The sequence below is a fragment of the Pseudomonas sp. Irchel s3b5 genome (genome assembly GCF_900187435.1).
Lineage (GTDB): Bacteria > Pseudomonadota > Gammaproteobacteria > Pseudomonadales > Pseudomonadaceae > Aquipseudomonas.
Map to the genome: position 1 here is coordinate 1 of NZ_FYDY01000013.1, position 57,671 is coordinate 57,671.

The 57,671-nt window shown below is 57.6% G+C and carries 54 protein-coding genes (1 of these 54 running past the window's edge); 25 read left to right on the forward strand and 29 right to left on the reverse strand.

Translation table 11 applies throughout. The features are described from left to right. Positions 1–98 (forward strand): IS3 family transposase (locus tag CKW15_RS15290; protein ID WP_143498447.1); only part of this gene is annotated, 98 nt, incomplete at its 5' end. A 367-nt stretch (positions 99–465) separates the two neighbouring features. On the opposite strand, the gene CKW15_RS15295 is transcribed toward CKW15_RS15290, so the two are convergent. Beyond that, positions 466–1,512 carry an ornithine cyclodeaminase gene (locus tag CKW15_RS15295; protein WP_095057300.1) on the reverse strand — a complete coding sequence of 349 codons (1,047 nt, stop codon included), beginning with the start codon at positions 1,510–1,512 and terminating at the stop codon, positions 466–468. Positions 1,513–2,141: 629 nt separating this feature from the next. Between CKW15_RS15295 and CKW15_RS15300 the strand changes: the two genes are divergently transcribed. The 6 genes from CKW15_RS15300 to ctlX all read left to right on the forward strand — a co-directional run bounded on the left by CKW15_RS15300 (position 2,142) and on the right by ctlX (position 6,847). After that, positions 2,142–2,921: a transporter substrate-binding domain-containing protein gene (locus tag CKW15_RS15300; RefSeq protein WP_095057299.1), complete on the forward strand. Its 780-nt coding sequence runs from the start codon at positions 2,142–2,144 to the stop codon at positions 2,919–2,921. 61 nt (positions 2,922–2,982) lie between these two features. Beyond that, positions 2,983–3,708: an ABC transporter permease gene (locus tag CKW15_RS15305; RefSeq protein WP_095057298.1), complete on the forward strand. Its 726-nt coding sequence runs from the start codon at positions 2,983–2,985 to the stop codon at positions 3,706–3,708. Continuing rightward, the gene (locus tag CKW15_RS15310) at positions 3,705–4,415 is read left to right on the forward strand and encodes an ABC transporter permease (protein ID WP_095057297.1); all 711 of its coding nucleotides are present in this window, start codon (positions 3,705–3,707) and stop codon (positions 4,413–4,415) included. Before CKW15_RS15305 ends, CKW15_RS15310 begins: the two co-directional genes overlap by 4 nt. Positions 4,416–4,471: 56 nt before the next feature. After that, positions 4,472–5,233, forward strand: coding sequence for an ABC transporter ATP-binding protein (locus CKW15_RS15315; protein ID WP_095057296.1), 762 nt, complete (start codon positions 4,472–4,474; stop codon positions 5,231–5,233). Between the two features lie 12 nt (positions 5,234–5,245). Beyond that, entirely contained in the window at positions 5,246–5,725 is a 480-nt protein-coding gene (locus CKW15_RS15320; protein ID WP_095057295.1) for an Lrp/AsnC family transcriptional regulator, read from the forward strand. A gap of 174 nt (positions 5,726–5,899) precedes the next feature. After that, positions 5,900–6,847 carry a citrulline utilization hydrolase CtlX gene (ctlX, locus tag CKW15_RS15325; protein ID WP_095057294.1) on the forward strand — a complete coding sequence of 316 codons (948 nt, stop codon included), beginning with the start codon at positions 5,900–5,902 and terminating at the stop codon, positions 6,845–6,847. A 177-nt stretch (positions 6,848–7,024) separates the two neighbouring features. Here ctlX and CKW15_RS15330 read toward each other — a convergent pair whose 3' ends face one another. The 23 genes from CKW15_RS15330 to CKW15_RS15440 all read right to left on the reverse strand — a co-directional run bounded on the left by CKW15_RS15330 (position 7,025) and on the right by CKW15_RS15440 (position 35,330). Further along, positions 7,025–7,813 (reverse strand): amino acid ABC transporter ATP-binding protein, encoded by a 789-nt coding sequence (locus tag CKW15_RS15330; protein ID WP_095057293.1) that lies wholly within the window; start codon positions 7,811–7,813, stop codon positions 7,025–7,027. Positions 7,814–7,830: 17 nt separating this feature from the next. Next, positions 7,831–9,072, reverse strand: coding sequence for an FAD-binding oxidoreductase (locus CKW15_RS15335; protein WP_095057292.1), 1,242 nt, complete (start codon positions 9,070–9,072; stop codon positions 7,831–7,833). Positions 9,073–9,121: 49 nt separating this feature from the next. Beyond that, positions 9,122–9,832 carry an ABC transporter permease gene (locus CKW15_RS15340; protein ID WP_095057291.1) on the reverse strand — a complete coding sequence of 237 codons (711 nt, stop codon included), beginning with the start codon at positions 9,830–9,832 and terminating at the stop codon, positions 9,122–9,124. Further along, on the reverse strand, positions 9,829–10,548 hold the full coding sequence (locus CKW15_RS15345; RefSeq protein ID WP_095057290.1) for an ABC transporter permease: 720 nt from the start codon (positions 10,546–10,548) through the stop codon (positions 9,829–9,831). The genes CKW15_RS15340 and CKW15_RS15345 overlap by 4 nt, the downstream gene beginning before the upstream one ends. A gap of 112 nt (positions 10,549–10,660) precedes the next feature. Beyond that, complete coding sequence (locus tag CKW15_RS15350; RefSeq protein ID WP_095057289.1) at positions 10,661–11,416, reverse strand: transporter substrate-binding domain-containing protein; 756 nt, start codon at positions 11,414–11,416, stop codon at positions 10,661–10,663. A 13-nt stretch (positions 11,417–11,429) separates the two neighbouring features. Next, the gene (locus CKW15_RS15355; RefSeq protein ID WP_095057288.1) at positions 11,430–12,305 is read right to left on the reverse strand and encodes a MurR/RpiR family transcriptional regulator; all 876 of its coding nucleotides are present in this window, start codon (positions 12,303–12,305) and stop codon (positions 11,430–11,432) included. A gap of 698 nt (positions 12,306–13,003) precedes the next feature. After that, a complete protein-coding gene (locus CKW15_RS15360; RefSeq protein ID WP_159953403.1) occupies positions 13,004–13,792 on the reverse strand; it encodes an avidin/streptavidin family protein in 789 nt (262 codons plus the stop codon). A 159-nt stretch (positions 13,793–13,951) separates the two neighbouring features. After that, positions 13,952–15,316, reverse strand: coding sequence for an MFS transporter (locus tag CKW15_RS15365; RefSeq protein WP_143498451.1), 1,365 nt, complete (start codon positions 15,314–15,316; stop codon positions 13,952–13,954). Between the two features lie 61 nt (positions 15,317–15,377). Beyond that, positions 15,378–16,199, reverse strand: a complete 822-nt coding sequence (locus CKW15_RS15370; protein ID WP_095057285.1) for an aspartate/glutamate racemase family protein — start codon at positions 16,197–16,199, stop codon at positions 15,378–15,380. 28 nt (positions 16,200–16,227) lie between these two features. Continuing rightward, on the reverse strand, positions 16,228–17,124 hold the full coding sequence (locus CKW15_RS15375) for a hypothetical protein (protein WP_095057284.1): 897 nt from the start codon (positions 17,122–17,124) through the stop codon (positions 16,228–16,230). Between the two features lie 56 nt (positions 17,125–17,180). Continuing rightward, complete coding sequence (locus tag CKW15_RS15380) at positions 17,181–18,566, reverse strand: aminopeptidase P family protein (RefSeq protein ID WP_095057283.1); 1,386 nt, start codon at positions 18,564–18,566, stop codon at positions 17,181–17,183. Between the two features lie 27 nt (positions 18,567–18,593). Further along, a complete protein-coding gene (locus CKW15_RS15385) occupies positions 18,594–20,252 on the reverse strand; it encodes a hydantoinase B/oxoprolinase family protein (RefSeq protein WP_095057282.1) in 1,659 nt (552 codons plus the stop codon). Beyond that, on the reverse strand, positions 20,252–22,351 hold the full coding sequence (locus CKW15_RS15390) for a hydantoinase/oxoprolinase family protein (RefSeq protein ID WP_218232056.1): 2,100 nt from the start codon (positions 22,349–22,351) through the stop codon (positions 20,252–20,254). Before CKW15_RS15390 ends, CKW15_RS15385 begins: the two co-directional genes overlap by 1 nt. A gap of 191 nt (positions 22,352–22,542) precedes the next feature. Next, positions 22,543–25,209: a LuxR C-terminal-related transcriptional regulator gene (locus CKW15_RS15395; RefSeq protein WP_095057280.1), complete on the reverse strand. Its 2,667-nt coding sequence runs from the start codon at positions 25,207–25,209 to the stop codon at positions 22,543–22,545. Positions 25,210–25,816: 607 nt separating this feature from the next. Then, a complete protein-coding gene (locus CKW15_RS15400) occupies positions 25,817–26,563 on the reverse strand; it encodes a helix-turn-helix transcriptional regulator (RefSeq protein WP_095057279.1) in 747 nt (248 codons plus the stop codon). A 228-nt stretch (positions 26,564–26,791) separates the two neighbouring features. Further along, positions 26,792–27,319 carry an inorganic diphosphatase gene (ppa, locus tag CKW15_RS15405; RefSeq protein WP_008052339.1) on the reverse strand — a complete coding sequence of 176 codons (528 nt, stop codon included), beginning with the start codon at positions 27,317–27,319 and terminating at the stop codon, positions 26,792–26,794. Between the two features lie 113 nt (positions 27,320–27,432). After that, positions 27,433–28,245: a zinc-dependent peptidase gene (locus CKW15_RS15410; protein WP_095057278.1), complete on the reverse strand. Its 813-nt coding sequence runs from the start codon at positions 28,243–28,245 to the stop codon at positions 27,433–27,435. Between the two features lie 6 nt (positions 28,246–28,251). Next, positions 28,252–28,908, reverse strand: a complete 657-nt coding sequence (locus tag CKW15_RS15415; protein ID WP_095057277.1) for a DedA family protein — start codon at positions 28,906–28,908, stop codon at positions 28,252–28,254. Positions 28,909–29,242: 334 nt separating this feature from the next. Then, positions 29,243–29,698 (reverse strand): N-acetyltransferase, encoded by a 456-nt coding sequence (locus CKW15_RS15420; protein ID WP_095057276.1) that lies wholly within the window; start codon positions 29,696–29,698, stop codon positions 29,243–29,245. 113 nt (positions 29,699–29,811) lie between these two features. After that, positions 29,812–30,636: an ethanolamine ammonia-lyase subunit EutC gene (gene eutC / locus CKW15_RS15425; protein ID WP_095057331.1), complete on the reverse strand. Its 825-nt coding sequence runs from the start codon at positions 30,634–30,636 to the stop codon at positions 29,812–29,814. A gap of 8 nt (positions 30,637–30,644) precedes the next feature. Continuing rightward, the gene (locus CKW15_RS15430; RefSeq protein WP_095057275.1) at positions 30,645–32,039 is read right to left on the reverse strand and encodes an ethanolamine ammonia-lyase subunit EutB; all 1,395 of its coding nucleotides are present in this window, start codon (positions 32,037–32,039) and stop codon (positions 30,645–30,647) included. A gap of 184 nt (positions 32,040–32,223) precedes the next feature. Beyond that, positions 32,224–33,597, reverse strand: a complete 1,374-nt coding sequence (eat, locus tag CKW15_RS15435; RefSeq protein WP_095057274.1) for an ethanolamine permease — start codon at positions 33,595–33,597, stop codon at positions 32,224–32,226. A gap of 212 nt (positions 33,598–33,809) precedes the next feature. Continuing rightward, positions 33,810–35,330, reverse strand: coding sequence for an aldehyde dehydrogenase family protein (locus CKW15_RS15440; RefSeq protein WP_095152360.1), 1,521 nt, complete (start codon positions 35,328–35,330; stop codon positions 33,810–33,812). Between the two features lie 460 nt (positions 35,331–35,790). On the opposite strand from CKW15_RS15440, the gene CKW15_RS15450 reads away from it, so the two are divergent. The 4 genes from CKW15_RS15450 to CKW15_RS15465 all read left to right on the forward strand — a co-directional run bounded on the left by CKW15_RS15450 (position 35,791) and on the right by CKW15_RS15465 (position 40,124). Further along, positions 35,791–37,704, forward strand: coding sequence for a sigma-54-dependent Fis family transcriptional regulator (locus tag CKW15_RS15450; protein ID WP_095152361.1), 1,914 nt, complete (start codon positions 35,791–35,793; stop codon positions 37,702–37,704). A 164-nt stretch (positions 37,705–37,868) separates the two neighbouring features. Further along, entirely contained in the window at positions 37,869–39,218 is a 1,350-nt protein-coding gene (gene mpl / locus CKW15_RS15455) for a UDP-N-acetylmuramate:L-alanyl-gamma-D-glutamyl-meso-diaminopimelate ligase (RefSeq protein WP_095057271.1), read from the forward strand. Next, positions 39,215–39,847 carry a flavin prenyltransferase UbiX gene (gene ubiX, locus CKW15_RS15460; RefSeq protein WP_095057270.1) on the forward strand — a complete coding sequence of 211 codons (633 nt, stop codon included), beginning with the start codon at positions 39,215–39,217 and terminating at the stop codon, positions 39,845–39,847. The genes mpl and ubiX overlap by 4 nt, the downstream gene beginning before the upstream one ends. Beyond that, positions 39,840–40,124 carry a YceK/YidQ family lipoprotein gene (locus CKW15_RS15465; protein ID WP_095057269.1) on the forward strand — a complete coding sequence of 95 codons (285 nt, stop codon included), beginning with the start codon at positions 39,840–39,842 and terminating at the stop codon, positions 40,122–40,124. Before ubiX ends, CKW15_RS15465 begins: the two co-directional genes overlap by 8 nt. Positions 40,125–40,267: 143 nt before the next feature. Here CKW15_RS15465 and CKW15_RS15470 read toward each other — a convergent pair whose 3' ends face one another. The 3 genes from CKW15_RS15470 to CKW15_RS15480 form a co-directional block, all read right to left on the reverse strand. Next, positions 40,268–40,909 carry an oxidoreductase gene (locus tag CKW15_RS15470; RefSeq protein WP_095057268.1) on the reverse strand — a complete coding sequence of 214 codons (642 nt, stop codon included), beginning with the start codon at positions 40,907–40,909 and terminating at the stop codon, positions 40,268–40,270. Positions 40,910–40,936: 27 nt separating this feature from the next. Next, complete coding sequence (locus CKW15_RS15475) at positions 40,937–42,655, reverse strand: C13 family peptidase (protein ID WP_095057267.1); 1,719 nt, start codon at positions 42,653–42,655, stop codon at positions 40,937–40,939. Positions 42,656–42,769: 114 nt separating this feature from the next. Continuing rightward, positions 42,770–43,225: a MaoC family dehydratase gene (locus CKW15_RS15480; RefSeq protein WP_095057266.1), complete on the reverse strand. Its 456-nt coding sequence runs from the start codon at positions 43,223–43,225 to the stop codon at positions 42,770–42,772. A gap of 194 nt (positions 43,226–43,419) precedes the next feature. On the opposite strand from CKW15_RS15480, the gene CKW15_RS15485 reads away from it, so the two are divergent. The 3 genes from CKW15_RS15485 to CKW15_RS15495 are packed head-to-tail and all read left to right on the forward strand — an operon-like array spanning position 43,420 to position 45,097. After that, entirely contained in the window at positions 43,420–43,782 is a 363-nt protein-coding gene (locus CKW15_RS15485) for a CidA/LrgA family protein (RefSeq protein ID WP_095057265.1), read from the forward strand. Next, entirely contained in the window at positions 43,779–44,495 is a 717-nt protein-coding gene (locus CKW15_RS15490; RefSeq protein WP_095057264.1) for an LrgB family protein, read from the forward strand. Before CKW15_RS15485 ends, CKW15_RS15490 begins: the two co-directional genes overlap by 4 nt. 11 nt (positions 44,496–44,506) lie before the next feature. Next, on the forward strand, positions 44,507–45,097 hold the full coding sequence (locus CKW15_RS15495; protein ID WP_095057263.1) for an LON peptidase substrate-binding domain-containing protein: 591 nt from the start codon (positions 44,507–44,509) through the stop codon (positions 45,095–45,097). A gap of 74 nt (positions 45,098–45,171) precedes the next feature. Here the strand turns inward: CKW15_RS15495 and CKW15_RS15500 are convergent, their stop codons facing one another. Further along, positions 45,172–46,488: a bifunctional DedA family/phosphatase PAP2 family protein gene (locus CKW15_RS15500; protein WP_095057262.1), complete on the reverse strand. Its 1,317-nt coding sequence runs from the start codon at positions 46,486–46,488 to the stop codon at positions 45,172–45,174. Between the two features lie 112 nt (positions 46,489–46,600). Continuing rightward, a complete protein-coding gene (locus CKW15_RS15505) occupies positions 46,601–47,296 on the reverse strand; it encodes a DNA-3-methyladenine glycosylase (RefSeq protein ID WP_095057261.1) in 696 nt (231 codons plus the stop codon). Positions 47,297–47,486: 190 nt separating this feature from the next. Here CKW15_RS15505 and CKW15_RS15510 point away from each other — a divergent pair, with 190 nt between their 5' ends. The 11 genes from CKW15_RS15510 to lipB all read left to right on the forward strand — a co-directional run. Then, entirely contained in the window at positions 47,487–48,758 is a 1,272-nt protein-coding gene (locus tag CKW15_RS15510; RefSeq protein WP_095057260.1) for a glutamate-5-semialdehyde dehydrogenase, read from the forward strand. A gap of 1 nt (position 48,759) precedes the next feature. Further along, complete coding sequence (gene nadD, locus CKW15_RS15515; protein ID WP_095057259.1) at positions 48,760–49,449, forward strand: nicotinate-nucleotide adenylyltransferase; 690 nt, start codon at positions 48,760–48,762, stop codon at positions 49,447–49,449. Positions 49,450–49,522: 73 nt separating this feature from the next. Continuing rightward, on the forward strand, positions 49,523–50,017 hold the full coding sequence (gene rsfS / locus CKW15_RS15520) for a ribosome silencing factor (protein WP_095057258.1): 495 nt from the start codon (positions 49,523–49,525) through the stop codon (positions 50,015–50,017). Between the two features lie 9 nt (positions 50,018–50,026). Then, positions 50,027–50,494 carry a 23S rRNA (pseudouridine(1915)-N(3))-methyltransferase RlmH gene (gene rlmH / locus CKW15_RS15525; RefSeq protein ID WP_007937439.1) on the forward strand — a complete coding sequence of 156 codons (468 nt, stop codon included), beginning with the start codon at positions 50,027–50,029 and terminating at the stop codon, positions 50,492–50,494. Between the two features lie 10 nt (positions 50,495–50,504). Next, positions 50,505–52,400 carry a penicillin-binding protein 2 gene (mrdA, locus tag CKW15_RS15530; RefSeq protein WP_095152362.1) on the forward strand — a complete coding sequence of 632 codons (1,896 nt, stop codon included), beginning with the start codon at positions 50,505–50,507 and terminating at the stop codon, positions 52,398–52,400. A gap of 31 nt (positions 52,401–52,431) precedes the next feature. After that, the gene (rodA, locus tag CKW15_RS15535) at positions 52,432–53,535 is read left to right on the forward strand and encodes a rod shape-determining protein RodA (RefSeq protein WP_177408788.1); all 1,104 of its coding nucleotides are present in this window, start codon (positions 52,432–52,434) and stop codon (positions 53,533–53,535) included. Between the two features lie 17 nt (positions 53,536–53,552). Then, on the forward strand, positions 53,553–54,563 hold the full coding sequence (gene mltB, locus CKW15_RS15540) for a lytic murein transglycosylase B (RefSeq protein WP_095057255.1): 1,011 nt from the start codon (positions 53,553–53,555) through the stop codon (positions 54,561–54,563). Then, positions 54,563–55,570, forward strand: a complete 1,008-nt coding sequence (locus tag CKW15_RS15545) for a septal ring lytic transglycosylase RlpA family protein (RefSeq protein ID WP_095057254.1) — start codon at positions 54,563–54,565, stop codon at positions 55,568–55,570. The genes mltB and CKW15_RS15545 overlap by 1 nt, the downstream gene beginning before the upstream one ends. Positions 55,571–55,754: 184 nt before the next feature. Further along, a complete protein-coding gene (locus CKW15_RS15550) occupies positions 55,755–56,912 on the forward strand; it encodes a D-alanyl-D-alanine carboxypeptidase family protein (protein ID WP_095152363.1) in 1,158 nt (385 codons plus the stop codon). 83 nt (positions 56,913–56,995) lie between these two features. Beyond that, a complete protein-coding gene (locus tag CKW15_RS15555; protein ID WP_056728855.1) occupies positions 56,996–57,271 on the forward strand; it encodes a DUF493 domain-containing protein in 276 nt (91 codons plus the stop codon). After that, positions 57,271–57,671, forward strand: the 5' portion of a protein-coding gene (gene lipB, locus CKW15_RS15560) for a lipoyl(octanoyl) transferase LipB (RefSeq protein WP_095057252.1). The gene runs 247 nt beyond the window's last position; the window shows 401 of its 648 coding nt (coding positions 1–401); the start codon lies at positions 57,271–57,273; its stop codon lies beyond the right edge, outside the window. The genes CKW15_RS15555 and lipB overlap by 1 nt, the downstream gene beginning before the upstream one ends.

The following is a 57,671-nucleotide window of genomic DNA, read 5'->3' on the forward strand; positions in this document are numbered from 1 at the left end:
ATTCATACATTCGCTGGTACAACGAAAAACGAATCAAGATTTCTCTCGGTGCTCTCAGTCCTGTTGAGTATCGTGAGAGCCTTGGTCTCGCGGCATAACCAGTCCAAGTTTTTTGCCGCACCCCCAGCGACCAGAAGAGCAATTGTTGGAACCAGCAAATACCGCATCTGTAGCGCTCCATGTATGAATGATTGCGGATCATAGGTCGATTACTCTGCCACTACCGTCGCATTCTGTCATGGAGGGCGACGTTTTACTGGCAATCAAGAGCATTGTCTATTGGTGTCGACGCCGAATTGGCTCAGTTGCCGAGATGTCACTGACCCAGTCTGTTCCTCGCGAACATCTGGGGCCACTGGATGCGTCCGCCATGGCATCGGGAGTGCGCGCCGGGCTTAAACGAGAGAGTGTTTATACAGGATTCCACCTAGCAGCTAAGCGCGCCGCTAGGCGAATGCTTTGATGTTAAGCCCGAAGCCTTGCATCGGCTGTTGCTGAGGGCAGCAGCAGTGAGTACAGGTTCTTGGGATCTTCCAGCTCTGGCACTAGTTGGATGTCGCTGCCAATGTTGAGCGCTCTCGCAACATCTAGCACATAGCGTAGGGCGGAGTAGTCCTCCAGGGCGAAGCCGACCGAGTCAAATAAGGTGACTTCCTCGGCATGTTGGCGCCCTTGAGTCTGACCATTGATGACTTTCCAGAATTCGATAACCGGTGAGTCGGCGGGCATCTGCTGAATTTCGCCTTCAATGCGGCTTTGTGGTTCGTACTCAACCATGACCCGCGCACGCTCCACGATGTCCTGGTGCAGTTCGGTCTTGCCGGGGCAGTCGCCACCCACTGCGTTGAGGTGCATCCCAGGCTCGATCATCTCGGGCGTTAAAATCGTTGCGTAGGCCTTGTCGGCCGTGACCGTTGTCACGATATCTGCCCCACGTACGGCTTCCGCGACGGTATTGGCGACGGTCAACTGTATGGCGGGGTAGGCCCGCAGATTGGCTACCAGCTTCGCCGTCGCGGCAGGATCGATGTCGTAGAGACTGATTTCAGTAATACCTAGCAGTGTGTGAAATGCCAGGGCCTGGAATTCGCTCTGTGAGCCGTTGCCGATGAGCGCCATTCGACGACTGTCCGGTCGGGCAAGGTAGCGGGCGGCGAGTGCGGAAGTGGCAGCGGTGCGAATGGCGGTCGTCAGCGTCATTTCGCTCAGCAAGACAGGCTTTCCGGTATCGACGTCTCCCAGCGCACCAAACGCCATGACCGTCAGCATGCCATTGTGGGTGTTCTTCGGATGACCGTTGACATACTTGAAGGCATAGAGCGATGCATCAGACACAGGCATAAGCTCGATGACACCCTCAGGTGAGTGGTTCGCCAGGCGCGCGCACTTTTCGAAATCCGGCCAGCGTACGTAGTCTTGACGGATGTACTCGGCCATATCGATCAGGCAACGAGGCAAGCCTTTTTCCTGGACGAGACGGCTCAGATCATTGACGTCAATGTAACGGGTCATATTCGGTTCCTTTGGGCGTTTTATTGTGTGCCGGTCTGGACTGCCTTTCGCTTCGGCGGCCAAGACTCAGGAGGCGGTCCATGTGTTTGCGACGACCCTATTGTCGAGGCAATGGAGAGAAGATTTCGGCCAATACTGACCCTGGAGACAGCGAGAGAAGTCGAAAAACAGACTATGCACAGCGGAATCGGCGAGATGACCATTACCGCTTGTAATTCGCACACATGGTTGAAACGCCATGTTCATAAAGCATCACTATGCAAATGAATAAAGCAGCCAAGACAATCATGTCTTCCCATGTCGCTCCCCTTTGAGTGAAGAAGCGATGACTGACAACGGTCGACAAAATCGGCTGTGGAAAGCCTTTGTTCGGCGTAGGCATGCTGTTTGAGCGTAGATTTACGACACCAGCACCATTCCAGCAATTGGCATTCTTACGGTCCGTTTCAAGCGCGTTTTTGATTGCGACTTGAGATGGCGGGTAACTCCGACGACTGGCTTCTTTCAGTCGAAAACAACAACAAAAACGGTTGCGGTGAAGACTGCATCGACTCTGCCCCTGTCAAAAAAGTGTGATCCGACGCAGGCGCCGGATTGCGATAAATCCAAATTATCCGGGACTCAAGAAGATGAACATCAAATGGCTGACTTTGCCGGCACTCGCGTTGCTGTGCTGTACTACGGGCGCCAGCGCCAAGGAATGGAAGGAGCTGAGATTTGGCGTCGATTTAAGCTACCCACCCTTTGAATCCTCTACGGCTGATGGCGGTGTTCAGGGTTTCGGTGTGGATTTGGGCAATGCAATATGTGCTGAGTTGAAGCTGACCTGTGTATGGGTCAGCAGTGACTTCGACGGGCTGATCCCGGGGCTCAAGGCTGGTAAGTTCGATGCCGTAGAATCTTCGATGACCGTTACCGATGCGCGCAAAAAACAGATCGATTTTACCGATCGCCTATTCGCCGGACCGACCGCCATCGTCACCCGCAAGGACTCAGGACTGCTGCCTACCATCGAATCGCTGCGCGGAAAAACCATCGGTTACATGCAAGGTACGATTCAAGAAACCTACGCGAAGGCCAAACTGGGGCCGGGCGGTGTGAAATTGCGGGCCTATCAGAATCAGGATCAGGTCTATGCTGACCTAGTTAATGGCCGTCTCGATGCGTCGATCCAAGACAAGCTGCAAGCACAGATGAGCTTTCTGAAATCGCCTCAAGGGGCAGATTTCCAGAACAGCGAAGGCATCAGCGACCCCTTGGTGCCGTCGGAAATCGCCATCGGTATCCGCAAGGACGACGAAGAACTCAAAGGCATGCTGAATGCCGCCATCAAGGCCCTGCATGTCAAGGGCATCTACGCGCAGATCCAACAGAAAAACTTCGGCGATCTGGACCTTTACAACAATTGATCCACGCGCTCGGTCGCTGTGTCGCAGCGACCATCGGCGCGCCTCAAGATAGGTGAATGGCGTGAACTCCTTCCTGAATCTGATCGGTGTCGATCTCTCGGTCCTGCAAGGCTATGGCCCGTTGTTGCTGCATGGTGCTTGGGTCACTCTCAAAGTGGCGGCGCTCTCGTTGCTGGTGAGCATGGCGCTGGGACTGCTAGGTGCGGCGGCGAAGTTGTCGCCGTTGAAACTGTTGAACTTGCCTGCGACCGTTTACACGACGCTGATTCGCGGTGTGCCGGACCTAGTGCTGATGCTATTAATTTTCTACAGCCTGCAAGGCTGGCTGAGCAGTCTGACCGAAGCTATGGGTTTGCCCTACTTGGAAATCGATCCGTTCGCTGCGGGCATCGTCACCCTCGGGTTTATCTACGGTGCGTATTTCACCGAGACCTTTCGCGGGTCGATTCTGAGCGTGCCACGCGGTCAGCAGGAAGCTGCCGCGTGTTTTGGCTTGAATCGCTGGCAGCGCTTTCGCTTTGTAGTGTTCCCACAGATGATGCGTTTCGCGTTGCCGAGCCTAGGCAATAACTGGTTGGTGTTGCTCAAAGCCACGGCGCTGGTGTCGATTATCGGCCTGTCGGACCTGGTTAAAGTCGCGCAGGAAGCGGGTAAAAGCACATTTAATATGCTGGACTTCCTGTTGTTGGCTGCGGCGTTGTATTTGTTGATTACCAGTGTGTCGAACTACGTTTTGCGCATGCTGGAACGGCGCTACAACCAAGGTGTGCGGGGGATGGCGCGATGATCGAGTTGATTGCCGAATACTGGAAATCTTTCCTCTTCAGCGACGGCGACACACTGACGGGCTTGGCTATGACCCTGTGGTTGCTAGTGGCGAGTATCGCAATGGGCTTTGTCCTGTCGCTACCCCTGGCGATCCTGCGGGTTTCGCGATGGGGCGTGCTGCGTTGGCCAGTGCAACTATTCACTTATGTGTTTCGCGGCACGCCGTTGTACATTCAGTTGTTGATTTGCTACAGCGGGATCTACGGTGTCGCCGTGGTCCGTTCGCAGCCATTGCTCGAGGCGTTTTTTCGCGACGCGATGAATTGCACCCTACTGGCGTTCACACTCAACACCTGCTCCTACACCGTGGAAATTTTCGCCGGAGCGATCCGCAGTATTCCCTACGGTGAAATCGAAGCGGCACATGCCTATGGCCTGAGAGGCTGGCGCCTGTATCTGCAACTGATTTTGCCTTCGGCGTTGCGCCGAGCGTTACCGTACTACAGCAATGAAGTGATCCTGATGCTGCACGCGACTTCGGTGGCATTTACGGCCACCATTCCTGACATCCTCAAAATCGCACGTGACGCCAATGCGGCGACCTTCATGACGTTTCAGGCATTCGGCATTGCCGGTCTGCTGTACCTCGTGCTGTCGCTCGGGCTGGTCGGTGCGTTCCGCCTGGCAGAAAAACGCTGGCTGAGCTTTCTGGGCCCGGCCCAGTGACTTCCATTATTTATCTAGAGCGGCGCTGATATGTGTGCCGCTCCAGGAGAATTTGTATGCACAAACTCACGGTTGAAAATCTGTATAAACGTTTTGGAGACAACGAAGTGCTAAAGGGCGTCTCGTTGAACGCACGAGCAGGGGACGTGGTGAGCATGATCGGCGCCAGCGGTTCGGGTAAAAGCACCATGTTGCGCTGCATCAACTTTTTGGAGCGGGCGGACGAAGGTGCCATTGCTCTGGATGGAGAGCGAGTCCTCACCCGTCAGGGCGTCGGTGGCATGCGCGTGACCAACCCGAAGCAGTTGCAGCGATTGCGCACACGACTGGCAATGGTATTTCAGCATTTCAACCTCTGGAGCCACCTCACCGTACTGGAGAATATCGTACTGGCGCCGTGTCGAGTCCTAGGGATGAGTCGAAAGACCGCGGAGGTGAGTGCACGGGCGTATCTGGATAAGGTTGGCCTGCCGCAACGAGTGGCCGATCAGTACCCGGCGTTTCTGTCAGGGGGGCAGCAACAACGGGTAGCGATTGCCCGTGCGCTAGCAGTGGAGCCCGAAATTCTGTTGTTCGACGAACCAACCTCGGCGCTCGACCCGGAACTGGTGGGTGAAGTCCTAAAGGTCATTCAGGGGTTGGCTGAGGAAGGCCGGACCATGTTGATGGTGACCCACGAAATGGGGTTTGCCCGGCAGGTCTCCAGCCAAGTATTGTTCTTGCATCAGGGTCGGGTCGAGGAGCAGGGTGATGCTACGATACTCGACCGTCCAACCAGCGAACGTTTGCAGCAATTTCTATCGGGTCGCTTGAAGTGAGGCAAGGCGTACATGGCGGATATTCGCGATCTGTCGTTGGTGCTTGATCGTATCGATCAGGCAATTATTGAAGTGTTGCGCTATGAAGGGCGCATCACTTATCAAAAGCTGTCCGAGCGTGTACATCTAACCCCCCGGCCTTGTCTGGAGCGGGTTCGCAAGTTGGAACAGCATGGGATCATTCGCGGTTATGGTGCGATTGTCGATGAGAAAAAGCTGACACCAGGCTTGTCATTGCTGGTGTTGGTGGCGTTGTCGAACCAGAGCGGACGCGCGGCACAAAAGGCCTTCGAGGCCAAGGTTCGGGCTTGTCCGCAGGTGCTGGAGTGTTGTCTGATCAGCGGCGCGTTCGACTACAGCCTGCGTATGCGGTGCCGTGATATGGAGCATTACCGGGTATTGACCGAAGTGTGGTTTGACGACCCGGATTTGCACATTGATAAACTGGTGAGCCACCCGGAACTGGCGATGGTTAAGACCACGATGGATTAAGAGCAATGCTCGCTGTGGAAAGCAGCGAGTTTTTTGTTTTCAATCCCGCCGAATCGGCTGGGCAAGCCGGAATTTTCAGCCGTTTTTATCACCGCAAAAAGCCGTTATCAACCGAGTTTTTCCCACTACGAAACAGACAATGAGCCTCTCTCGCCCCTCATTGAGTCTGCGTCTATGCAAACCACCAATACGGTTTTAATGATTCGTCCGACACGTTTCTCCTTCAATCAGGATACGGCGGCGAACAACTGTTTCCAGCGTCCGGCAACAGTTGCTGAAAATGTACAACTCAAGGCCCTAGCCGAGTTCGATGGTTATGTCGACGCGTTGCGTCGGCACGGCGTCGAAGTCCTAGTGCATAACGATCGCGAAACTCCGCATACCCCGGACTCGATCTTTCCCAATAATTGGTGGAGCAGCCACCCGGATGGCTCCCTGGTGCTGTATCCAATGCAGGGCCACAACCGGCGTCTGGAGCGGGACAAAGGTGTACTCGACAGGTTGTTGGACCAATACCGGGTCGAGCAGTTGCTGGACCTATCCGGCCTCGAAGAGCAGGAGGTTTTCCTGGAGGGTACCGGCAGCATGGTGCTGGATCGGCAACAGCGGATTTGCTACGCCGGGTATTCCACACGCACCAACGCCCAGGCGCTGGATCAGTTGGTCACCCATTTGGGTTATGAACTGTGTGCATTCAACGCGGTTGATCGCCAGGGAGTGGCGATTTATCACACCAATGTGATGATGAGTGTAGGCACTCGTGTTGCGGTGGCTTGTCTAGCGTCCGTGCCCGATCCGGGCGAACGTGCGGCGCTGCGTAAACGGCTTGAAACCAGTGGCAAACAGGTCATCGCCTTGAGCTTGGCGCAGCTGGAGTCCTTTGCCGGCAACATGCTGGAAGTGCATAGTGCAGCAGGCGAGCCGCTGCTGGTGATGTCACGCACAGCCTGGAAATCCCTAAGCGCCAATCAGCGTCGCTTGATCGAAACTTACGCCACTCCATTGCCTGTGAACATTGACACCATTGAGCGCATCGGTGGCGGCAGCGCACGATGCATGCTGGCCGAGGTGTTCCTGACTAAGCATTCTTCTACCCAGGTGTGGGCGACGACGTCGAAGTGATCCAGTTGCCGAGATGCTCACGTTCCCATTCACGAGTTGTTAATTTGTGACACGCTGAAGGTGATCCGCCGAAGCAGCGTTTCGACACAGTCGCGCGCGCAAGTACATAGAAAACCGGCCGACGCCTGTCGTATGCACGACACAGCAACCGCAGACATGCCGTGCTCTTACGTGGCCTCAGTGTAAAATTTGCGCAAGAAAGGCCTTGGCCCTCGCGCTTTTCGGGGCGCTGAAAAAGTCCTGAGGTGGTGCGTCCTCAATGATCTGGCCGCCATCGAGAAACAGCACGCGCTCGGCCACTTGACGGGCAAAGCCCATTTCGTGGGTTACGCAGAGCATGGTCATACCGCTGCCAGCCAGGTTGACCATCACATCCAACACTTCGCTTACCATCTCTGGGTCGAGCGCCGAGGTGGGTTCGTCAAACAGCATGATTTTGGGTTCCATGCACAACGCCCGGGCGATGGCCACGCGTTGTTGCTGGCCCCCCGAGAGCTGGCTGGGATACTTGTCGGCCTGGCTGGCGATACCGACTTTTTGCAGAAACTGCTGGGCCAGTTCCTCAGCCTTTTTGCGGCTCAGACCACGTACCGAAATCGGGGCTAGGGTGCAGTTATCGAGCACGCTCATGTGCGGGAACAAATTGAAATGCTGGAACACCATGCCTATTTCACTGCGGACCTTGGCAGCCTCGCGGTTGGTCTGGGCCAAGTCGATGTCGTTGACCAGAATGCGACCTTTTTCGGCGACCTCCAGGCGGTTGATGCAGCGGATCAGCGTTGATTTTCCGGAACCGGAAGGCCCGCAGAGCACGATGCGCTCGCCTTCGCGCACTTTCAGATCGATGTTGTGCAGCACATGGAAGGATCCATAGAACTTGTTCAGGCCGGCGATATCAACCACTACCTTACGGGTGTCCGGGCTAGCGGCGAGCGGAGTGTCTACAAGGGGAGAGAGCACATGCATGGTTTTGTCTCCGGCAATCAGTGGAAGCGCTCGGCGCTGTACGGGGCAGGGTTAGTAAAAGGGGGGGCTCCGGTCATCAGCTCGGCCAGCAGGCGACCGCAGACCGGTCCGAGAGTTAGGCCATGGTGGGCATGACCGAAGTTGAACCACAAACCTTTATGCCGTGTTGCTGGGCCGATCACCGGGCACATGTCCGGCAGGCAAGGACGGCGTCCCAGCCAAGGCTCGGCATCCAAGCGTTCGCCCAGTGGATAGAAGGCGCGCGCCAGCTCTTCACAACGACGCAGCTGGATTTCGTTGACTGGGTCTTGGCTGTCGGCGAACTCGATCCCGGTGGTCAGGCGAATGCCGTCGACCATCGGTGCCAGGACATACCCGCCCACCGGATCAAGCAGCGGTTGTTGCAAGCGAGTGCCAGGCAGGGCGGCATAGTGCATGTGATAACCGCGCTTGATCGCCAGTGGAATGTCATATCCCAGTGGCTCGAAAATGCCCCGGGCTTGCGGACCAAGGGCGACCACGGCTTCGTTTGCAATCACCAGGCCCTGTTCGCTCTGGACTTCCCATTTACCCACGCGCTGGCGCAAGGAGAGAGCGTCACCGAGGACGAACACGCCGCCGCGTTGGACGAACAGTTCGGCATAACCGCGTGTCAAACCGCCGGGATCGCTGACGGTCTTGGGGTCCAGCCAGTGAATGCCGCCTACAACGTTACAGTGCAAACCCGGCTGACGGGCGTGCATCTGGTCGCGGTCGAGCACTTCGTAATTCAAGCCGTAGTCCTTGAGCGCAGCAGCGTCGCGTTCGGCCTTGGCAAACGCCGACGGCGAATTGTAGGCTTCGATCCAGCCACTTGCCTGTATCAAGTGATCCATGCCAGCCGGTGCAGAAAGCAGGTCGTGTTCGCTGACGCAGCGCTCCACCAGCGGCAGCATGGCCCGGGTTGCGGCGGCCAGGCCCTTGGTTCCGGAGTGCCGCCAGTACTGCAGCAACCATGGACTGGCCTTGGGCAGGTACTTCAGGCTGTAGCGCACGTCCGATTGCTGGTTGCCGGCGTAGCGCAACAGGCTCGACAGCTGACGTGGGAACGCATAGGGAATTACGCTGGCGCGCTCGATCAGCCCGGCATTGCCGTGGCTGGTGCCGTTGCCCGGCTGCTGGCGGTCGATGAGCACAACCTTACGGCCACGGGCCTGCAAATGGAGTGCAGTACTGACACCGACAATCCCTGCGCCCAGAACGATGGTTTCGCAATGCATGGTATATCCCTGATACAGGGGCGCCCGCGGCAGCCCGAGAAAATTTGGTTTACTGCAAGTGACGGCCGAGACGGCCCTCGAGCGCTTTCAGGCTGCGCCGTACGACTTCCACAATCAGCAGGTAGAGCACGGCGGCCCAGAGGTAGATCTGAAAGTCGAAGCTGCGCGAGAAGGCCAGCTTGGTCACCCCCATCAAGTCGTAAATGGTCACTAGCGAAGCAATGGCGCTGGCCTTGATCATCAGGATCAGTTCATTGCCCAGCGGGCCAATGGCGACCAGCAGGGATTGCGGCAAGATGACTTTACGAAAGGTGGTCCAGCGCGACAGGCTGAGGGCTTTCGAGGCTTCGCGCTGGCCTTGGGTTACGGCCAGGATGCTGCCACGCAAAATCTCGGCCTGATAGGCTGCGGTATTCAGGGTGAAGGCCAGCAGCGTGCAGAACCAGGCGTCACGGAAGAACCACCACAAACCCACGTCCTGCCAGAAACCTTTGAACGAACCCAGGCCGTAATAGAGCATGAACAGCTGAGCCAGCAGCGGCGAACCACGGAAGAAATACACGTAGACGCCGGTAAAACGACTGATAAAGCGGTTACTCGACAACCGGCCCAGGGCGATCAGCAGACCGAGCAGGGCGCCGAGGGTGAAGGAAATGGCAACCAGCTTAGCAGTCACCAACAGGCCTTCGATGAAGCGGGGACCGTATCGCTCCAACAGATCCGGGCTGAGGAACAGATTCTGCAATTCACCGATGCTCATGGGCGAACGCTCCGTTGATGGCGGCTGAAATACTGCTCCAGGAACTGGAACAGGCGGCCGGATATGGCTGAGAAAAACAGGTAGCCAAAGCAGGCCACGGTGTAGAACAGCATAGGTTCCTTGGTGACGCTGACCGCCAGGTTGGTCTGGCGCATCAGGTCCACCAGGGAGATGGTCGACACCAGCGAAGTGTCCTTGAGCAGCGATAGCCAGTTATTCGACAGGCCAGGCAAAGCGATGCGTACCAATTGCGGCAGTACCACCTTGGTAAAGGTTGTGCGTCGGGACAGGCCAAGGGCGGCGGCGGCTTCGAACTGGCCCTTGGGCACAGTTTTGAAGGCGCCCAACCAGATCTGGCTGGAAAATGCGGCGAACACCAGACTGAAGGCGAACATCGCGGCGACGAAGGGGTTGATCGCGACTTCAGCCTCGTAGCCCATCGCGGCCAACAGTTTCTGCGCACCGATCTGGCAGCCGTAATAGATTATCAGTAGGGTCAGCAACTCAGGCAGTCCGCGGAACACGGTGGCAAATACCGTGCTTATGGCGCGCAACCAGCGACGTCGAGAACGGGCGGCCAAGGCCACGCCCAGGCCCAGCGGCAGGCCAATTGGCAGGCAGCTCAGGGCCAGAAAAATGGTTACCAGAGCGCCGGCCAGCAAGGCTGAACCCCAGCCGCCGCTGGCGAAGGATAGCAATGACAGGTTTTCGAACATGCTTGAACCCTCTCGGTCAATTACGCTCGCACGCCCTCACCGCACCCGTGTGCGGGTGCGGTGCAACATGTAGGCAAGGAACGACCCTCAGGCTCGCCTGAGGGCCAGGGGATCAATAGATATCGAAGGCGAAGTAGCGACTGGAGATCTTCTTATAGGTGCCGTCGGCAATGATCTCATCCAGCGCCTTGTTGAAGCGCTCGCGCAGGACATCGTCACCCTTGCGCACTGCGATCGAGGCATCGGCGGTGGTGCCGTTGACGTCGCCAATGATTTTGCAGCAGTCCTTGCCAGCGCCGTCGACCCAGGCCAGCAACGGGAATTTGTCGGCAATCACCCCGTCGATCCGTCCCGTCGCCAAGTCGCTGTTGGCTTCATCAAGGGTAGGGTAAAGCTTCACATCCGCGCCGGCCGGGCCGTAATGATCTTCGGCATAGATGGCCTGGGTCGAGGAAGACTGGGCACCGACCGTGCGTCCTTTGAAGTTGGTCTGGGCGTCGGTGATATTCGAGTCCTTGGGTACTGCCACGGACAGAGGAGTGCGGTAGTAGTGCCGGGTGAAATCGATTTTCTGCTTGCGCTCATCCGTGGCAATCATCGAAGCCACGACCGCATCGTATTTCTTTGCCATCAGCGCCGGGATAATCCCTTCCCAGTCCTGAGCGACGATGCTGCACTGCACCTTCATCCGTTCGCATAGCGCGTTGGCGATATCCACATCGAAACCGTGTAGCTTGTTGTCCGAGTCAACATAGTTGAACGGCGGGTAAGCGCCTTCGGTAGCAATCTTCAGTACTTCTGCCTGCGCGCTGGCAGCCCCGGCCAGGACCATTGCGCATGCACCAGCAAAGCGAATGACGTGTTTCATCTAGCACCTCGTTTTATTGTTTTGAGTGTGGTGACGATGTGTATCCAACGAACTCGTTGTGTAGGGTCGCGATGGCTTCGAGACGCTTTTCGACCTCCGGACCCAGCTGTTTGCAGACGTCGTTGACCAGCAGATGAACCAGCGACAGCATCGCCGCTGTTGATTCCCAGAACAGGTTGAATTCGGTGGGCACGCGGAACACTTCATCGGCGTTCTGTTCGGCCCAGTCGCAAAAGGTGTCAGTGATCAGCGTCACAGGAATTCCGGCATCTCGGGCCTTTCGGCACAGGGTCAGGGCGTGACGGGAATAGCGGCGGGCTTCGAACACCACCAACGCACTGTCTTCGGGGGGGCTGAGCAACACGTCGGCGTAATGCCCGGCGGCACCGTCGACCCAGTGCGTGTCATCGCGCAGGTACTGCAACAGATGCACCATGGATGCCGCGATGCCACGCTCTGTCTGGAACCCGGCGACGAACACCTTGCGCCGGGTGGCCAGGCGCTGGCTGACGCTGTGCCAGGTCGGGGTGAGACTATATTCGTAAACCTTAACCAAGGCTGCGACTTCCAACTCGAAGCTGCGCGGTAGGCCTTGCGGGCCCTGGCGAGCTTGATGGCGAAACTCCTGCAAGCGATCGCCCACCAGCCATGGGCCATCGCCTAGGTCGACCTTGAGGTCGTTTTTCAGGTCTTTGAAGTGGCTATATCCGATGGATCGACAGAAGCGCCCGACACTGGACTCACTGACGCTCAACTTCGCGGCAATATCAGCGGCGGTCTGGAAGGGCAGTTCATAGAGGTTGGCCAGCATATAGTTAGCAATCATCCGGCCAGAGGCGGCGGCGGTTGAAAGACTGCTTTCAAGGCGTTGTTTGATGGGCTGGCTCAAGGCTGCTTCCTGATATTTTTCAGCGCTTACGAAAGAAAATGCGTGTTTTCTGTCATTAAGTCAATGCTTGGTAGATAGCTGTCACGATCAGTGGTCGTCACGCTGCAACGCAGCATCGAAAACTCGGTTGGAAGGATACGCCAGATTTAATGAGTCTCTTCACACAACCGCCGCTCTGAGGGATAGCAAGTCAGGCGAGGATAGAGCTTCTATCCCCAGAGTATGGTCAGGTTGAAGAGGGTGCTGATACAAAAATTTGATTTTGCCTGATGCGAAAGCGCAGAGCGGTTTCATAGTGACATTCTAAAGATAATACACTTATGATTTCGAATCGGTATTGTGAGATGTCTGCTAGTTTATGTTGATGGAGGCCTTGTTTTAGAGCTTTCGGTAAGGTTTAACTGCCGTATGAAAGCGTACCGGCGAGCCTACTCCAGGGTTGTGTAAGTTTTAATCACTAGCATTAAAAAATGTTATTGGTTGTTTTTGTTGTTATTAGTAAAGCCAGCCGTTGAGCGGATTACATTCCTCTATACTTGGTGGCTCGAACAGTAGTTTTGGTAAATTTCTATCGTGAAGCATCAGAGTCCATTTTGGTATGTGTGGGAGTTTGCTGAGGCTTAGCCTGATTTCTAGAGTGTTGACGTAATGAGGTAATGAGCGTTTTTAAACACTCGGGGGCCAGAAGCGATCAGTACTCAAAAAGAGAGTGAATGCCGAAAACTCATAGAGGAAATACGGGTTTGCGCGTAGCTGTTTTTCGACGCCGTGGCGAGGCTGTTCATACTCACCAAATGTAGCCTACGGGTCGCAAGGTTCAGAGTGCCGGATAACGAAAGCACTTCTGTCACAGAGGGTTTGGCCGCACAGATTGCAATGGACTGCAAACTCAGGGCGTTACTCCACGCATTAATATCGGTAAATCCGACAATCTCAAAACTGCCATCCGAAGAATCTATACTACCAGTAACATAGCCAATTTTATTCTCAATGTCAGTGCTTACTCTCAAGTTCAATATTGAGCCTCCAACTGTTATCCATTTACCGTTCAAAGGATCGACAACAGGCATGTACTTTTCGGCATCAACCTTGCGTGCAGCATGGTCCGGCGCTAGAGCCCTACGATAGGTCAATTTATCAATATAGTTGCCAGTCGTGCTCAAATCTGGAAAATCAGTGGAGGCTATCATCATGTGAGAGAGAACCAACACTTCCTCACCATCAAAAATGCTGATCTGGCCGCTCAAGCCTGAAGTCCAATTCCAACTAGGATCGGACGGGCCACCAACAACAGAATGCCATTCGATTGCTAGTGCAATCGGCTGACCCACAGCCACTGTCGCATCTCTTCCTACTTGATAGCCTGAAACTCTATATTCACCAGTCGACCCCGTAGAAGATTTATAGGTGCCTGTAATAGTATTTCCGACAATGGTAAGAATCATGGTCGAACCGTATTCGTTCTTCCACGCCCCTGCAATAGACATGACTGACTCCGTCATTTGGGTATTTGAGTGAAGCTTACTTAAAATTAAATGTGATCTTGCAGAGTTGGCAACATCACAATTCAAGAAAAGCCAGACCGATTGCAATTAAAGTCCTGATGGATTTTCCACCCACCAGGACTCCTCGGATGCTTGTTGTCTTTAATGCAGTGGCTTACCTTCCGTCTCAGGGATAAATGCCACTAGAAACAATGTCGCCACCATAAACATATTTATGATAGTTGTGGTCATATTGAACGAGGAACCATACGCCACCAACATTCCGATCAGCGTTGGTGCAATCACGTTAGCAATGCGTTGCGCCAAAGCGGCCCAACTGTACCCCAAGGTACGCAGGGACGTCGGGTAGAGCTCACAGACCCAGGTACCCCATACTCCCCAGGCGCCAAGACTGAAAAATGCCAACGCAAAATTACTTAGGTAAAGCATTTCCATGGATTGACTATTGGCAAAGCCGTAACCTGCCACGACCGCAGCGGCAATAAAGCCGATAAGAACTTTCTTGCGCCCAAGACGACCGGTCAAGTAAGACGCAACCATGTAACCCGGTATCATGCAAATTGCCGACCATGCTATAAAACTATAGCTCTGTGGCAAGCTCAGGCCACGCTGCTGGAGCAACGTAGGCAGCCAGGTTTGCAGCCCCCAATAGCCCCATGAAAAAGTAAAGTTCACAGCGATCTGTAGATAGCTGACTCTCCGCATGTCACGGGAGAATAGCTCGCGATGTTTACCTTGGTGCGTCTGATCCACCAGGAGCGTGCATTCACGAGGCAGTTGCACCGCCCCTCGGCTTAATTTTGCTAGGACTTTGCGCGCTTCTTCCTGTCGGCCCACCGATGCTAACCAATAGGGCGACTCCTGCACCCAAAGGGCAATGACAATGGCCCATAATCCTCCAAACGAGCTCAATGCAATCACTGTGCGCCAACCGTAGGGCATAAGGGATGCAGAAACTCCCAATGCTAGCAACATACCGATTGGCCAGCCGGACGCCAAATACACGGTGCAGGGACCGCGATAACGCACTGGCAGCAGCTCTTCAAAATGAGCAAATGTGACGATCATCATCCCCACTGCCGCCATACCTGAAAGAAAGCGCAGCACGTAGAAAACCGGATAGTTTGGGGCAAACGCACTAGCTAGAGAAAAGAGAGCATACCCAAGCAAGCTATATGCGATTGCACGTTTTCTGCCATAGCGATCAGAAATCTTACCCCACCCCAAAGCCCCTACAAGCATGCCGATGAACATTGCCCCTATGAGGTTTCCCTGAGCCACGGCATCAAGCTGAAAATCCTGGCTAATCAAAGGGGCGGTGTAGACGATAATCATCATCTCCCAGGCTTCAATGGCGAACACAAAAAAAAGTGCCAAGCAGCTTTTAAGATGTTCCCGAGTCAAGGGGAAGTTTTCGAAGACCTCCCCTACTTGCATACTCCAGTATTTGGATTTTCCGGAAGGTTCTGTGGGGCGGTCTACTACCGCAGTCGGTGAATGGCTCATAGAAGTTAATCCTGATTAAAGGCGCTGCCGTGAATCGTTGGCATGTGCGCAAAAAATTGATTTAAGCCTTTACGCAATTGCCGATTGGTGCCGGTCCTTGAAACAAACCGAATGCTTTAATTTCGGCCTCCGGTGGGGGCTCACAGCTGCCGACGCGACTAGGTGACCAGCCAAACCGGCGTTTCATGCCTGCCGCTGCCTCAGCAACTTTGAACGCAGCCACTACGGGATCAATGACCGGTACACCAATCTCTGCCTGCACTTGTTCGAAAAAACCGAACTCAATAGTGCAGCCCAGGATAATTGCTTCCGCGCCATCTTCTTCGACCGCACGACGCGCCTGCTCAATAATGCGACTACGGGTCAGTGCATGATCACGCTGGAACTCATCTACTCCCATGTTCAGTGAGCGCATCGAGGCTAGACGATCACCCGCCCCGCAGGCCTTCACCCGAGCCCCCATTTGTTCCATCCACTTATTCCGTCCTACGATGATCGAGAATCGGTTGGCCAGATTTGCGACAACTTGCAAGCTCGCTTGGCACGGTCCAACAACAATCATCTCTCCCGAAATTTCCCGAGCATCTTCCAATGCCGGATCGTAGAAACAACCCAGTACCAATCCGTCTAAGCCTCGTTGAGCACAGTCTCTGGCTACGCGCACGCTGCGTTCATAAATCATTGCTTCGTAACAGCGATACTCTAAATGCGAGGGGCTGGGCTGCATGTCGAATGACACAACCTCAACTTGAGTTGAAGGCAGTTTTATCGAACGCAATAACTGCGCAATAGGTTCGTCAAAGGCTGGACTTCCAATTGGGTTTAACCAGCACAATGAAACAGGAACATCTTGCGGCTCGGTGGCAAAAGTATTCTGAGACATATAAAAACTTCCTTCGCGAAGGTAGAAATTAGAAGCTCTTCACTAGAGCCATAGTAAATGAGTTCGAGTATGGAATATTGTCGCTATGGTAGTAATCGAAGTTCAAGTTCGCCGAAATGTAAACTCCTTGCTTGGCGAAGCCTGTGTACGTCATAGATGGCCCGATCTTGCCCTCGCGCGATTCCTCAAAATCTGTCGAAGATCTGTTGTTCAAGTTGTAGACGTGATGCACGCCAAGCCAGAGATTATCAGTCACTAAGTAACCTGCGGCAATATCAGCAAACCAATAGCTGACACCTCCACGTAGACGTTCAGAGGTACCATTACCCAAGTCGGTGTCACTGCGATTGCGCGCGGCGTAATAGACCCCTACCGGGGTGAATGTCGCTGCGAACTTACCATACTGCACATAGTTATTAACGCTAAAGTTGACAGCATAGCGGTTGGAGCCGGCGCCAAAACCAACGGCATCGTCATTACCATTAGGGAACTCAACCATAAGCGTCGGACTTGTCCAGAAGGTAAAATAATCTGGCGATGCATAAGTGGCAGTGGATTTCGGCTCTATGACATTGTAGTAGTACTCAAGACCAATGTTCGGTGAGGCGAAACCCCACTCATTAGAGTCTTTAGCACCATTGGTATCGGCGTAACCTGCAATCGCGCCCCCCCAAACTTCTATCTGGTCGCGCGTAGTACCGGTAAACCCTGTTTCCGAGAAATAGGCCAGTACGGTGTTCGCGCCAGCACGATCGTCGCCCTGTGAAGTTCGATTGTAAACCGGGAAGGACTCCAACGCGAAAGAACCTGGAACGCCTGGCTGTCCGAAACCGATAAACTGATCTGCTTGCACAGTTGCACTGATACTCAAACTCAGGCCAAGCAATACCGGCCCTCCAAAACGCGAAGGTTTATATGACTTCATGATGTATATCTCTTAGTTGTTGTTGTTTTATACAGTTTTGTTGAGCTTGAGACAGATCAGGACATAGCCTCTTCAACCTCATATAACTGCTTTGGAATGTTTGGTCCGAGGATGCTTGCCGATTTATCTCCGAGTAAAATAACGTCTTCCACCCGCATACCACCAAATCGCTCGTAGTCCAAAAAGCGTTCGTATTGGATGAAATCGGTATGGCGACCCTCTGCTTGCCAGCGCCGAATCAGGTCAGGGATAAAATAAATCCCTGGCTCGACGGTCATCACCATGCCTGATTTAAGGCTCTTGCCCAGTCGCAAATTGCCTAGTCCAAACTGTTGGCTACGCGAAACCTTTTCGTCGTATCCCACTAAGTCTTCGCCCAAGGACTCCATGTCATGCACATCCAACCCAAGTTGATGGCCTAGTCCGTGTGGGAAACAAAGCGCGTATGCACCGCTTTCAACAACGTCTGCTGGATTGCCGTGGAAGAAACCCAATTCGGTCATACCTTCCACTAGTTGCAGGGATGCCTCACGGTGTACGTCGATATAGCAAATGCCTGGAAAGAGGCTCTTGATAGCGCTCTCTTGAACCCTAACCAGCAATTTATAAAGTTCAGCTTGGTGAGGTAGAAAACGTCCGCCGACGGGCAATGTACGGGTCACATCACTGGCATAGCCCATTGAACTCGAAGCACCAGCGTCGTTCACCACCAAATCACCCAATTCAAGGCGTGAGTCGTGCTTCAAATTGTGCAAGATCTCGCCTCGACGGCTGAATATCGGCTGATAAGCCTCTTGCAGCCCTTCTCGCCCCAGCACCTCACGCATTCGGGCAACTACTTCCCGCTCCAATACACCAGGACGGGTCGTAGCCATTGCCACCCGATGCATCTGATCGGCGACCCGCATAGCACGGGTGATTTGCTCAATCTCGCAGGGCTCCTTGATTTCTCGCAAGGCAACCACTGCTCGAATTAATTTGTCAGATGCTTTTGACGCGAGCAACTTAGGGGCAATGGAAGTTAAGCGCGATAGCAAAAGAGCAGTTTCGCCACGATATGGCGGTAGAAAATGGACCTTACGGCCATGTTTCCATGCTACTTCCAGACAGCGAGGCGCCAACACTGATGGACGCAGAGAAACACCCGACCCAGCTTCGCATAATTCAGACAACGACAAGTCGTTGCCCAGCCATATAGCATCATCCAAGCTGATATCATCGGCAAAGATCGATGCCGTTCCACTATCAAGGTCGATGATGCCAACTAACGATGGCCGATCAATTCCGAAAAAATAGCTGAACGTTGCATCTTGTCGAAATGGATAGGTGTTATGCGCAAAGTTAATTGGCGAATCTTCGTTGCCAGGGAGCAACACGATGCCCGAGCCTAGGTGTTCGCGTAAGGCCTGCCGGCGGCGTTGGTACGTAATCGCTTCGAACATGCTGTTGCCTCCACTATCGCGCGATTGTCAGACCCGGATGCCGTAAACCGATTCGGCAGTGGCGGCATCCAAATAGCCATTTTTCACGTCGTCTAGCACGGCAGCGGGATCACGCTCGGCCGGATTACCGTACCCGCCACCGGCCCCGGTACGGATGCGCACCAAGTCTCCTGCATTCAGGACGATACTGCTGGCCATGGCGTAGCGTTCATGTTCACCGGTGGTGCGTATGACCGTGACATAGTTTGGCGTACCATCAGAGCCACCGTTCATACCCCACGGTGGGATAGTCGAACGGGTGTAACCGCAAGTTAGGAAGCTTGCATCGCTGCGAACCCGATAGTCGATGCACAGGCCGCGCCCACCGCGATACTTACCATGGCCGCCGGGTTCATCGTTTAACTCGACCCGTTCCACGTACAAGCCATAGCGCGCTTCACAGACCTCAACGGGGCAGTTGTAGGTCTCACCGTGAAGCCCTGAGTACATTGCGTTGTTACCATCACGGCCTTTCTCGCCACCCCAGCCCCCGATCTCCGGCTCAACCAGGGTAAAAACGCGCCCGGTGTCTGGGTGCAGACCTCCAATGATGGTGGCGCAGACTGAAGCAAAATTCCCCGCAGGCACTCGCTCAGGAAAGTGGCTGGCCAGGCAACGCAATATCAAGTCATGAACGCGAATCAGGTTTTCGAAATAGAAACCCTCGGCGGCAGGCACCTGTGCATCGAACAGCGTGCCCGGGGTCGTAAGTACTTGGAGCGGGCGGAAGGTTCCGCCGTTGGTAACGCCTTGTGGTGCCGTCACCGACTTGAACGCCATCTGTGCTGCAACTACAGCGCCGTCGCGGCTGAGGTTGGTTGGCCCCTGGCATTGGGCCGGGTTATCGCGCAAGTCGATGATCATCTGGGTTTTATTGATGTGTACTGACACCTTGAAGACTTGCCCGTCGTCTTGTAATTCCTCCATGTCGAATTGACCACAGGGAGAATCCTGCAACGCTTTGAGCGATACTTTTTCCCCTAAATCCATGAAGTCTTCCATGGCAGCAAGAAACAGATCCGACCCATACTTTTCGGTCAGTTCACGGATGCGCGCGGCACCGCTGCGCACTGCAGAAATTCCAGCCCACATGTCGCCTTCCATAAAGTCGGGCATGCGTGTATTTGCCCGTAGGATCTGCAACACCGAGCGTATCGGCTGACCTCGAGAAATTAGTTTGACTGACGCCAGACGCAGACCTTCCTGAAAAATCTCGGTGGCATCGGTAGACAATGATCCCGGCACCATCCCGCCGACGTCGTTCCAATGTGCAATGTTGGCAGTCCAGGCCACCAACCGCCCTTGGGCGAAGACCGGCATTGCCAATACCACGTCGTTGAGGTGTGTCACGCCACCGCTGTGTGGGTCATTGGTGATAAACACATCACCCTCTTCTATCTCTCCAGGAAGTGGGTGATGTACCAAAATTTGTTTCACGGCTTTGTCCAAAACGCCGACAAAAGCGGGGATTCCTGCCCCTGAACTGGCAATCTCACCTTGGGCGTCAGTGATACCCGTGCCCATGTCCAGTACTTCATAAATCACTGGGCTCATTGCTGCCTTGCGCATCGCTTCAAACATTTCGTCAGCGATTGCTTGAAGGGAGTTCTGCACAATTTCCAGTGTAAAAATATCAATTCTGTTCATCACTGCGCTCCGCCAATCGACAGTTGGGTAATATGAAGGTTACCTAGGCGATCCACCTGCACCACATTGCTTGGATGCACGACTATCGTCGTCCCGGAGTCCTCGATGATGGCCGGGCCTTTAAACGTCATATTGGGCTCGAGCTGCGCGTAGTCGTAGATCGCCGCTTGGTGAATACCTTCTAAGGCATAGTCGACTAGACGATGTCCCTTTAAGGCCGCTTCTAATGTGGCGCCGGTTACCGGCAGATCTTCAAGATCAAGTTTGCCGATCTGGGCAACCGCCATTAGGTGAAAGCCAACGATTTCCAGAGGGGCATCAAGACGATATGTGTACTTCTGCTCATACATTGCGTGGAAGCGCGTCGCAATCTGTGCCCAATGCTCAGCGATTCGCTCGTTGAGTTGTAATGGCACTTCTACCGAGTGTTCCTGATTCTGGTAACGCAGCTTGCAGTAAACTGTCAGTTCTACCTTCTCCGCATCTATGTCCTCAGCAGTAAACTGATCGCGGGCGGAGGCTACTAGATCGTCGAGGAACCCTTGGGCTTCCTGAACAGCGCCCTCGCGATAGGTTTCGATAAAACGATTGACGAACAAGTCGCGGCGCAAGTCCGACATCGTCATGCCCCATGCGGAAAATACCGAAGCTCCGCGCGGGATGATGACTTTTTTCACCCCCAGTTCCTGCCCCAGTGCCACAGCATGCATTGCACCACCGCCACCAAAGGCGATCAGAGTAAAGTCCCGCGGATCATGGCCTCGGCTCAGAGAAACCAATTTCAGTGCGTTAACCATGTTGTCATTGGCAATTCGCACAATACCGCGAGCAATTTCTTCGCTCGGCAAATCCATACGCACGCTCAGTTCGCCCAGCGTACGTTCTACGGCAGCCATGTCGGCGTTCATTGCCCCGCCGCAGAAGTAATCCTTGTTGATTCTGCCAAGAGCCAGGTTCGCGTCAGTTGTGGTTACGTGATTGCCGCCATTGCCGTAAGCAGCCGGGCCAGGAAGAGCGCCTGCTGACTGCGGGCCGACATGCAGCTTGTCAAACTCATCGACCCAGGCAATGGAGCCACCACCGTTGCCAATTTCCACTAGGTCCACTACGGGAACCATGATCGGGTAACCCGCACTGATCTGGTCTCGTTCGATCCAGTAGTCTGTCTTGATAGACACTTGGCCGTTTTGAATTAGCGAACACTTAGCCGTGGTGCCGCCGATGTCTAACCCTAAAAGATTCGGTTCGTCGATTAGCCTTCCCAGCTCAGCCGCGGCCCAAAAACCACTCGCAGGTCCCGACTCCACCATCGTGATAGGTATTTCTCTTGCGTGAGCAACGCTATCGACACCACAGTTCGACTGCATTACATACAAGGGGGCTTTGTAGCCTCCGGCGCGCAAGGCCGTTTCCAGATTAGAAAGATATCGAGCCGCGATAGGCTGAACATAAGCCGACAACACGCTAGTACTGGTGCGTTCATACTCTCGCCATTCGCGAGTGATCTGATGCGAGGCCACCACCGATACCTCCGGCCACAGCCGGCGAACCTCAGCCAGAACCGCTAACTCGTGAACCGGATTTGCGTAGGAGTTTAATAGACAAATTGCTATCGCCTCGATGCCCTCGCGGCGGAAATCGTCGATGATTTGTTCAACGCCAGTCAGATTAAGAGGCTCACGCTCCTGGCCATCCATATGGATCCGCCCCCCGACCTCTCGACGCAAATGCCGTGAGACAAAGGGGGTTGGTTTAACCCATTGCAGATTGAAATAGTCTGGACGATTGGCTCGGGCGATTTCAAGAATGTCGCGAAAGCCTGTCGTAGTAATGAGTCCGGTACGGACGCCCCGACGCTCCGTCAGAGCATTGATGACTACTGTCGTGCCGTGGGCGAGAAAGTCGACATCTTCAAGTCGCACCTCGGCCTTTCGCAGGACGTTGAGAATGCCTTGCTCGAAATTCGGCGGTGTGGTGTCGGACTTCGCAGTTCGAATGGTTTGTTTTCCGGTGACCGGATCGGACTCGAAGTAAACCAGGTCAGTGAAAGTACCACCGATGTCGGTAGCTACCCGTACGGTCTTGCCGTTGATATCCACAGCACGTTTCCTCGCAAGATTATTTTTATTCGCAACGGGACATCGCTTCATTGGCCGTGTCACGGTCCGGAGATGCGATGGTTGCTGGCAAGGAAAGTTATATTGCCCACGCAGGGGGGCTTCAATGAGTTCGAAGGGTAGTTTCGGAGGGCGCTGCAGAGTCAACTACCCGGATGGGTAGAAGGGTGGTTTTACTGGCGAAGATCCAGTAGACCATCGCGTAACGCTGCGCTGATGGCGGCAGAGCGGCTCTCTACCGAGAGCTTGCGAAAGATCTGCTTGAGGTGGAATTTTACAGTGTTTTCAGAGACACCTAATGCCATGGCGATGGCTTTGTTCGATTGGCCGTCAGCCAAAAGTTCTAGTACGTGCAGCTCCTTGCCACTGAATTGCGCCCGTGCGCGCACTGGATGAGCTCGCCAACCACGCAAGCGTGTCATAACCATTGCCATACCCGGAAACGGCTCTGGTATTTGTTCTAATACCGGCAGTAATCCGGGACCGATCTCAAGAAGCAGTCCAGTCAAATCGTTTTGCAGGATTGGCCTCAAAACGTGCTTTACGTCCTCTGTGCTGAACTCTCCTTGGGATTTATGCCCTGCGAGTAGTTCCATCAGATGGATACGCCAAACAGGCAAAAGCAACCCCATGTTCATCAAAGCTTCAGCGTCTTGCTTCAAGCGTGCGCATGCTGACGCCGATGCGCCAACTGCCAATTGCAGTCTAGCGAATGCCAACGCAGCAGCTTCGCGGCAACGCCAGTCTTGTGTATCCGACTGGCAATCCAGCCCAATCGCCAGCGCTTGTTGACGAGCCTGGGTCACAAGGCCGCACTGAGTGAGTAGGTCTACCCGCCAAAGAACAACCAACCGGGAGAGTCTGAATAGGTGTCGTTCCTTCGCAAGCTGTTCAACTTTTTCCAATAACGACAGCGCTGGTTGCAAGCCGTGAGTACGCATGAGGGTGCGCCACGAAACCTCGGCAGTAGCAGCAAAAACGTCGAGCCAACCGTCAGTATGTTCCAACGAATCCCAGCCCTCCTGTATCCATGGCTGAGCTTCAACCCATGAACCCTGCCAATACAAATGCTGAGCCTTGAAGCATCCAACGACGGCTTTCAATGAGCTCTCACTGCCGAAATTTTCCTCTGCCATGGCCAGCGCTTCATCGACAACCGCTCGTGAATTGACAATTTTTCCGCCTAAAGCCAAGGCTTGTGCCTCGTGAATCAGACAAAAGTTTTCACCAAGGTGACTTGTCACAAGCCGCATCCGAACTCGCGCCTTGCGGGAGGAGTCGAGTGCATCATTCAGACGTCCATGGGCCAGCGCGGCGAGGGCGCTTACACATTGCAACGTAGCCATTCCCAATACTTCATGAGCGTGACCTGGTCCTTGATCAATAATCTGAGTTATCTCTCCATTGATGTTTTCAAACTGATCAAAGTACGCTTGTGAGAGCGCTCGAATAACAGTGAAATCCCGTTCCAAGCGTGGGTCACCGCAAACTGCCACCTGCGCCAGACTCAGCAACTGCGCAGACAATTCAAAGTCGCCCAATTTGGCGTGAAGGTAGGCCTCAACTAACAACAGATCAGGTTCACTTCGCCGAGTCGGGGCATCAAATTGCTTGAGCAGACTTTGGGTATAACGAATACCTTTACGCAGGACCAACTCCCATCCACCAGCATCAACAATCAGTTTGACGGCAAGTGGGATGTCTTGGGCATTCATGGCATGGGAGACGGCTAGCACCCAGTCGGTTCGTTCGGCCAGCCAAAGTGCTGCTGCGCGGTGAATGCGCGCGGCCAGATCGGCCTCTAGGCGTGGTCTCAGAAACTCTGTTAGCAAGGCGTGGTAGCGGAACCAGTGTCGCTGGGCATCCAGAGGGATTAGCAGGGCCTCTACATGCACGAGTTGGGCGAGTAATGCCGCACTGTCGCTACGACCGCGTACAGTGTTGGCCAGATCGGCATTAAAACGCTCCAGCGGTGACGTCTCGATGAGAAACTCACGGCACTCTTCGGATAATTCTTTGAAAATCTGCTCGGCTAGGTATTCCGCTACGTCGCCCACGCTTCCTGAAAAGGATTGCAACCCATACAGCGAGCCCGACCCTCCCATTAGCCAGAGTTTGGCTAATTGCACCGCGACCGCCCAGCCCTCAGTTTTTTCATGCACTCGGGCCATATCCGCCAATTGAACGCCCCCGCCCCCTAACAGGTTTTGGGATTCGTCCAATGACAGTACTAACTCCCCCGTAGAGATTTCATGAACTAACCCCCGAGCCTTCAGCTTTGCAAGTGACCAGTCCGGTCGACTGCGGCTGGCGATCACCAGGTGTAACCACTGGCTGCCTCTTTCTAGGAGGGTTTGCAAAACCTCGTCAACCGGCCCTCCAGCTACCAGATGATAGTCATCGATTATCAGGACCGTACATCGTCCATCACCTGCTAGCTCTTGTAGCAAAGAGGAAATGGTTTTTTGCGGGTATATGTCCAGCGTCTGATTTGCCGCGAGCGTGCTCAGGCTCTTCAGTTCAAGCCCGGCTGTTTCCAAGGCCATTATCAAATAGGCCAGAAAACGGTTAGCTTCACCATCAGCCTCATCCAGTGACAACCAAGCTACTGTAGCTGCGCTTGGTTGCCTTAGCAGCGATTCGCGCCATTGCATCAGCAAAGTAGTCTTACCGAAACCTGGTGGGGATATCAGCAGCGTCAATGGCACATGGGCATGCGCACGCAGAGCTTCTAGTAGAGCCGTACGAGGAACAGACTCGAGTAATGTCTGCGGCGGAGCTAATTTACCCACCCACATCCATGCATTTGAAGAGCTCAGCTGAAACGGCAAGTGATTCATAAGCTGGTCGCACTAGGGACAATACGTCTGTCCAATTCTTATACCAGTAAAGCAAGTGATTGTCTTTTTTAGAGAAAACGTCGCGTCTCACTCCGAAGGCAAGATAAAAAATGCGCCCAGAGATCGAAGCCTGAGGCAGTTTTATAAGCAATGCAGCTTACCCATTTAATTTTCCCTGTCGTCCTTTTTGTCCCCCCACTTGTCCCCCCACTTCATCGTCGGATGAGGTCAAATGGCGTTGAACACCATCGGACAGGGGAACACCTGAAATGCCCGTGATAGCTAGGCTATCGGCAGGATTCTTGGATGGAATAGGTTTATTTCGGACAATTAAAAAGCCGGCTTGTGGCCGGCTTCTCGGGGACTGGCTTGGATCATTTTTGGTAAACCGCGCCAGCCTTCAAAACGTACACCCGGATCTTGCGTCCGGCTGTGGGACCTGGCGAGAAAATCATCTGCCGGGCCGGGGCGATCTGAACCGCGAGGCGGGTCGATGCGCAAATGTGGGGCGGAGCATACGCAAGTTTGGCGAAAATTCCCAGCAGGAAGTGCCATTCAGAGCCGTTCGGCCATTTGGGCTGATGGCCGAGGGCTGTGTTCTGTCGGCTTAGAGAAACGGTACCGGTGGCCGGCGTTTGTTCAAGGTGGACCACCAGAACACCCATCCCAATACTCTGATGTTTTGTTCTTCGATTTGTGCCGCCCTGAAGATTTCATCCGGGTATTCGTCACGGTTGTGGCTGCGTAAGCGCAGCGAATTACCCGGCAGTCGGTGCAGGTATTTGATGCGCAGCATGCCGTCATGTTCGATGGCGTAGATTTCACCATCGATGATCTTGGTCAGCCCGCGGTCGATCGCCAGGGTTGAACCGTCTTCGATTCTCTCGGCCATGCTGTTGCCGCTCATGAGGGCACAGATGGCGTCGGCGTGATTGATTTCCAGCGAGTCGAGATGGCTGCGGGGCAGGCGAATCAGGTTTTCGCTATCTTCGACAACGTGGGTTTTGCCGGAGCCAGGCGCCGTTACCACTTCCTTGAAGAAGCGCAGTTCGACATCGACGGGTTCGAGCACCGTGTAGACGCCGCGGATGGCCTGGGCGTCGAAGGTGTTACCTGACTCGTCGAGCAGGCGCAGGTGTTTGGCGTCTTTCGGGCCTTCACCGGTTCTCAGCCATTCGCTGTTGACGGACAGTTTTCTGGCGACTTCTTCCATGTAGTGGGCAGGCACGCCGCGAAAGTACCAGTTATGGACTCGTTGCGGTGCGGTATCCAGGAATTCGGCAAATCCCGTGGTGGTGATGTTCGCTGCCTTGAGCAGCGCTTTAAAGCGAGGGCCGCTAGTGTTCTTTTTCATAAACACGAGTCTACTGGCGGCGGGTGGGGGTTTGAATAAACGACTCGTTCAAAATTCGAGGGAAATTTACGACCGGATGTAAGACGTCTTTGAGGAAATTTAAACAAAAACAAACCTTCTCGATTTGTCGTTACACGAAGTGTTTAAAGTGCTTTTCCAGCACCCACAAAAAACCCCGGATCACCCGGGGTTTTTCTTGCCGCTGGACGCTAATAGCGTCAGCTGCTCTTAGCCTTTGTAGGCTGCAACCGACTTGGTGATCGCGTCGCGGGCGGCATCTGCGCCGGCCCAGCCTTCGATTTTCACCCATTTGCCTTTTTCGAGATCTTTGTAGTTCGCGAAGAAGTGCTCGATCTGCTGGATCAGCAGGGGTGGCAGGTCGGTGTATTCCTTCACGTCGACGTACAGCTGGGACAGCTTGTCGTGTGGAACAGCGATAACTTTGGCATCGCCGCCGCCGTCGTCGGTCATGTTCAGGATGCCGACCGGACGGGCGCGGATCACCGAACCTGGAGCAACCGGGTAAGGGGTTACGACCAGCACGTCGAGGGGGTCACCGTCGTCAGCCAGGGTGTTCGGGATGTAACCGTAGTTGGCCGGGTAGAACATTGGGGTGGCCATGAAACGGTCAACGAACAGGCAATCGCTGTCTTTGTCGATTTCGTACTTGATCGGCGCGTGGTTGGCCGGGATCTCGATCGCGACGTAGATGTCGTTCGGCAGGTCTTTGCCAGCCGGAATCTTGCTGTAGCTCATTGGGCGTTGCCCCCGTTAGTTGACCAAAAACACTTGGCCGGATTGACCAAAAAGTGGCGGCGATTATAGGCATATTCCTACGGCGACGCCACGTACCAGAGGTCGTGTAGACCTTAGTCGTGTGCCTGATAGACCGGATCATGCGACTGAAGTTGCTTCAATCTACCGAGCGGGTCCTGGCGGTAGAAAAGCTTCAACTGCTCATAGACCTGTGGATAAGCCTCATGCAGCAAGTCCGGGGCACTGAAGAAGTATTCGCTGGTCACGGCAAAGAACTCGGCCGGATTTTCCGCGGCGTAAGGATCGATGGCGGTCTCGGCGTCCGGATTGCGATCCAGTTGGCGGTCGAGGTCATCGTAGGCCGCCTGCATGATTTCGGCCCAGTCACTGACACGCATGTCGGCGTGCAGCGGTGGCAGACCATTGGCGTCGCCGTTGAGCATGTCGAGTTTGTGCGCCAGTTCGTGGATCACCAGGTTGTAACCTTCCCAACCACCGCTGGCCATTACGCCGGGCCATGCCAGGATCACCGGGCCCTGCTGCCAGGCTTCACCGCTGTGCTCGCCGTCCCATTCGTGCTCGACGCCGCTGGCGTCGCGGTGGCGCTGGGGGCTGAGGAAGTCGTCCGGGTACAGGATGATTTCGTGGAAACCCTGATACCAGTTCAAGTCGCCAAGGTTCAGCAGAGGCCATTGCGCCTGGGCGGCGAGCAGCAGGCGCTGTTCCTGATGCAGTTCCACGCCGGGCAGGGCGGTCAAGTGTTTGTCTTCCAGAAACAGCACGCATGCTTCGCGTAACCATTGGTCTTCGGCGGCGCTGATGCCGTCGAGAAACCTCAGGTGCTGACGCACCCGCTGCCATACGTCATTGGCAATCGGGTGCCTGGCCAGGATGCGCTGGCGACGCCAGGCGCTCAGGGACCACATCGAAAATCAGCGCGGGTGGGCTTTGGATGCGGCGTTGCCGAAGCGGCTGCGCACAATGCCAATGATCATCGGCACCAGCGACAGCAGGATGATGCCAACCACCAGCAGCGAAAGGTTCGACTTGATGAACGGCACGTTGCCGAAGAAGTAACCGAGGGTGACCAGGCCACCGACCCACAGGATGGTGCCAAAGATGCTGAAGGCGAAGAAACGTGGGTACGGCATTTTTGCCACACCGGCGACGAATGGTGCGAAGGTACGGATGATCGGGAGGAAACGCGCCAACGTCACGGTCTTGCCCCCGTGCTTGTCGTAGAAGTCGTGGGTTTGTTGCAGGTAGTCGCGGCGGAATATTTTCGAGTTCGGGTTGCTGAACAGTTTTTCGCCGGCCGTTCGTCCGATCACATAATTGGTGCTGTCACCCAGAATCGCTGCAAGCATCAGCAGGCCGCCCAGCAGCACCGGGTCCATGCCGCCACCGGCCGCCACGGCGCCAGCGATAAACAGCAAGGAATCGCCAGGCAGGAAGGGCATCACCACCAGGCCGGTTTCACAGAAGATCACCATAAACAGAATGGCGTAGATCCATGTCCCGTAGTTGGTCACGAGCATGTCGAGGTACACGTCGAGATGCAGGATGAGATCGATCGGGTTGAAATCCATGGAAAGCACCTGTGGTAAGCGGGCCGAGGCTATGGCCTGTGCGGATGACTTCGCGAAAGCCTACAGACGGGTGTAGTTTTTCTTACAAGCCGGAAAAGGTCGGCATTATACGGGCCGAACGGTGAAAAGCGCGTCGAGATTGTAGCGGGGCATGTCGATAGGGAGACCGGAAGTCTGGTGACAATTAATAACTCCCGATAAACACCTGCAAGCGACGTACTAAAGATCTGGAGTTGGCTGCCAGGGGAAAATTCCATTGGCTGGATTGTCGGCTGTATGGCAGCCGAACAGGGCGGGCCTCTTTTGCGCAGAGACCCGCCCCGCTGGCACGAACTTACAGTTCGTCGCTGATCGGCAAGATATAGTTCTTGAACTCGGTATCTTCCTTGAATCCGATGGACTCATAGGTTTTCTGTGCAACTTCATTGTCGCTGCTGGTGGAAACACGCATGCGTACGGCATTGGTTTCCTTGGCCATTTTCTTCGCGGTGCGGATCAGGTTGTCGGCCACCAACTGGCGGCGGGCATCTTCTGCAACGTAGATATCGTTGAGGATCCATACGCGTTTAAGCGATAGCGAGGAGAAGCTTGGGTACAACTGACAGAAACCCATCAGTTTGTTGTCATCGGACAAGGCCAGGTAAATCACTGACTCCTTGCGGCGCAGGCGTTTTTCGAGGAATGCCCGAGACGAGTCCGGATAGGGCAGGGAACCATAAAACTCGCGATATCGGACGAACAAGGGGGTCAACAGGTCCAGGTGTTCGAGGGTCGCTTGGATAATCCGCATGATAAGTCTCGTCTGCAAGTGGCTGTCTTACGTCTTTGACGGCGACGGGAAACTCTGGCGGCCGTGAATCGATCCTGCCTCAAACCGGAATGTAAACGCAATGCAGAAACGGTTCACATCTTCGGAGGATTCAGTAGGAAATTGCTTTTCATGTCGGTGCCTGTGTCCGACTCCAGCGTGTGAACCTGTGCTTCGTCCTTCAGGTTAACCCCCGACAACTGCCGTCGGCAGGCTTCCCGCATCAAGTACAGCAAACGGTGTGCCGCCATGCCGTAACTCAGGCCTTCGAGCCGGATATTGGAAATGCAGTTGCGCCACGCATCCGTCAGGCCGACCTTCGGGTTGTAAGTGAAATACAGGCCAAGGCTGTCCGGCGAACTGAGCCCGGGGCGCTCTCCGATCAGTATCACGGTCATTTTCGCGCCCAACAGTTCGCCGATTTCGTCGGCGACGGCCACGCGGCCCTGTTCTACCAGGATAACCGGGGCGACAGACCAGCCCTCGGCTGACGTCTGCTCCTCGAGACGTGCCAGAAACGGCAGGCTATGGCGATGGACGGCCAATGCCGACAGACCATCGGCGATCACGATCACAAGATCCACACCGCCAGGATGGGCCGTAGCGTATTCACGCAAGGTCTGCGCCGACGCATCACTGAGTTTTCGCCCCAAATCGGGGCGTTGCAGATAAGTGTTGCGATCAGGTGCCGCACTCTGCAGCAGCAGGCTCTCGCGGCCACGATCGGCCAGTTGCGCGCTGAGCGCCGCATGATCAAACGGCAAGTGCACCGCGTCCCTCGCCTGGGCGTGAGCGTATTGAAAATCCAGTTGAGCGCGGGTGGGGATGCTGGTGCCGGTGCGACCCAGGGCAATCCGGGCGGGCGTCAGCCGGCGCAGTTCCAGCCATGGATTGTGCGGATCGAAGGGTAGTTTATCCATGTCGACGTTCATCCCAATTGCGCCAGGGCCTGGCGGAAGGCCGGTGGCAGATTATTACCGAACAGAACCCTGCCGTCCGGCTGGGTGAAAATGCCTGTTTTCGCCAGCCACTGCTCGAACTCCGGCGCAGGCTTGAGCCCCAGCGTCTGGCGGGCGTAGAGCGCATCGTGGAACGAAGTGGTCTGGTAGTTGAGCATGATGTCGTCGGAGCCTGGGATGCCCATGATGAAGTTGATCCCGGCGACACCCAGCAGGGTCAGCAGGGTGTCCATGTCATCCTGGTCGGCCTCGGCGTGGTTGGTGTAGCAGATGTCGCAGCCCATTGGCACGCCCAACAGCTTGCCGCAGAAATGGTCCTCGAGACCGGCGCGGATGATCTGTTTGCCGTTATAGAGGTATTCCGGACCGATGAAGCCTACGACGGTGTTCACCAGAAACGGATTGAAATGCCGCGCCACCGCATAGGCCCGGGCTTCGCAGGTCTGCTGATCGACCCCGTGATGGGCGTTGGCCGACAGGGCGCTGCCCTGGCCGGTTTCGAAATACATCAGGTTCTGCCCGAGTGTGCCGCGATTGAGGCTCAACCCGGCGTCGTAACCTTCCTTGAGCACGTTCAGGTTGATGCCGAAACTGGCGTTGGCGGCCTCGGTCCCGGCGATCGACTGGAACACCAGGTCCAGTGGCACGCCACGATTTACGGCTTCAATCGACGTGGTGACATGGGTCAGCACGCAGGCCTGAGTCGGAATTTCGTAGCGCTGGATGATCGCGTCGAGCATCTCCAGCATGGCGCAGATTGAGGCGATGCTGTCGGTGGCCGGGTTGATGCCGATCATTGCATCGCCGTTACCGTGCAACAGACCGTCGAGAATGCTAGCAGCGATACCGGCGGGTTCGTCGGTCGGGTGGTTGGGTTGCAGGCGAGTGGACAGGCGGCCGCGAAGGCCGAGGGTGCCGCGAAAGTGGGTGACCACGCGGATTTTTTGCGCCACCAGGACCAGGTCCTGTACACGCATGATCTTCGACACGGCGGCAGCCATTTCCGGGGTCAGGCCGGGGGCGAGTGCGCGCAGGCTCTGTTCGTCGGCGGCGTCGCTGAGCAGCCAGTCGCGGAAGTCCCCGACAGTGAGATGACTGACGACCGCGAAGGCCTGTTGGTCATGGGTGTCGATGATGAGTCGGGTGACTTCATCGGTTTCATAGGGAATCAGCGCGTCCTGCAGGAAGTGGCTCAGCGGGATGTCCGCCAGCGTCATCTGCGCGGCGACTCGTTCGCCATCATTGAGCGCCGCGATGCCGGCCAGAAAATCGCCGGAACGTGCCGGGCTGGCCTTGGCCATTACATCCTTGAGGCTGTCGAATCGGTAGGTCTGGGCGCCGACGGAATGGGCATATGTCGCCATGGGGCGGTGTCCTCCGGATCAATTTAAACGCGGTCTGCTTTTCTGTGGGAGCGGGCCTGCTCGCGATTGCCGTCTTGCACCCGCTAAATGTGCCACACCTCCATCGCGAGCAAGCTCATTCCTACAGGGGACCGCGTGCACTTCAATAATGCAGGCGCCGGGCAGCGGGCCCGACGCGGGTGCATCAGATACCTTCGAGCATAGCGTCTGCCGGTGCCTCGGAACGCTGCCTGGCGGTCAGCTGGAAATACAGGTAACCGGCCACCATGAATCCGAGGAAGACCAAACCGATCAAGGTGTTGAACCACGCCATCGCCACCAGGCACACCACCGCCAGGAACAGCGCAATACCCGGCACGATCGGATAACCCGGTGCACGGAAGGTGCGTTCCAGATTCGGTTCGGTTTTACGCAGCTTGAACAGGCTCAGCATACTGATTATGTACATCACGATGGCGCCGAATACCGACATGGTGATCATTGCCGCCGTCAGGGTCATGCCTTGCAGGTTGACCAGTCCATCGCTGTAAATCGCCGCGATACCGATGACGCCGCCGGCCAGGATCGCCCGGTGCGGGGTCTGGAAACGCGAGAGTTTGGCCAGCCCGCGGGGCAGGTAACCGGCGCGAGCCAGGGCAAAGAACTGCCGCGAATACCCGAGAATGATGCCGTGAAAACTCGCCACCAGCCCGAACAGACCAATCCACACCAGCATGTGCATCCAGGTCGAATCGTTGCCGACCACCGCTTTCATGGCCTGGGGCAGTGGGTCGTTGATGTTGGAAAGCTGACGCCAGTCACCGACGCCGCCCGCCATGATCATTACACCGATCGCCAGGAACACCAGGGTCAAAATGCCGCTGACGTAGGCCCTGGGAATCGTGCGTTTCGGATCCTTGGCTTCTTCGGCCGCCATGGCTGCGCCTTCAATGGCGAGAAAGAACCAGATCGCGAAGGGAATGGCGGCGAACATGCCGGGAATCGAGCCCATCGTGAATTCGTTGGCACCTGACCAGCCATTGAGCACGAAATTACTGAAGCTGAAGCCCGGCGCGACCACGCCCATGAACACCAGCAGCTCGGCGACGGCCAGTACGGTGACCACCAATTCAAAGGTGGCCGCGATGCTGACGCCGAGAATGTTGAGGGTCATGAATATGAAGTAGGCGCCCACTGCGGCGAGCTTCGGGTCCAGTTCCGGATATTGCACATTAAGGTAGGCGCCGATGGCCATGGCGATGGCCGGTGGCGCAAAGACAAACTCGATCAACGTGGCGATGCCGGCGATCAATCCACCTTTCTCGCCAAAAGCCCGCCGGCTGTAGGCAAACGGCCCGCCAGCGTGGGGAATCGCGGTAGTCAGCTCGGTGAAGCTGAAGATGAAACAGGTGTACATCGTCGCCACCATTAATGCAGTGACGAGAAAGCCTAATGTGCCTGCGGTGCCCCAGCCGTAACTCCAGCCGAAGTATTCGCCGGAAATCACCAGGCCGACGGCAATGCCCCAGAGATGCAAGGTGCCGAGTGTGGGTTTGAGCTGTGTGGAAGAAGTAGTCATAAGTCCTCTCTTTTTTTTCGATCTTTTGGACTTTCGGGGACGACGGGATGGTGAAAATCCTGAATGACGGGTACGCAAGGCCCGTGCCAGAGCGGCCAGCCTTTGGTGTTGTGTCATTTAGGACGCCATCGCCGGCAAGCCGGCTCCTACAGGTTTACGCGGTCTGTAGGAGCTGGCTTGCCAGCGATGGACTCACCTCATTTCAGGAGGGGTTAGAAGAAGCCCAGCGGGTTGATGTCGTAGCTCACCAGCAGGTTTTTGGTCTGCTGATAGTGGTCGAGCATCATCTTGTGGGTTTCACGGCCGACGCCGGATTTTTTGTAGCCACCGAACGCGGCGTGCGCCGGGTACAGGTGGTAGCAGTTGGTCCACACGCGACCGGCCTTGATGGCGCGGCCCATGCGGTAGGCGCGGTTGATGTCGCGGGTCCAGAGACCGGCACCCAGGCCGAACTCGGTGTCGTTGGCGATGGCCAGGGCTTCGGCTTCGTCCTTGAACGTGGTGATGCTCACCACCGGGCCAAAGATTTCTTCCTGGAACACACGCATTTTGTTGGTGCCCTTGAGCAGCGTCGGCTGGATGTAATACCCGCTTGCCAGATTGCCCTCGAGTTTTTCCACCTTGCCGCCGGTCAACAGCTCGGCACCTTCGCCCTTGGCGATTTCCAGGTACGAAAGGATCTTGTCGAATTGCTGCTCGGACGCCTGGGCGCCGACCATGGTGTCGGTGTCCAGCGGGTCGCCACGCTTGATTTGCTGGACCTTCTTCATCACCACTTGCATGAATTCGTCGTAGATCGATTCTTGCACCAGTGCACGGGACGGACAGGTGCAGACTTCGCCCTGGTTGAAGAACGCCAGCACCAGCCCTTCAGCAGCTTTCTCGATGAAGCTCGGTTCGGCTTTCATGATGTCTTCGAAGAAGATGTTCGGCGATTTGCCACCCAGCTCCACGGTGGACGGAATGATGTTTTCGGCGGCGCATTTCATGATGTGCGAGCCGACCGGGGTCGAGCCGGTGAAGGCAATCTTGGCGATGCGTTTGCTGGTCGCCAGGGCTTCGCCGGCTTCTTTGCCGAAGCCTTGCACGATGTTCAGTACGCCGGGTGGCAGCAGGTCGCCGATCAGTTCGATCAGCACGGTGATGCCCAGCGGAGTTTGCTCGGCAGGCTTGAGCACCACGCAGTTACCCGCGGCGAGGGCTGGGGCAAGTTTCCACGCAGCCATCAGGATCGGGAAGTTCCACGGGATGATTTGCCCGACCACGCCCAGTGGTTCATGGATGTGATAGGCCACGGTGTTGCCGTCGATTTCCGCAGCACTGCCTTCCTGGGCACGGATGCAGCCGGCGAAATAGCGGAAATGGTCGGCGGCCAGCGGGATGTCGGCGTTGAGGGTTTCGCGAACGGCTTTGCCGTTGTCCCAGGATTCGGTGATTGCCAGCAGTTCGAGGTTCTGTTCGATGCGGTCGGCGATTTTCAGCAGCACCAGCGAGCGCGCCTGGGCGGACGTGGCGCCCCAGGCATCGGCAGCGGCGTGGGCGGCGTCCAGGGCTTTGTCGATGTCTTCGGCCGTGGAACGGGGGAATTCGGCAATCGGTTGGCCATTCACTGGCGAGGTGTTGGTGAAGTACTGACCTTTGACAGGCGCGACGAACTCGCCGCCGATGTAGTTACCGTATTTGCTCTTGAACGAAACGATAGCGCCTTCAGTACCGGGGTGAGCGTAACGCATGGTGGTTTCTCCTGGCTTTTGTGCTTATTAGGGAGGCGCGCATGTGCGCTTGTTATAAGCGTAGAGCAAGGGGCGGGCCAGTGCCGTGCAGGGCAGGCAAATCAAGGCCTTGCGAGTTTTTTGTCGGACGGGCGGGTGGTGCCTGTGACGCTTTCGGTACAGTCCGGGTGACACTTTGTACCGCTTGTGGCACAGCTTGTGATCACCAGGTCTTGCAGGCATTGCAATGCGGGCCGGGCAGGAGGATGCTCGGCCGCAGGTGCCGCGTGACGTGAATAGTCTTTTTTGTGGCGAGGGGGATTGCCCTCGTTGGGTTGCGAAGCGGCCCCAGAAAAAAGTACCTCAATTTCCCGGGTTCACCGCGTACAACGGATTTACGACTGCTGCGCAGCCGAACGGGGGCAATCCCCCTCGCCACAAGGAAAATGTTTGCAGTTGCTCTCGTGGAGAATAATAAGAAATGCACGACAACCATTTGAGTCGCCATGCCCGGCAAGTGCTGACCGTGACCCAGGGCAAAGCCCATTTGCACGGTCCCGGCAGCGATCCGTCCATCGCCCGCTCCTGGCTGCGCTGCCTCGAGGATTATCACCTCGACCCGGCCCTGACCATGGCGCCCACGGTGCTGGAACATGGCTGCGTCCTCGAAAGCCGCGAACGCTTGCAGCAAGTGCTGCACATCGCCGGCAATGAAATGACCAGCCTGCATCAACAGCTCTCCGGTGCCGGCCATGCGGTGCTGTTGACCGATGCCCGCGGTGTCATCCTCAACTGTGTGACGGCCCCGGCCGAACGCAAGATCTTCGAACGCGCCGGGCTCTGGCTCGGTGCCGACTGGAGTGAATCCTGCGAAGGCACCAACGGCATCGGCACCTGCCTGGTGGAGCGCCAGTCGCTGACCATTCATCAAGACGAACACTTCCGTGGACGCCACACCGGCCTGACCTGCTCGGCGAGCCCGGTGTTCGATCCCCATGGCGAACTGCTGGCGGTGCTCGACGTGTCGTCGGCGCGGCGCGATGTCTCGCGGCAAAGTCAGTTTCACACCATGGCGCTGGTCAATCTGTCGGCGAAGATGATCGAGAGCTGCTACTTCCTGCGCTGCTTCGACAATCAATGGTTGCTGCGTTTTCATTTGCAGGCCGAGTCCGTCGGTTTGTTCAGCGAAGGGTTGCTGGCGTTCGACGGAGAAGGGCGGATCTGTGCGGTCAACCAGAGCGCGCTGAACCTGCTGGGACACATTCGCGGCGGCTTGCTGGGCAAACCCGTGGAGGCCTTTTTCGACTGTACGCTCGATGAGCTGCTGGGGCGCGCGAGCATCGATGCCAACGCCAGTTGGCCGTTGCGCACCCGTGACGGGCGCAGGCTGTTTGCGGCATTGCGCGGTCAGGCTCGCGGTACTTCGGCGCCCATTGTGCAGCGTTCGGTGGCCGTGCCGCGTGCGCCGCTGGCCGATATCTGCCTGGGCGATGCGGCGTTGCAGGAAAGTTTCCGCAAGGCCCTGCGGGTCTACGAGCGGGACGTGCCTTTGTTGGTCAACGGTGAAACAGGGTCCGGCAAGGAGGCTTTCGCCAAAGCCGTACACCGGGCGAGTCAACGGGCGGATAACGCCTTCGTCGCGCTCAACTGCGCGGCCATCCCCGAAAGCCTGATCGAAAGTGAGTTGTTCGGCTATCGCGGCGGCAGCTTCACCGGTGCCCGCAAGGAAGGCATGCGCGGCAAGTTGCAGCAGGCCGATGGCGGAACTTTGTTCCTCGACGAAATCGGTGACATGCCCCTGGCCCTGCAGACACGGTTGTTGAGGGTGTTGGAAGATCGTCAGGTGGTGCCGATTGGCGGGGAGCCGGAATCGGTGAACGTGCGGATCATCAGCGCCACTCACCGTGATTTGCTGGAACGGGTGCAGGACGGTGGTTTCCGTGAGGACTTGTATTACCGCCTCAATGGCTTGGAAATCGCACTGCCGGCACTGCGTGAGCGAACGGATAAATCCCAGTTACTGGACTTTTTGCTGGCCGAGGAAGCGGGTGGGGAAACCGTGCTGATTGATGAGCCGGCGCGTGAGGCCCTGCTGGGATTCGCCTGGCCGGGCAACGTGCGGCAATTGCGTAATGTGCTGCGTACGTTGGCCGCGTTGTGTGAGGGTGGGCGGATCGGGCTGGAGGATTTGCCGGCGATGATTCGTTCGGCGCGGCCGGCGGTGGTGCAGGCTATCGACGAGCCGTCCGAGCATCCGCTGGAGGATGCCGAACGGCTGGCGCTGTTGAATGCACTGGAGCATACGCGGTGGCACATGACGCATACGGCGGAGCAGTTGGGGGTTAGTCGCAATACCCTTTATCGCAAGCTGCGCAAACACGGTATCGCCCGCTAATTGGCACGATGACCTGTAGGAGCCGGCTTGCTGGCGAAGGGCGATCTTGCGATTGCTTCGTCAGCAAGCCGGCTCCTACAGGTTTTGCACTGAGCACAATCGAAACAAGAGTGCGAATTTCCCCTCCCTACGCTAACCTGCGGCCATGTTTTACGAGGTCGACTATGCACATTCATATTCTGGGTATCTGCGGGACTTTCATGGGCTCGATGGCGGTTCTGGCCAAAGAGCTGGGCCATCATGTGACGGGCTCCGACGCCAACGTCTATCCACCGATGAGCACTCAGCTGGAGGCTCAGGGGATCGAGCTGACCCAGGGTTACGACCCGGCGCAACTCGATCCGGCGCCCGATCTGGTGGTGATCGGCAACGCCATGTCCCGGGGCAACCCGGCTGTGGAATACGTGCTGAACAAAGGCCTGCCTTATGTTTCCGGCCCGCAATGGCTGGCCGATCATGTGCTGCAAGGTCGCTGGGTGCTCGCCGTTGCCGGTACACACGGCAAGACCACCACCAGCAGCATGCTCGCCTGGGTGCTGGAGCACGCGGGCATGAGTCCCGGCTTCCTGATCGGCGGCGTGCCGCAGAACTTCTCGGTGTCGGCGCGTCTGGGCGATACGCCGTTCTTCGTCATCGAAGCCGACGAGTACGACAGTGCGTTCTTCGACAAGCGTTCCAAGTTCGTTCACTACCGTCCGCGCACGGCCATCCTGAACAATCTTGAGTTCGATCATGCTGACATCTTCCCTGATCTGCCGGCGATCGAGCGGCAGTTCCATCACCTGGTGCGGACCATCCCGAGCGAAGGCCTGGTGATTCATCCGACCACCGAACCCGCGTTGCAGCGTGTCATCGAAATGGGTTGCTGGACTCCGGTGCAGACCACCGGCGTCGGCGGTCAGTGGCAGGTCAAGTTGCTCAGCGAAGATGGCTCGAAGTTCGAAGTGATGTTCGAAGGCGTCGCCCAGGGTGTGGTCGAGTGGGACATGACCGGCCAGCACAACGTGGCCAACGCACTGGCGACCCTGGCTGCCGCACGCCACGTCGGCGTGGTGCCGTCCATGGGCATCGCCGCGTTGAGCGCTTTCAAAAGCGTGAAGCGCCGGATGGAAAAGGTCGCGGAAGTCCGTGGCATCACCATTTACGACGACTTCGCTCACCATCCGACGGCCATCGCCACTACCCTTGACGGTCTGCGCAAGCGTATCGGCGACGCACCATTGATCGCGATCATCGAGCCGCGCTCCAACTCCATGAAGCTCGGCGCGCACCGTGACGGCTTGCCGGAAAGCGTGGTCGATGCCGATCAGGTGATCTGGTATGCGCCGGCCAACCTCGGTTGGGACCTGGCGGGCACTGCGGCGCTGTGCACCGTGCCGTCGATTGTCAGCGATTCGCTGGAAGGCATCATCGAACGCGTGAAGAGCCAGGCTCAGCCGGGCACCCACGTGGTGATCATGAGCAACGGCGGCTTCGGCGGCTTGCACGGCAAGCTCGCCGAGGCGCTGAAATGAACAACGGCCCGGACCGCATCACGCTGGCGATGACCGGCGCATCCGGCGCTCAATATGGTTTGCGTCTGCTCGACTGCCTGGTGCGGGAAGACCGCGAAGTGCACTTCCTGATCTCCAAGGCGGCGCAACTGGTGATGGCCACCGAAACCGACGTCACGCTGCCGGCCAAACCGCAGATGATGCAGGCCTTCCTCACCGAGTACACCGGCGCTGCCGCCGGGCAGATTCGTGTGTATGGCAAAGAGGACTGGATGTCGCCGGTGGCTTCGGGCTCCGGCGCTCCGGCGGCGATGGTTGTGGTGCCTTGCTCCACCGGCACCTTGTCCGCCATCGCTACTGGCGCTTGCAACAACCTGATCGAGCGGGCCGCCGACGTGACGCTCAAGGAGCGCCGCCAGTTGATTCTGGTCCCGCGTGAAGCGCCGTATTCGAGCATTCACCTTGAGCACATGCTCAAGTTGTCGAACATGGGCGTGACGATCCTGCCGGCGTCGCCGGGCTTCTATCATCAGCCGCAAACCATCGACGACTTGATCGACTTCGTCGTCGCACGGATTCTCAATCTGCTGAATATTCCCCAGGACATGCTGCCGCGTTGGGGTGAGCATCATCTGACCAGCGATGAATAAGCTGTTGGTGATGGTGCTGGCGTTACAACTGGCCGGATGCGCCACGGTACGAACGCTGGATGCGGCCAAGCCGGGCGCGCCGGTGGTGTACTCAGGGACTCGCCTGGATTTGTACGCCATGAACGGTGGTTGCTGCGCCATGGACCGGTTCGGTGCCGAAGCACCGGGTTATCCCGGCGTTGACCTGCCGGCCAGCGCATTGCTCGATACGCTGTTGTTGCCACTGTCGTTGTTGACGGTGCTCGGTGTCAGCTATCAGGCCACGGGTGGGTTGTAGGGGGAGCGCTTTGTGGCGAGGGGGCTTGCCCCCGTTCGGCTGCGCAGCAGTCGTAATCCCGCGCGACGCAGCACTCCGGAATACGCGAAGAGGGCCGCTTTGCAGCCCAACGGGGGCAAGCCCCCTCGCCACAGATCCGTGGTTTACTTGCCTAACTTACGCAACTCATCCGATTCGACCACCCGCACGCCATCCTGCTCTTCCAGCGCCAGGCGCCACATTGCGCGGGCCAGTTGGCAGGCTTCGATGCCGTGGTATTTGCCGGGAATCAGCCGCGACAAAGGTCCGGCGAGTTTTTCGCCCAGGCGTGGCTCGGTGCGTTCACCCAGCAACAGCGAAGGACGGCAAATGGTCAGCTGCGGCCAGTCCTGCGCGCGCAGTGCGTGCTCCATCTCGCCTTTGACCTTGTTGTAGAAAATCGAGGATCTGCGATCGGCGCCCAGAGCACTGATCACGATCAGGTGCCGTGCACCCATCTCCCGTGCGCGTTTGGCAAAGGCCACGACCATGTCCAGGTCCACCGCACGGAACGCCTCTTCCGAGCCCGCCTGTTTGATGGTGGTGCCCAGACAGCAATAGGCGATGTCGACACGGCCGTTCAGCTGCGGCAGAAACACCGTCGGGTCGCCGACCGGGTTTTCAAGATGGGGATGCTTGGCCAAAGGCCGGCGTGAAGGCGCCAATACCCGGGCAATCGTGGGTTCGTTAAGCAGGCGATCAAGCAGGTGCTCACCGGTCAACCCGGTGGCACCGGCAAGCAATACGTGCTGAGGCGTCAAGTACATAGTGTTTCTCCCTTGATACTGTTCAGCTTAGTTGCTGTTTGTAGCCTTGCCGTTGATCAAGACACTTTGTAATGCTTTTCGTGCCTGTTGCTTGCGTAACAGCTGCCAGTGCGAGAGGACCGTTTTCGGCGCCCAGATCTGTGGCTCAGAGGCTTCGAAGCCGTCCGCCAATTCACGCTCGGCAACGATGGCCTTGGCCCGTTTGAAGGCCTGTTCGAGGTCATCGGTCTGGTTCAATGCCTGGGCGAACAACGCGTCGCCGAAGTAGGTGAAATTGGCTTCCTCCGAACAGCCGAAGGACACCCGGTCCGCCCGGGAGGCCGTCATGATCAGGGTGCGCTCATCCTTGAGGGCGGGGATGAAACCGCCGGAGTAGCAGGACGAAATCACGATGACCTTGTCGCGGTTTTTCAGCGGGGCGAGGACGGCGGCCATTTCGTCGGCCTGCAGGTCGGCCAGTTCCATGCGTGGCTGGTCGAGTACCAGTTCGTGTTCGCTGGTGCCGTGGCTGGTCAGATAGATGAAGATCAAATCTTCCGGCCCACTGCGCTCGGCCAGGGTCAGGGCGGCGCGGCGCAGGTTTTCCCGGGTGGCCATCGGGCGGTCGCCGAGGTGGTCGCGGTGGTTGACCAGGCGGATCTGGCCGAAAGCGCCAAAACGACTGGCCAGCATGTTGGCCACATAGTCGGACTCGCGCAGGAATACGCTCTGCTTGCCATCACCGCCGAGGGTCAGTGAGTAGAGTTCGACCGTCGGGGTTGAGGCGGGCACGTTGGCCAGCGCTTCTTCGAGCAAGCGCCCCTGTGCCAGCAGGCCGAGCTCCAGCGTATCGGGCAGCAATTTCCCTGTGGAGTCGCGTACGCGCTGGCCGTTGACCCACGTGCCGCTCAGTACCGTCCCGTCCGTCAGCACCAATGTGCCGTGGCCCTGATAACTGTCGTTGTCGAATTGTCCGGTGTAGAAACTGCCGTCCGCCAGGTTCAACCGACCCTGGCCGCTGAAGCGCCAGTCGTTGAAGTGGCCGATGTAATGACTGCCATCGGAGCCGATCAACTCGCCTTTGCCATGGAGCGAGCCTTCCTTGAACTGGCCCAGCCAGACATCGCCGTCCGCGTTTTCGTAACGACCTTTGCCGTGCAGTTGATTGTTCTTGAAGCCGCCGATGTAGATGTCGCCATCGGCACTGTTGAATGTCCCGTTGCCTTCCAGTTGACCGTCGACGAAGTGCCCGGTGAACTGATTGCCGCTGGCGTCGCCGCGCTGGCCTTCGCCGTTGGGTTTGCCGTGGGCGAACTGGCCTTGATAGGAGCTGCCGTCTTCGAGCTCGAGGCGACCCAGTCCCGAATACTGGTCGGCCTTGAATTCGCCGCGGTAGCTCATGCCGTTTTCTTTGAGGGTGCCTTCGCCCGAGCGTCGGCCGGCCTTGAAGCCGCCGTTGTAACTGCTGGCGCTGGTGGTCAGGGTGCCTTGGCCTTCGAACAATCCCTGATTGAATTGGCCGCGATAGACCTCGCCGTTACTGCCGTGCCATTCGCCCTGGCCATGCCACTGACCCTTGTCGAACTCGCCGGCGTACCAGCTGCCGTTCGGGTAGTCGATACGGCCCTGGCCTTGCAGCATTCCATTGACCAGATCGCCGCGATAGCGTCCGCCGTCCGGCAGGCGGGCGTCAGGAGGCAATGGCGATTCGCCGTCGCCGCAAGCGGTGAGCAGCAGGGTCAAGGCAAGGAGTGCAAGTGGGCGCATAGCGGGTTCCGGGCAATTAGGCGACCGAGTATGCCGTAGCCATGTGTCCTTATATAGAGTGAGGCGCAGCGAGACGGTGCGAAACAGCGTGAGCTGCTTCGCATCCGGGAAGGCTTACACGAAGCAGAGCGACAACGGCTCGGCGACATAGGCCGGTTTGTCCGAGCCTTCGATTTCCAGGGTGGCGGTGGCTTTGAGCAACCATTGGCCGGGTTTCTTCTCGTTGACTTCGGTCAGTTCGACCTTCAGGCGCACCCGCGAATCGACCTTGACCGGTTGAATGAAGCGCACGCTGTCCAGTCCATAGTTGACGACCATCTTCAGGCCTTCAGGCATGACGAGGATGTCTTCCATCAGTTTCGGGATCAGCGACAGCGAAAGGAAACCGTGGGCGATGGTGCTGCCAAATGGCGTTTGCGCGGCCTTGACCGGATCAACGTGGATGAACTGAAAATCCCCAGTGGCTTCGGCGAACAGGTTGATGCGGTCCTGATCGATGGTGAGCCATTCGGAACGTCCGAGTTCCTTGCCGATATAATCTTTGAGCTCTGCAACTGGAACATAGGGCATTGAGACTCTCCTTGGGTTCATCGGTTTTATAATTTTCAGGTGGGGGGATTTGAACTCCCGAAATACCACTTTAGATCATCATGGCTAATCGCTCTGGTCAACTGACCATGCTTTTGGCGAATGCCGGCCCATAGCGCAGGCGTGCTTATAATGCCCGGGCCAATGCGGGTGACGGTTTTTTCAGGAGATCAATAATGTTGTTACGGGGCCTGACATGGCTGGTGCTGTTTCAATTGCTGGGCACCGCAATCAATCATTTGTTTTTACCGGTGCTGCCGGGGCCGATCGTGGGGCTTCTGCTGTTGCTGGTGTATCTGATTTGCCGTGGCCAGGTCGGTGAGCCGCTGAACCTCGCGGCCGGCAGTCTGTTGCGTTACCTGCCGTTGCTGCTGGTACCGCCGGCTGTGGGCGTGATGGTGTACGCCGCCGATATCGCGGCCGACTTCTGGGCCATCGTCGGCGCACTGGTGCTGTCGTTGTTGTTGTCGATGGCCTTTGCCGGCGTGCTGATGCAGCGCATGGTCAAGCGCCATGCTCATCCCGAGGATGGCCAATGATCTTCGACTGGCACGGCGCCTGGACGGCGGTCATTCATCATCCCCTGTTCGGGATCGGCATCACTCTCGGCGCCTATCAACTGGTGCTGGCGGCATTCGAGAAAACCCGGTGGATCTTTTTGCAGCCGGTGCTGGTCTCCATGTTGCTGGTGATCGGTGTGTTGGTGGGCTGCGGCCTGACCTACGCCGAGTACCGCAAGAGCACCGAGATTCTCAGCATCCTGCTCGGCCCGGCGACGGTGGCCCTGGCGGTGCCGCTTTATCTGAACCTGCGACGGATTCGACAGTTGTTCTGGCCGATTTTTACTACGCTGGTGATAGGTGGCGTGGTGGCCACGGGGATGGGCGTGTTGCTGGGCTGGTGGTTCGGCGCTGAACACATGATCCTGATGACCATGGCGCCGAAGTCGGTGACCTCGCCGATTGCCATGCTGGTGGCCGAGCAAATCGGTGGCGTCGCGGCGCTGGCGGCGGTGTTTGTATTGATCACCGGCGTGATCGGGGCCATCTTCGGTCCGAGTCTGTTGACCCTGCTCGGCGTGCTCAGTCCCGAAGCGCGGGGCATGGCGTTGGGCATGACCGCCCATGCGGTCGGCACAGCGGTGGCGATGCAGGAAAGTGAAGAATGCGGCGCCTTCGCGGCGCTGGCGATGAGTCTGATGGGTGTGGCCACGGCGGTGTTTCTGCCGTTGGCGGTGTCGATGGTGGTGTGAAGGAAATGTCTATGAGTCTGCCGCTTTTCCCGCTGAACACGGTGCTGTTTCCTGGCTGCATCCTCGATTTGCAGATTTTCGAGGCGCGCTATCTGGACATGATCGGCCGCTGCATGAAGCAGGGCGGCGGCTTCGGTGTGGTGTGCATCCTCGATGGCGAAGAAGTGGGCATTGCCCCGCAGGGCTACGCCCTGGTCGGGTGCGAAGCGCTGATCACCGATTTCAAGCAACAGGACAATGGGCTGTTGGGCATTCGGGTTCAGGGTGGGCGACGGTTCCATGTGTTGCGCACCGAGGTTCAACGGGATCAGTTGACCGTCGCCGAAGTCGAGTGGCTGGAGGATGAGCCGGAACAGCCGTTGCAGGACGAAGACGCCGATTTGGTGGCCTTGCTCAAGGCTCTCGCCGAGCACCCGATGGTCGAGGCCTTGAACATGGGCACCGATGCGACCGGCCAGCAATCACTGGCCAATCAACTGGCGTACCTGTTGCCGTTCGCTGAACTGGACAAGATCGATCTGTTGCAACTCGATGATCCGCAGCAGCGACTGGATGCGATTCAAGCGCTGCTGGATGAGTTGCAGGGCGAACTGTTTGCCTGACTGAAGCAAAAAGATCGCAGCCTGCGGCAGCTCCTGATGCAGGAGCCGCCGCAGGCTGCGATCTTTTGCTGTTGTCAGTACGCGTACCGCAACATCGTATGCGGCAAATGCCTCAGCACGAAGAATCCGAACAATGCCACCAAGGCTGGCAGCACCAGCCACCAGACCTTGGGGGGCAGGGCGCTGAGCGATGTATCGCGCTGAATCAGCCACAGGCTCGCGGCGCAGACACAGGCCGCCAGCATTGCGCCAGCCAATACATCCGTCGGCCAATGCGCACCGAGGTAGACCCGCGAAAGCGAAATCAGCAGCGCCGGCAGGCAGCTCACCAGTAACCAGGTCAGGCGCATGCGAGGCGGTTGTCCGCGTCCCGCCAGGACGGCGAGGGTGAGGAAGAGCGCGAAAGACCCTGACGCATGGCCGCTGGGCATGCTGTAGCTGGTGAGCGGATCGCTCAATACTTCCGGGCGCACGCGGGCGAAAAAGTGCTTGGTTCCGGTATTCGCCAGTGCCGTGAAGAGCAGCGTGCTGCCGGCGAAAATCGCGTGCCGCCATTGGCGCATGAGAAGCAGCAAACCAGTCAGCAGTACACTGAACAGCAGCATGTTGCGGAATTCGCCGATCAGCGTGAAGACCACCGCCACTTCATCCAGCATCGGTTTGCGATGTTCCTGCACCAGTGTCATCACGCCTTGATCGAGTGCGGACAGGTGCGAATAACCGATAAACAGCCCTGCCAGAATCAGCAGGCTCATTCCGGCAATGAACAGCGTTGCGCGGCGATGCCGGCGCAGGCTGCTGGTCGCGCTCAAACCGACCATCACCGCAATGCTGCCGGCAACAACCCCGGCCTGGAGCCAGAAGCCTTCAGGCAACGGCAAGCGGATTGCCGCGCCCGTGGCCCAGCCCGGCATCAGATAAGCCACCGACCAACCCGCGCCGGCCAACAGGCTGACCGCGAAGAAGCGCGGGAAAGGCATGTCGCACATCCCGGCCACCATTGGCAGCATGGGCCGCAGGGGGCCGATAAAACGCCCGACCAGCAGGCTGGCGATACCGTAGCGCTGGAAATAAGACTCGGCCCCGGCGATCCATTCCGGATGATGGCGCAAGCCCGGCAGGCGCCGGATGTTCTGGTGGAAGTGCCGCCCCAGAAAATAAGAAATGACGTCACCCAGCACCCCGGCGACGAAACCCAGCAAAAGCGTCTCGCTGAGCGTCAGCGCGCCACTGCCTGCCAGTACTGCCACGGCGAACAGCAACACCGTGCCGGGAACGATCAGTCCGGCAATCGCCAGGCATTCCACAAAGGCCACCAGGAATACCGCTGCTGCCAGCCATTGCGGGTTGGCCGCCAACCATCCGGTCACGCTATCGAGCCATGGGCCCATAAATCCAACTCCATTTTCATTGGTTGCTCTGTACGAGTTGCCGCAGGCTGCGATCTTTTGCCTTTCAAAAATCAAAAGATCGCAGCCCGCGGCAGCTCCTACGGGATTTTATTCACAGCAGGATGTAATCGCGTCCTTCGACTTGCCCCCGTCGCAACGGGTTTCGCGTGCAATACGGCGCATAAGCCGCATCGACGAAGCGGTACATCAGGTGTTCATCGCGCCCATGGGGGATGCCCAATCGTGTGGTCTGGATGATTTGTGCCGGCGCAGGGCCGACGTCTTCCACCAGCAGCACCTCATGGTCAAAACGCTTGGCATCCCACATCGGCACCTTCAAACCCAGCGATTTGCACAACAAGGTTTGCCCGGCGCAGAGCTTTTGTGACGGGCGAGGATGGCCTTGGGCGTCGGGATTGTTCAACAGCATCTGCGCCAGGCTGGCCGGTCCGCTCAGCTCATCGACCCACGGATAGGCGGATTTGATCAAAACCGCATTGCCCGGACCTTGGGCGCTGAAGTTCAGGGAATCGCCGCCCCGGGCGTAATACATATAGATGTGGCCGCCATCCAGAAACAAAGCCTTACGCTTTTCTGTATAGCCGAGTGACGCATGGCTGCCTTTTTCGGCGCAGTAGTACGCTTCAGTCTCGATGATACGAGCGCTGAGCCACAGGTCGCCGATTCGGTGGCGGATGACCTTTCCCAGCAGATCCCGGGCGAGAACCTGGGCATCGCGGTCGAAAAATGCGTCCGGAAGGCCCGTGGGCAAGCTCGCGGCGGACACACTTACAGTCAGGTTGGACATGATATTCGGCGTTTATCAGGGCTGAATGAGTCGTGATGATAACAATTTGCGGCTTAATCCCGGCTGAACGTCGACAAATCGCGCTCCATTTCGACCATCCGCCCGTCACCGCTGTTAGTCGGAAGGCGCGACAGCTATAATCTGCCGCTTTACTCTTTACCACGACCTTAGCAAAGACCTCGCCCAGACCATGACTGAGTCCGTTCTTGACTACATGACCCGCTTGGGTCGCGCTGCCCGCGAAGCCTCCCGCGTGATCGGCCGTGCCAGCACCGCGCAAAAAAACCGCGCCCTGCAGGCTGCCGCCAACGCGCTGGACGCTGCTCGCGCCGAGCTGACCGCTGCCAATGAGCAGGATCTGGCGGCTGGTCGCGCCAATGGTCTGGAGCCAGCCTTGCTGGAACGCTTGGCGCTGACCCCTGCGCGGATCGACGGCATGATCGTCGGCCTGCGCCAGGTCGCGGCACTGCCGGACCCGGTCGGGGCGATTCGTGACATGAGCTTCCGTCCGTCGGGCATCCAGGTCGGCAAAATGCGTGTTCCGCTGGGCGTGATCGGGATCATCTACGAATCCCGGCCGAACGTGACCATCGATGCCGCCAGCCTGTGTCTGAAATCCGGCAATGCGACCATCCTGCGCGGCGGTTCCGAGGCGATTCACTCCAATCGTGCCATCGCCGCGTGCATTCAGCGTGGTCTGGCCGAAGCGGATTTGCCAGCTGCCGTGGTGCAAGTGGTCGAAACCACGGATCGTGCCGCCGTTGGCGCGCTGATCACCATGCCTGAATACGTCGACGTCATCGTGCCTCGCGGTGGTCGTGGCTTGATCGAGCGTGTCAGCCGCGATGCCCGCGTACCTGTGATCAAGCATCTGGACGGTATCTGCCACGTTTATGTGAGCGAGCACGCCGACCTGGCGAAAGCCCAGCGCATTGCGTTCAACGCCAAGACTTACCGTTATGGCATCTGCGGTGCCATGGAAACGCTGCTGGTCGATCAAACGGTTGCCAAGGATTTTCTGCCGGCGATGGCGGCCCAGTTCCGCGAAAAAGGCGTCGAACTGCGCGGCTGTGAGCGCACTCGGGCGATCATCGAAGCCGTACCGGCCAGTGAAGATGACTGGAACACCGAGTACCTGGCGGCGATTTTGTCGATCCGCGTGGTCGAAGGGCTGGATCAGGCCATCGAGCACATCAACCATTACGGCTCGCACCACACCGATTCGATTGTCAGCGAACACCAGGGCGACACCCGGCGTTTCGTGGCTGAAGTCGACTCGTCGTCGGTGATGATCAACACCCCGACCTGCTTCGCCGATGGCTTTGAATACGGATTGGGTGCCGAGATCGGCATTTCTACTGATAAGCTGCACGCCCGCGGCCCGGTGGGTCTCGAAGGATTGACCTGCGAGAAGTACATCGTGGTCGGCGACGGACAGTTGCGCGGACAGGAGCCGGTCTGACTTGGGCGATCACGACCCGTCAGCCCCGTTGACCGCCAGCGAGCCAGCACCTCGGCGCATTGGCGTGCTGGGCGGAACGTTCGACCCGGTGCACATCGGCCATTTGCGCGGTGCACTGGAAGTCGCCGAAACCCTGGCGCTCGATGAGCTGCGTCTGACACCCAGTGCCAGGCCACCTCATCGGGGTACGCCGCAGGTATCGGCCGAAGACCGTCTGGCGATGGTCGAGTGCGCGGTGGCCGGTGTGGCACCGTTGGTGGTGGATGCCCGCGAATTGCAGCGGGACAAACCGTCCTACACCATTGATACCCTGGAACTGATGCGCGCCGAGCTGGCCGCGCAGGACCAGGTTTTTCTGCTTTTGGGCTGGGACGCATTTTGCGGCCTGCCCACTTGGCACCGCTGGGAAGAGTTGCTCCAGCATTGCCATATCCTGGTGTTGCAACGCCCGGATGCCGACAGCGAACCGCCGGATGCCTTGCGCAACCTGCTGGCAGCGCGCTCGGTGAGCGACCCGCTGGCCCTCAAAGGGCCGAGCGGACAGATTGCATTCGTCTGGCAGACACCGCTCGCGGTATCCGCCACCCAGATCCGTCAACTGCTGGCCAGCGGTAAGTCGGTACGTTTCCTGGTGCCCGACGCGGTCCTGGCCTACATCGATGCGCACGGACTCTACCGTGCGTCGAACTGAATAGGAGTGCCTCAAGGCACGTGGCAACAACGTGTATTGAAGCGCCCGAACAAACGAGCAAAACGAGTTTTATATGACGAACAACGACGTAAACAAAGTTAAGCGTAAAGGCACGTTCAAGAGTGCTCCGCTGCCTGAGAAGGTCCTTGCCGCCGAGCCGCCTAAAGGCGACGAACTGGTCAAGATCGCCGTCGCGGCCCTGGAAGACGTCAAGGCCCAGGACGTGTTGGTCATCGATGTCCGCGACAAGCAGAGCATCACCGACTTCATGATCATCGCCACCGGTACCTCCAACCGCCAGATCGGCGCGATGCTGGACAAGGTCCGCGAAGCGGTCAAAGCCCTGGGCATCAAGCCGCTGGGTGAAGAAGGCAAGGGCGACAGCGACTGGGTGTTGCTGGACATGGATGACGTGATCGTCCACATGATGACCTCCAACGCCCGTCAGTTCTACGACCTGGAGCGCCTGTGGAAAGGTGCCGAGCAGAGCCGTGCCGCTGATGGCAAACACCACAGCCCTGAAGTCGGTCACGAGCATTTCACCAAGCTCAACAAAGACCAGGAATAAGGAACGGCTGTGCGACTGCGACTGATCGCCGTCGGCTCCCGCATGCCCAAGTGGGTGGAAGAAGGCTGGCATGAATATGCCAAGCGTCTTCCGTCCGAGCTGGCGCTGGAACTGGTGGAAATACCGCTCAACACCCGTGGCAAGAACGCCGACGTGGCGCGCTTCATCCGTCAGGAAGGCGAAGCCATGCTGGCCAAGGTCGGGCCGAACGAGCGTGTCGTCACTCTCGAAGTCCATGGCAAGCCCTGGAGTACCGAGCAGCTGGCGGTCGAACTCGATCGCTGGCGGCTGGACTCGCGCACCGTGAACTTCATGGTCGGCGGCCCCGAAGGGCTGGCGCCGGAAGTCTGTGCCCGGGCCGATCAGCGCTGGTCGTTGTCGCCGCTGACATTGCCGCACCCGCTGGTGCGGATTCTGATCGGCGAACAGTTGTACCGTGCCTGGACCGTGCTGTCCGGTCACCCTTACCACAAGTAGTTCTGCCCTCATGTCTCAACCGATCCGCATCAAGGACCACGAAAAAGACGCCCGTCTGGTGCGTGGTCGCGTCGTGTTCGGGGCAATTGCGGTGGTGGTGCTGATCTGCGTGCTGATCGCGCGTTTGTATTTCCTGCAAGTGATCCAGTACGAGTACCACTCGACGCTGTCGGAAAACAACCGCGTCCATGTGCAGCCGATTCCGCCGACTCGCGGTTTGATCTTCGACCGTAATGGCGTGGTGATTGCCGACAACCGGCCCAGCTTCAGCCTGAGCATGACCCGCGAACGTTCCGGCGATTGGCAAAAAGTGCTCGACGTGATCGTCGAAGTGCTGGAGCTGACGCCCGATGATCGGGTGATTTTCGAGAAGCGCATGCGTCAGGGGCGTCGACCATTCGAGCCGGTGCCTATCCTGTTTGAGCTGAGCGAAGAGCAGATCGCCCGGATCGCCGTGAACCAGTTCCGCCTGCCTGGGGTGGAAGTGGTTGCGCAACTGGTGCGTCACTATCCGCAGGGTGCGCACTTCGCGCACTCGGTCGGTTACATGGGGCGGATCAACGAGAAAGAGCTCAAGACCCTCGATCCGGTCAATTACAGCGGCACCCACCACATCGGCAAAACCGGCATCGAGCGCTTCTACGAGCCTGAACTGCACGGCCAGGTGGGCTACGAAGAAGTTGAAACCAACGCTCGCGGCCGCGTATTGCGCGTGCTCAAGCGTACCGATCCGATTCCCGGCAAGGACATTGTCCTGAGCCTGGACATCAAATTGCAGGAAGCCGCCGAAGCGGCGCTGGGCGGTCGTCGTGGTGCGGTGGTTGCGCTGGACCCGAAAACCGGCGAAGTGCTGGCGATGGTCAGCCAGCCGAGTTTCGACCCGAACCTGTTTGTCACCGGCATCAGTTTCAAGGCCTATTCCGAACTGCGTGATTCCATCGACCGGCCGCTCTTCAACCGCGTATTGCGCGGCTTGTACCCGCCGGGTTCGACGATCAAACCAGCGGTGGCGATTGCCGGCCTGGACGCAGGCGTGGTGACGGCGTCGTCCCGGGTGTTCGACCCGGGTTACTACATGCTGCCCAACTACGATCACAAATACCGTAACTGGAACCGCACCGGTGACGGCTTCGTCGACCTCGATACGGCGATCATGCGTTCCAACGACACCTACTTCTATGATCTGGCGCACAAGCTTGGGATCGATCGGCTGTCGGCGTACATGACCAAGTTCGGCATCGGCCAAAAAGTCTCGCTGGACATGTTCGAAGAGTCGCCGGGACTGATGCCGTCCCGCGAATGGAAGCGTGCGACCCGTCGACAGGCGTGGTTCCCGGGTGAAACGCTGATTCTCGGGATCGGCCAGGGCTATATGCAGTCGACCCCGTTGCAACTGGCCCAGGCCACCGCCCTGGTCGCCAACAAAGGCGTCTGGAACCGTCCGCACCTGGCCAAGACCATCGAAGGCGTGAAACCGGTGGATGAGAATCCGGTGCCGGACATCATCCTGCGCGACCCGTCGGACTGGAACAAGGTCAACCATGGCATGCAGCAGGTGATGCACGGTGCCCGCGGTACGGCGCGCAAGGCCGCGATCGGTGCGCAGTACCGGATTGCTGGCAAGTCGGGTACGGCCCAGGTGGTCGCGATCAAGCAGGGCGAGAAGTACGACCGCTCCAAGGTTCAGGAGCGTCATCGCGACCACGCCTTGTTCGTTGGGTTCGCGCCCGCCGATGCCCCGAAAATTGTGGTCTCGGTAATGGTCGAGAACGGTGAGTCCGGTTCCGGGGTCGCAGCGCCAGTGGTACGGCAAATCATGGACGCCTGGCTCCTGGACCAGAACGGCCGGTTGAAGCCTGAATACGCCAGCCCTATCAGCCCTGAGGCAACAGCCCGTGAAGAATAATTTCGATCGCATGCTCTCGAGCGAGGATGTGATGCGTCGTCGTGCGACGCTGTTGCAGCGCCTGCACATCGATGGCCCATTGCTGATCCTGCTGCTGACGCTCGCGGCGGGCAGCCTGTTCGTGCTTTATTCGGCCAGCGGCAAAAGCTGGGACTTGCTGGCCAAACAGGCCACGTCGTTCGGCATCGGCCTGGTGTCGATGATCGTCATCGCCCAGTTCGAACCACGCTTCATGGCCCGCTGGGTTCCGGTGGGTTATGTGCTCGGCGTGCTGTTGCTGGTAGTGGTCGACATCATGGGCCACAACGCCATGGGCGCCACGCGCTGGATCAATATTCCCGGGGTGATCCGTTTCCAGCCTTCGGAGTTCATGAAGATCCTGATGCCGGCGACCATCGCCTGGTACCTGTCCAAGCGCACCTTGCCGCCGCAACTCAAACATGTAGGGGTGAGCCTGTTTCTGATCGGTTTGCCATTCATCCTGATCGTGCGTCAGCCCGACCTCGGCACTTCATTGCTGATTCTGGCGGGGGGCGCCTTCGTGCTGTTCATGGGCGGCCTGCGCTGGCGCTGGATCCTCAGCGTGCTCGCGGCCGCCGTGCCGGTGTCCGTGGCCATGTGGTATTTCGTGATGCACGATTACCAGAAGCAGCGTGTCCTCACGTTCCTCGACCCGGAAAGTGACCCGTTAGGCACGGGGTGGAACATCATCCAGTCCAAAGCCGCCATCGGTTCCGGCGGTGTGTTCGGCAAGGGCTGGCTGCTCGGCACCCAGTCGCACCTGGACTTCCTGCCCGAAAGCCACACCGACTTTATCATCGCCGTGTTGGGTGAAGAGTTCGGTCTGGTGGGCATCTGTGCGCTTCTGCTGATCTACCTGCTGCTGATCGGCCGTGGCCTGGTGATTACCGCCCAGGCCCAGACATTGTTCGGCAAATTGCTCGCGGGCGCTTTGACCATGACGTTTTTTGTTTATGTTTTCGTCAACATCGGTATGGTCAGTGGCCTGTTGCCGGTGGTGGGGGTGCCGTTGCCGTTCATTAGCTACGGAGGAACTTCGCTGGTGACGCTGCTGTCAGCGTTTGGGGTTTTGATGTCGATCCATACCCATCGCAAGTGGATCGCGCAGGTTTGAATAAGGTGAAGATTTCAATGCAAGTAATGCGTGGCTGGGCGACTCGATACGCGCCATGGGTCGGCCTGGTGAGCATCCTTGGCACAATGCAGACAGCATTGGCCGGCGATTACGAAGGTTCACCCCAGGTGGCCGAATTCGTCGGTGAAATGACCCGCGATTACGGGTTCGCCGGTGAACAACTGATGGGTGTGTTCCGCGAAGCCGAGCGCAAACAGTCGATTCTGGATGCCATTTCCAAACCTGCGGAGCGGGTCAAGCAGTGGCATGAATATCGCCCGATGTTCATTACCGACGCGCGCATTGCCCGCGGTGTGGACTTCTGGCGTCAGCACGAAGCGGTGCTGGCGCGCGCCGAGCAGGAATACGGCGTGCCGGCTCAGGTCATCGTCTCGATCATCGGCGTTGAGACCTTTTTCGGGCGCAATACCGGTAATTACCGCGTCATTGATGCCTTGTCGACCCTGGGTTTCGACTATCCTCCCCGTGCCGAATTTTTCCGCAAGGAACTGCGTGAGTTCTTGCTGCTGGCCCGTGAAGAGCAAGTCGATCCGTTGACACTTAAAGGCTCTTACGCCGGTGCGATGGGGTTGCCGCAATTCATGCCGAGCAGTTTCCGCGCTTATGCGGTGGATTTCGACGGCGATGGCCACATCAATATCTGGAACAATCCGGACGATGCCATTGGCAGCGTTGCCAGTTACTTCAAGCGTCACGGCTGGGTCGCCGGCGAACCGGTGGTCAGCCGCGCCGATGCACGCGGCGATCAGGTGGACGAAGGTCTGACCACGGGCATCGAGCCTGTGAAAACCGTTGGGGAGTTGCGAGTCCTGGGGTGGTCAAGTCATGATGCGCTGCGCGATGATATGCCGGTTACGGCTTTCCGGCTGGAAGGCGACAATGGCCCGGAATACTGGATGGGCCTGAAGAATTTCTACGCGATCACGCGTTATAACCGCAGCGTGATGTACGCCATGGCCGTACATCAACTGTCTGAACAACTGGTTCAAGCACGGGGCGTCAAGTAATGCGGGCATTGCCTATGAATAAACCCCTGAGGCTGATGGCATTCGCCGCACTGGGGTTGCTGGTCGCCAGTTGTTCGACCAGTCGTCCGCCTGCCCAGAAGGCTCCCGCTGCCGTGCGTACGACGCCGGGGCTGGACATCAACCGTGCCCACAAGGATGGGGCACCATGGTGGGATGTCGATGTGTCGCGCATCCCGGACGCCACACCGACCTTGCACACCGGCCCTTATAAGGCCAACCCGTACACCGTGCTGGGCAAGACCTACTTTCCGCTGCAAGAGTCCAAGACCTACGTACAGTCGGGTACGGCGTCCTGGTACGGCACCAAGTTCCACGGTCAGAACACCGCCAATGGCGAGGTGTATGACCTGTACGGCATGAGTGCCGCGCACAAGACACTGCCGCTGCCGAGTTATGTTCGGGTGACCAACCTGGACAACAACAAGAGCGTGATCCTGCGCGTCAACGACCGCGGGCCGTTCTACTCGGACCGGATCATCGATTTGTCCTACGCGGCCGCCAAGAAACTCGGTTACGCCGAAACCGGCACCGCGCGGGTCAAGGTCGAAGGCATCGATCCGCAGCAATGGTGGGCGGCCAAGGGCCGTCCGGCGCCGCTGATGCTCAACGAACCGAAAGTCGCGCAGAATAGCGCGCCAGTGATTACGGCCTCGGCCGGCACTGTCGAGCAATGGACTCCGCCGCCGCAGCAACACGCCGCCGCGGTGGTGCCTGTGCCGCTTGACGCAAAAAAAAACGCTTCTGCAGCAGCCTCTGGCCAGTATCTGCAGGTGGGCGCGTTCGCCAACCCGGACGCTGCAGAACTCCTGAGATCGAAGCTCAGCGGGATGGTGAGCGCTCCGGTGTTCATCAGCTCGGTCGTGCGCAACCAGCAGACCCTGCATCGGGTTCGCCTGGGGCCGATCGGCTCGCCGGGTGAAATCCAGCAGGTGCAGAACAGTGTGCGCCTGGCCAACCTCGGTTCGCCAAGTGTTGTGACTGAGTAATACGTTGGACTTGATTGACGGTTCGTCTGCGGTTTTGGGGGGCGGACCAGGTTGTTGACTCGTTGAAGAACAAAAGCCCGGCAAGGGTGACTGGAGTGAGCAACTGAACACGCGATAACCCGTTAGAAGGTTATTTGATTAGTTTTGCCCTAGGGCAGTTTCCATTAGCGATTTCGAGAGACGGATGAACATCACCACCTTTGCCAAACGCCTGTTCCTGTTAGTCCCGCTGCTCCTCTCACCCGCCGCCTTCGCGGTCGAGATGATGCCGTCGCCACCTCAACTGGCCGCCAAAGCCTTCGTGCTGATGGACGCCAGCAGCGGCAACGTGCTGGTCGAGAACAACGGTGACCAGCGTCTGCCGCCAGCCAGCCTGACCAAACTGATGACTGCGTACATCGCGACCCTCGAAATCCGTCGTGGCCAGATCGGTGAAAACGATCCGGTGACCGTCAGCGAAAACGCCTGGCGTACAGGCGGTTCGCGGATGTTCATCAAGGTCGGTTCGCAAGTCACCGTCAGCGACCTGTTGCACGGCATCATCATCCAGTCGGGCAACGACGCCAGTGTTGCGCTCTCCGAGCACATCGCCGGAAGCGAAGACGCGTTCGCCGACATGATGAACAAAACCGCTGGCGACCTGGGTCTGACCAATAGCCACTTCATGAACCCGACCGGTCTGCCAAACCCTGAGCACTACTCGTCGGCTCACGACATGGCCACGCTGGCTCGCGCGATCATTCACGAAGATCCGGCTCACTACGCGATCTACTCGCAGAAAGAGTTCTTCTGGAACGGTATCAAGCAACCGAACCGCAACCTGCTGCTGTGGCGTGACAAGACCGTCGACGGTCTGAAAACCGGTCACACCGACGAAGCGGGCTATTGCCTGGTGTCCTCGGCGGTACGTGATGGCATGCGCCTGATCGCCGTGGTATTCGGTACCAACAGTGACACCGCTCGTGCGGCCGAAACCCAGAAGTTGCTGACCTACGGTTTCCGCTTCTTCGAAACCCAGACCTTCTATCAGAAGGGTGCCGAACTGGCTCAGGCGCCGGTCTGGAAAGGCTCGACCAACCAGGTCAAGGCCGGCCTGGCGCAAGACCTGACCATGACCCTGCCAAAAGGCCAGCTGAAGAAGCTCGCTGCGAGCATGACCATGAACTCGCAACTGATTGCGCCAATCGCCAAGGGCGACGTGATCGGTAAAGTCGAAGTGAAACTGGACGACAAAGTGGTGCACAGCGCCGACCTGATCGCCCTGGACGCTGTCGAGGAGGGTGGTATCTTCCGCCGCATGTGGGATAGCATCCGTCTATTCTTCTACGGCTTGTTCAACTGATAGTGTGCACCTGCAAGGCCCTGCGCTGATCCGGCGCGGGGTTTTGCCGTCGCCACGGCTTACGCTTACGAGGCCGTTACGCCATGACCGATACTGAAGTAAAGGCGCCAAAAATCGAATTCCCTGCCAATGATTACCCGGTTAAGGTGATCAGCGACACCGGCGTGGGTAACAAGGACAGAATCATCGACATCGTCAGCAAGTACGCCAAGATCAATGATGAGCGTATTGACGAGCGCCAGAGCAGCAACGGCAAATACACCACGATTCAGTTGCACATCGTCGCGACCGACCAGGACCAGCTGTACAACATCAACAGCGAACTACGGGCCACCGGTTTCGTGCACATGGTGTTGTGATGTCTGGCACGCTGGGCTTTCGTGAACTCGGCCAGATGGCTTACGAGCCGGTCTGGCACGCCATGCAACGCTTCACCAACGAACGTGGCAGCGATGCCCCCGACGAAATCTGGCTGGTCGAGCACCCGCCTGTGTTTACCCAGGGTCAGGCCGGCAAGGCTGAGCATCTGTTGGTTCCCGGCGATATTCCGGTGGTGCAGGTTGATCGTGGTGGCCAGGTGACTTACCACGGCCCCGGCCAGTTGGTGGCTTATCTGCTGTTGGATGTACGCAAGCTCGGCTTTGGCGTGCGCGATCTGGTCAGCCGGATGGAGCAATGCCTGATCGAGCTGCTGGCCAGTTACGGTGTCACCGCCGCGGCCAAGCCTGACGCGCCGGGTGTCTATGTCAATGGGGCGAA

Bases quoted from the DNA above. Each gene is read 5' to 3' on its own strand.
- CKW15_RS15365 (WP_143498451.1), bottom strand. From the start codon at position 15,316: ATGAGCCATTCACCGACTGCGGTAGTAGACCGCCCCACAGAACCTTCC.
- rodA (WP_177408788.1), top strand. From the start codon at position 52,432: ATGCGTCGTCGTGCGACGCTGTTGCAGCGCCTGCACATCGATGGCCCA.
- eat (WP_095057274.1), bottom strand. From the start codon at position 33,597: ATGACTACTTCTTCCACACAGCTCAAACCCACACTCGGCACCTTGCAT.
- CKW15_RS15550 (WP_095152363.1), top strand. From the start codon at position 55,755: ATGAACATCACCACCTTTGCCAAACGCCTGTTCCTGTTAGTCCCGCTG.
- CKW15_RS15300 (WP_095057299.1), top strand. From the start codon at position 2,142: ATGAACATCAAATGGCTGACTTTGCCGGCACTCGCGTTGCTGTGCTGT.
- CKW15_RS15380 (WP_095057283.1), bottom strand. From the start codon at position 18,566: ATGTTCGAAGCGATTACGTACCAACGCCGCCGGCAGGCCTTACGCGAA.
- rsfS (WP_095057258.1), top strand. From the start codon at position 49,523: ATGACGAACAACGACGTAAACAAAGTTAAGCGTAAAGGCACGTTCAAG.
- CKW15_RS15505 (WP_095057261.1), bottom strand. From the start codon at position 47,296: ATGTCCAACCTGACTGTAAGTGTGTCCGCCGCGAGCTTGCCCACGGGC.
- CKW15_RS15480 (WP_095057266.1), bottom strand. From the start codon at position 43,225: ATGCCCTATGTTCCAGTTGCAGAGCTCAAAGATTATATCGGCAAGGAA.
- CKW15_RS15490 (WP_095057264.1), top strand. From the start codon at position 43,779: ATGATCTTCGACTGGCACGGCGCCTGGACGGCGGTCATTCATCATCCC.
- CKW15_RS15320 (WP_095057295.1), top strand. From the start codon at position 5,246: ATGGCGGATATTCGCGATCTGTCGTTGGTGCTTGATCGTATCGATCAG.
- CKW15_RS15500 (WP_095057262.1), bottom strand. From the start codon at position 46,488: ATGGGCCCATGGCTCGATAGCGTGACCGGATGGTTGGCGGCCAACCCG.
- CKW15_RS15475 (WP_095057267.1), bottom strand. From the start codon at position 42,655: ATGCGCCCACTTGCACTCCTTGCCTTGACCCTGCTGCTCACCGCTTGC.
- ubiX (WP_095057270.1), top strand. From the start codon at position 39,215: ATGAACAACGGCCCGGACCGCATCACGCTGGCGATGACCGGCGCATCC.
- CKW15_RS15555 (WP_056728855.1), top strand. From the start codon at position 56,996: ATGACCGATACTGAAGTAAAGGCGCCAAAAATCGAATTCCCTGCCAAT.
- CKW15_RS15465 (WP_095057269.1), top strand. From the start codon at position 39,840: ATGAATAAGCTGTTGGTGATGGTGCTGGCGTTACAACTGGCCGGATGC.
- CKW15_RS15330 (WP_095057293.1), bottom strand. From the start codon at position 7,813: ATGCATGTGCTCTCTCCCCTTGTAGACACTCCGCTCGCCGCTAGCCCG.
- CKW15_RS15350 (WP_095057289.1), bottom strand. From the start codon at position 11,416: ATGAAACACGTCATTCGCTTTGCTGGTGCATGCGCAATGGTCCTGGCC.
- ctlX (WP_095057294.1), top strand. From the start codon at position 5,900: ATGCAAACCACCAATACGGTTTTAATGATTCGTCCGACACGTTTCTCC.
- mrdA (WP_095152362.1), top strand. From the start codon at position 50,505: ATGTCTCAACCGATCCGCATCAAGGACCACGAAAAAGACGCCCGTCTG.
- CKW15_RS15395 (WP_095057280.1), bottom strand. From the start codon at position 25,209: ATGAATCACTTGCCGTTTCAGCTGAGCTCTTCAAATGCATGGATGTGG.
- mltB (WP_095057255.1), top strand. From the start codon at position 53,553: ATGCAAGTAATGCGTGGCTGGGCGACTCGATACGCGCCATGGGTCGGC.
- CKW15_RS15440 (WP_095152360.1), bottom strand. From the start codon at position 35,330: ATGCGTTACGCTCACCCCGGTACTGAAGGCGCTATCGTTTCGTTCAAG.
- eutC (WP_095057331.1), bottom strand. From the start codon at position 30,636: ATGGATAAACTACCCTTCGATCCGCACAATCCATGGCTGGAACTGCGC.
- CKW15_RS15470 (WP_095057268.1), bottom strand. From the start codon at position 40,909: ATGTACTTGACGCCTCAGCACGTATTGCTTGCCGGTGCCACCGGGTTG.
- CKW15_RS15420 (WP_095057276.1), bottom strand. From the start codon at position 29,698: ATGCGGATTATCCAAGCGACCCTCGAACACCTGGACCTGTTGACCCCC.
- CKW15_RS15360 (WP_159953403.1), bottom strand. From the start codon at position 13,792: ATGTCTATTGCAGGGGCGTGGAAGAACGAATACGGTTCGACCATGATT.
- CKW15_RS15345 (WP_095057290.1), bottom strand. From the start codon at position 10,548: ATGTTCGAAAACCTGTCATTGCTATCCTTCGCCAGCGGCGGCTGGGGT.
- CKW15_RS15495 (WP_095057263.1), top strand. From the start codon at position 44,507: ATGAGTCTGCCGCTTTTCCCGCTGAACACGGTGCTGTTTCCTGGCTGC.
- CKW15_RS15370 (WP_095057285.1), bottom strand. From the start codon at position 16,199: ATGTCTCAGAATACTTTTGCCACCGAGCCGCAAGATGTTCCTGTTTCA.
- CKW15_RS15450 (WP_095152361.1), top strand. From the start codon at position 35,791: ATGCACGACAACCATTTGAGTCGCCATGCCCGGCAAGTGCTGACCGTG.
- CKW15_RS15410 (WP_095057278.1), bottom strand. From the start codon at position 28,245: ATGTGGTCCCTGAGCGCCTGGCGTCGCCAGCGCATCCTGGCCAGGCAC.
- CKW15_RS15415 (WP_095057277.1), bottom strand. From the start codon at position 28,908: ATGGATTTCAACCCGATCGATCTCATCCTGCATCTCGACGTGTACCTC.
- CKW15_RS15400 (WP_095057279.1), bottom strand. From the start codon at position 26,563: ATGAAAAAGAACACTAGCGGCCCTCGCTTTAAAGCGCTGCTCAAGGCA.
- CKW15_RS15430 (WP_095057275.1), bottom strand. From the start codon at position 32,039: ATGGCGACATATGCCCATTCCGTCGGCGCCCAGACCTACCGATTCGAC.
- CKW15_RS15295 (WP_095057300.1), bottom strand. From the start codon at position 1,512: ATGACCCGTTACATTGACGTCAATGATCTGAGCCGTCTCGTCCAGGAA.
- CKW15_RS15375 (WP_095057284.1), bottom strand. From the start codon at position 17,124: ATGAAGTCATATAAACCTTCGCGTTTTGGAGGGCCGGTATTGCTTGGC.
- CKW15_RS15340 (WP_095057291.1), bottom strand. From the start codon at position 9,832: ATGAGCATCGGTGAATTGCAGAATCTGTTCCTCAGCCCGGATCTGTTG.
- CKW15_RS15485 (WP_095057265.1), top strand. From the start codon at position 43,420: ATGTTGTTACGGGGCCTGACATGGCTGGTGCTGTTTCAATTGCTGGGC.
- CKW15_RS15545 (WP_095057254.1), top strand. From the start codon at position 54,563: ATGCGGGCATTGCCTATGAATAAACCCCTGAGGCTGATGGCATTCGCC.
- CKW15_RS15385 (WP_095057282.1), bottom strand. From the start codon at position 20,252: ATGAACAGAATTGATATTTTTACACTGGAAATTGTGCAGAACTCCCTT.
- CKW15_RS15335 (WP_095057292.1), bottom strand. From the start codon at position 9,072: ATGCATTGCGAAACCATCGTTCTGGGCGCAGGGATTGTCGGTGTCAGT.
- CKW15_RS15510 (WP_095057260.1), top strand. From the start codon at position 47,487: ATGACTGAGTCCGTTCTTGACTACATGACCCGCTTGGGTCGCGCTGCC.
- mpl (WP_095057271.1), top strand. From the start codon at position 37,869: ATGCACATTCATATTCTGGGTATCTGCGGGACTTTCATGGGCTCGATG.
- CKW15_RS15315 (WP_095057296.1), top strand. From the start codon at position 4,472: ATGCACAAACTCACGGTTGAAAATCTGTATAAACGTTTTGGAGACAAC.
- CKW15_RS15310 (WP_095057297.1), top strand. From the start codon at position 3,705: ATGATCGAGTTGATTGCCGAATACTGGAAATCTTTCCTCTTCAGCGAC.
- ppa (WP_008052339.1), bottom strand. From the start codon at position 27,319: ATGAGCTACAGCAAGATTCCGGCTGGCAAAGACCTGCCGAACGACATC.